Annotated in this window: 42 protein-coding genes and 1 pseudogene (1 of these 43 running past the window's edge); 41 read left to right on the plus strand and 2 right to left on the minus strand. The window is 39.9% G+C overall.

Annotated elements, in window-relative coordinates; all coding sequences use genetic code 11:
* The 28 genes from KQI87_RS11115 to KQI87_RS11250 all read left to right on the plus strand — a co-directional run.
* The coding region (locus KQI87_RS11115) for a DegT/DnrJ/EryC1/StrS family aminotransferase (protein WP_216460211.1) at positions 1-1110 on the plus strand (1110 nt) is incomplete at its 5' end.
* Positions 1111-1135: 25 nt separating this feature from the next.
* Positions 1136-1672, plus strand: a complete 537-nt coding sequence (locus KQI87_RS11120) for an acyltransferase (RefSeq protein WP_216460212.1) — start codon at positions 1136-1138, stop codon at positions 1670-1672.
* A 23-nt stretch (positions 1673-1695) separates the two neighbouring features.
* Entirely contained in the window at positions 1696-2331 is a 636-nt protein-coding gene (locus KQI87_RS11125; RefSeq protein WP_216460213.1) for a sugar transferase, read from the plus strand.
* A complete protein-coding gene (locus tag KQI87_RS11130; protein WP_216460214.1) occupies positions 2328-3290 on the plus strand; it encodes a GNAT family N-acetyltransferase in 963 nt (320 codons plus the stop codon). The genes KQI87_RS11125 and KQI87_RS11130 overlap by 4 nt, the downstream gene beginning before the upstream one ends.
* Positions 3291-3295: 5 nt before the next feature.
* A complete protein-coding gene (locus tag KQI87_RS11135) occupies positions 3296-4237 on the plus strand; it encodes a 1-aminocyclopropane-1-carboxylate deaminase/D-cysteine desulfhydrase (RefSeq protein WP_216460215.1) in 942 nt (313 codons plus the stop codon).
* Positions 4234-5211: an ATP-grasp domain-containing protein gene (locus KQI87_RS11140; RefSeq protein ID WP_216460216.1), complete on the plus strand. Its 978-nt coding sequence runs from the start codon at positions 4234-4236 to the stop codon at positions 5209-5211. Before KQI87_RS11135 ends, KQI87_RS11140 begins: the two co-directional genes overlap by 4 nt.
* Before the next feature lie 125 nt (positions 5212-5336).
* On the plus strand, positions 5337-6461 hold the full coding sequence (locus KQI87_RS11145) for an EpsG family protein (RefSeq protein WP_216460217.1): 1125 nt from the start codon (positions 5337-5339) through the stop codon (positions 6459-6461).
* Positions 6462-6493: 32 nt separating this feature from the next.
* Positions 6494-7450, plus strand: a complete 957-nt coding sequence (locus tag KQI87_RS11150) for a glycosyltransferase family 2 protein (RefSeq protein WP_216460218.1) — start codon at positions 6494-6496, stop codon at positions 7448-7450.
* Entirely contained in the window at positions 7440-8663 is a 1224-nt protein-coding gene (locus KQI87_RS11155) for a nucleotidyltransferase family protein (RefSeq protein WP_216460219.1), read from the plus strand. The genes KQI87_RS11150 and KQI87_RS11155 overlap by 11 nt, the downstream gene beginning before the upstream one ends.
* A gap of 18 nt (positions 8664-8681) precedes the next feature.
* Positions 8682-9785, plus strand: coding sequence for a polysaccharide pyruvyl transferase family protein (locus KQI87_RS11160; RefSeq protein WP_216460220.1), 1104 nt, complete (start codon positions 8682-8684; stop codon positions 9783-9785).
* A 6-nt stretch (positions 9786-9791) separates the two neighbouring features.
* On the plus strand, positions 9792-10760 hold the full coding sequence (locus KQI87_RS11165; RefSeq protein ID WP_216460221.1) for a Coenzyme F420 hydrogenase/dehydrogenase, beta subunit C-terminal domain: 969 nt from the start codon (positions 9792-9794) through the stop codon (positions 10758-10760).
* A gap of 16 nt (positions 10761-10776) precedes the next feature.
* Positions 10777-12219 (plus strand): lipopolysaccharide biosynthesis protein, encoded by a 1443-nt coding sequence (locus tag KQI87_RS11170; protein ID WP_216460222.1) that lies wholly within the window; start codon positions 10777-10779, stop codon positions 12217-12219.
* A gap of 12 nt (positions 12220-12231) precedes the next feature.
* Positions 12232-13395, plus strand: coding sequence for a PqqD family peptide modification chaperone (locus KQI87_RS11175; protein WP_216460223.1), 1164 nt, complete (start codon positions 12232-12234; stop codon positions 13393-13395).
* On the plus strand, positions 13392-13886 hold the full coding sequence (locus tag KQI87_RS11180) for a S24/S26 family peptidase (RefSeq protein ID WP_216460224.1): 495 nt from the start codon (positions 13392-13394) through the stop codon (positions 13884-13886). Before KQI87_RS11175 ends, KQI87_RS11180 begins: the two co-directional genes overlap by 4 nt.
* A complete protein-coding gene (locus KQI87_RS11185; protein ID WP_216460225.1) occupies positions 13879-15018 on the plus strand; it encodes a radical SAM protein in 1140 nt (379 codons plus the stop codon). The genes KQI87_RS11180 and KQI87_RS11185 overlap by 8 nt, the downstream gene beginning before the upstream one ends.
* A gap of 144 nt (positions 15019-15162) precedes the next feature.
* Positions 15163-15321, plus strand: coding sequence for a hypothetical protein (locus KQI87_RS11190; RefSeq protein WP_216460226.1), 159 nt, complete (start codon positions 15163-15165; stop codon positions 15319-15321).
* 245 nt (positions 15322-15566) lie between these two features.
* Positions 15567-17213, plus strand: a complete 1647-nt coding sequence (locus KQI87_RS11195) for an ABC transporter ATP-binding protein (RefSeq protein WP_216460227.1) — start codon at positions 15567-15569, stop codon at positions 17211-17213.
* A gap of 155 nt (positions 17214-17368) precedes the next feature.
* On the plus strand, positions 17369-18070 hold the full coding sequence (locus KQI87_RS11200) for a VanZ family protein (protein ID WP_216460228.1): 702 nt from the start codon (positions 17369-17371) through the stop codon (positions 18068-18070).
* Between the two features lie 77 nt (positions 18071-18147).
* Positions 18148-21000 carry an ATP-binding protein gene (locus KQI87_RS11205; RefSeq protein ID WP_216460229.1) on the plus strand — a complete coding sequence of 951 codons (2853 nt, stop codon included), beginning with the start codon at positions 18148-18150 and terminating at the stop codon, positions 20998-21000.
* A gap of 111 nt (positions 21001-21111) precedes the next feature.
* On the plus strand, positions 21112-22725 hold the full coding sequence (locus KQI87_RS11210) for an ABC transporter substrate-binding protein (protein ID WP_216460230.1): 1614 nt from the start codon (positions 21112-21114) through the stop codon (positions 22723-22725).
* Between the two features lie 14 nt (positions 22726-22739).
* Positions 22740-24866, plus strand: coding sequence for an ATP-binding protein (locus KQI87_RS11215; protein WP_216460231.1), 2127 nt, complete (start codon positions 22740-22742; stop codon positions 24864-24866).
* Between the two features lie 260 nt (positions 24867-25126).
* Complete coding sequence (locus KQI87_RS11220) at positions 25127-27208, plus strand: ATP-binding protein (RefSeq protein WP_216460232.1); 2082 nt, start codon at positions 25127-25129, stop codon at positions 27206-27208.
* 140 nt (positions 27209-27348) lie between these two features.
* Complete coding sequence (locus KQI87_RS11225) at positions 27349-27654, plus strand: YerC/YecD family TrpR-related protein (protein ID WP_008706557.1); 306 nt, start codon at positions 27349-27351, stop codon at positions 27652-27654.
* A gap of 90 nt (positions 27655-27744) precedes the next feature.
* Positions 27745-28677, plus strand: coding sequence for an AraC family transcriptional regulator (locus KQI87_RS11230; RefSeq protein ID WP_216460233.1), 933 nt, complete (start codon positions 27745-27747; stop codon positions 28675-28677).
* Between the two features lie 144 nt (positions 28678-28821).
* Positions 28822-31947 carry a glycoside hydrolase family 2 TIM barrel-domain containing protein gene (locus KQI87_RS11235; RefSeq protein WP_216460234.1) on the plus strand — a complete coding sequence of 1042 codons (3126 nt, stop codon included), beginning with the start codon at positions 28822-28824 and terminating at the stop codon, positions 31945-31947.
* Between the two features lie 244 nt (positions 31948-32191).
* A complete protein-coding gene (gene mgrA / locus KQI87_RS11240; RefSeq protein ID WP_216460235.1) occupies positions 32192-33187 on the plus strand; it encodes an L-glyceraldehyde 3-phosphate reductase in 996 nt (331 codons plus the stop codon).
* A gap of 52 nt (positions 33188-33239) precedes the next feature.
* Positions 33240-34151, plus strand: coding sequence for an AraC family transcriptional regulator (locus KQI87_RS11245; protein WP_216460236.1), 912 nt, complete (start codon positions 33240-33242; stop codon positions 34149-34151).
* Positions 34152-34325: 174 nt separating this feature from the next.
* A complete protein-coding gene (locus tag KQI87_RS11250; protein WP_216460237.1) occupies positions 34326-36548 on the plus strand; it encodes an alpha-galactosidase in 2223 nt (740 codons plus the stop codon).
* Positions 36549-36631: 83 nt separating this feature from the next.
* Here the strand turns inward: KQI87_RS11250 and KQI87_RS11255 are convergent, their stop codons facing one another.
* A complete protein-coding gene (locus KQI87_RS11255; protein WP_216460238.1) occupies positions 36632-37537 on the minus strand; it encodes an AraC family transcriptional regulator in 906 nt (301 codons plus the stop codon).
* A gap of 242 nt (positions 37538-37779) precedes the next feature.
* On the opposite strand from KQI87_RS11255, the gene KQI87_RS11260 reads away from it, so the two are divergent.
* The 5 genes from KQI87_RS11260 to KQI87_RS11280 all read left to right on the plus strand — a co-directional run bounded on the left by KQI87_RS11260 (position 37780) and on the right by KQI87_RS11280 (position 44254).
* Positions 37780-39045, plus strand: coding sequence for an ABC transporter substrate-binding protein (locus tag KQI87_RS11260; RefSeq protein WP_019162742.1), 1266 nt, complete (start codon positions 37780-37782; stop codon positions 39043-39045).
* A 165-nt stretch (positions 39046-39210) separates the two neighbouring features.
* Positions 39211-40104 (plus strand): carbohydrate ABC transporter permease, encoded by an 894-nt coding sequence (locus KQI87_RS11265; protein ID WP_118330157.1) that lies wholly within the window; start codon positions 39211-39213, stop codon positions 40102-40104.
* A gap of 12 nt (positions 40105-40116) precedes the next feature.
* Complete coding sequence (locus KQI87_RS11270) at positions 40117-40941, plus strand: carbohydrate ABC transporter permease (RefSeq protein WP_008706570.1); 825 nt, start codon at positions 40117-40119, stop codon at positions 40939-40941.
* Between the two features lie 285 nt (positions 40942-41226).
* Positions 41227-41892 (plus strand): YesL family protein, encoded by a 666-nt coding sequence (locus KQI87_RS11275; RefSeq protein ID WP_216460239.1) that lies wholly within the window; start codon positions 41227-41229, stop codon positions 41890-41892.
* A gap of 160 nt (positions 41893-42052) precedes the next feature.
* Positions 42053-44254, plus strand: a complete 2202-nt coding sequence (locus KQI87_RS11280; RefSeq protein ID WP_216460240.1) for an alpha-galactosidase — start codon at positions 42053-42055, stop codon at positions 44252-44254.
* A 217-nt stretch (positions 44255-44471) separates the two neighbouring features.
* On the opposite strand, the gene KQI87_RS11285 is transcribed toward KQI87_RS11280, so the two are convergent.
* Complete coding sequence (locus tag KQI87_RS11285; protein ID WP_216460241.1) at positions 44472-45089, minus strand: DUF1836 domain-containing protein; 618 nt, start codon at positions 45087-45089, stop codon at positions 44472-44474.
* A gap of 226 nt (positions 45090-45315) precedes the next feature.
* On the opposite strand from KQI87_RS11285, the gene pcrA reads away from it, so the two are divergent.
* From pcrA to KQI87_RS11325, 8 genes and pseudogenes are all read left to right on the plus strand, one after another.
* Complete coding sequence (pcrA, locus tag KQI87_RS11290; protein WP_216460242.1) at positions 45316-47553, plus strand: DNA helicase PcrA; 2238 nt, start codon at positions 45316-45318, stop codon at positions 47551-47553.
* Positions 47554-47730: 177 nt separating this feature from the next.
* Positions 47731-48990, plus strand: coding sequence for a cytosine permease (gene codB / locus KQI87_RS11295; RefSeq protein ID WP_216460243.1), 1260 nt, complete (start codon positions 47731-47733; stop codon positions 48988-48990).
* A gap of 11 nt (positions 48991-49001) precedes the next feature.
* Positions 49002-49262, plus strand: a pseudogene (locus KQI87_RS11300) (fumarate hydratase C-terminal domain-containing protein); the annotation flags it as partial.
* Positions 49263-49541: 279 nt separating this feature from the next.
* Positions 49542-51005 carry an extracellular solute-binding protein gene (locus KQI87_RS11305; protein WP_216460244.1) on the plus strand — a complete coding sequence of 488 codons (1464 nt, stop codon included), beginning with the start codon at positions 49542-49544 and terminating at the stop codon, positions 51003-51005.
* A complete protein-coding gene (locus KQI87_RS11310; RefSeq protein WP_216460245.1) occupies positions 51002-53365 on the plus strand; it encodes a sensor domain-containing diguanylate cyclase in 2364 nt (787 codons plus the stop codon). Before KQI87_RS11305 ends, KQI87_RS11310 begins: the two co-directional genes overlap by 4 nt.
* Before the next feature lie 418 nt (positions 53366-53783).
* Positions 53784-54485, plus strand: coding sequence for a hypothetical protein (locus tag KQI87_RS11315; protein WP_216460246.1), 702 nt, complete (start codon positions 53784-53786; stop codon positions 54483-54485).
* A gap of 37 nt (positions 54486-54522) precedes the next feature.
* Positions 54523-54885, plus strand: a complete 363-nt coding sequence (locus tag KQI87_RS11320) for a hypothetical protein (protein WP_216460247.1) — start codon at positions 54523-54525, stop codon at positions 54883-54885.
* Positions 54886-54922: 37 nt separating this feature from the next.
* On the plus strand, positions 54923-57671 hold the 5' portion of the coding sequence (locus KQI87_RS11325; protein ID WP_216460248.1) for a fibronectin type III domain-containing protein. 1745 nt of this gene lie beyond the right edge of the window; the window shows 2749 of its 4494 coding nt (coding positions 1-2749); the start codon lies at positions 54923-54925; its stop codon lies off the right edge, out of view.

Genomic DNA, 57671 nt, shown 5'->3' on the forward strand with positions numbered 1-57671 from the left:
GAGATTATCGGCTGCGGATATGCAGTTGCGTTAACTTCGGGTACTTCGGCATTACATATGGCGATTAAGCTGGCTGGCAACCGCATATACGGAAAAAAAGAAAAAGCACTGGAAGGAAAAAAGGTATTTTGTTCTGACCTGACTTTCTGCGCATCAGTCAATCCTGTTGTCTATGAAGGCGGTGAACCAGTATTTATCGATTGTGAGCAGGATACCTGGAACATGAGTCCGGAGGCACTTGAAAAGGCATTTCAGCTATATCCGGATGTAAAAATTGTTATTCTGGTACACCTTTATGGAACACCGGCTAGGATGGATGAGATAAGAAAAGTAACGGATAAGTATGGTGCGGTTATTGTAGAAGATGCGGCAGAGGCTCTGGGAGCAGCTTATAAAGGACGCATGGCAGGAAGTCTGGGAGATTACAGTGTGATTTCTTTTAACGGAAATAAAATCATAACCGGAAGTTCCGGCGGAATGTTTCTGACAGACAAACCGGAGGATGCAGACAGAGTAAGAAAATGGTCTACACAGTCAAAAGAAACTGCTCCATGGTATCAGCACGAGGAAATGGGCTATAACTACCGTATGAGCAATGTCGTTGCCGGTGTGATCAGAGGACAGCTTCTTCATCTGGATGAACATATTTCGCAAAAAAGAAGAATCTTTGAAAGATATAAAGAAGGTCTTAAGGATCTTCCGATAAAAATGAATGAAGCAGATTCAGATATGAATGCGAATCATTGGCTCAGCTGTATGCTCATAAACCCGAAAGCAATGTGTCACCAGAACAGGACAGAAACAACCGTGGAGTATGAAAAAGAAAGCGGCAAGACCTGTCCAACAGAGATTCTGGAAGCATTGACAAAATTAAATGCGGAGGGTCGTTCTATTTGGAAACCAATGCATATGCAACCGATATATTCAGACAATGAATTTGTAATGGCTGATGGGAGTAAAAAATCATCAGCGATTGGATATGATGAAAGTGAATTGACAGATGTCGGAGCTGATATCTTTAGCAGAGGTATATGTCTGCCGAGCGATATTAAAATGACGCAGCAACAACAGGATAGAATTATTGAAACTGTAAGTGCATGTTTTGAATAATTAAAGATAACAGGGAGAGAAAAGAATGGAATTTGCTCGTTTATATCATTCTATAAGAATGTGTTTTATTTTAAATCCAACCGGAAGAGCAATCTATATAAAAAAACATAATATTTTTAGTGAATGTGGAGAACACTGTATGTTTATGTTCCGAAAAATCCCACTATATCCTAAGTTGATAAAGTGTCACAATAATGTAAGAATAGCGTCCAATGTGACCTTATGCACACACGATGCAATTCATCATATGGTTAATTATGCATTTAAATTAAAAAATCCATTAAATGAGAAAATTGGATGTATAGAAATCCAGGATAATGTTTTTATAGGAACGAATACAACAATTATGTATGATACTAAAATAGGTCCAAACGTTATTGTTGCAGCAAATAGTTTGGTTAATAAAGATATTAAAGATGGAGTATGGGGGGGAATACCTGCAAAATATATATGTAGCATTGAGGAATATATAGAGAAAAGAAAGTGTGAACAGTTGGAAGGTAAATTATTTAGCAAAACAAACGAAAAAATGTGGGAAAATTTTCGAAAAAAACATTCTTGATATTTAAAAATATAAAAGGAAAAATGAAAGAAAAAGTGAGAGAAATAGAAAAGAAAATTAAGTATGCTGTTGGAAGGGTAGGGGCATTGTTATTAACCATTTTAATTTCGCCAATATTACTCATAATAAGCTTATGTATTGTATTAGACTCACCGGGAGCTGTAATATTCAAACAGAAGCGTCTGGGATATAGAGGAAAAGAATTTGATATTTATAAGTTTAGAACAATGGTTACCAATGCAGAAAAAATTGGCGATGGCTTGGTGATCAGGAGTGAAAATGATAACAGAATAACGAGGGTTGGAAGAGTGCTTCGGAAAATGAGCCTGGATGAATTACCACAATTTTTTAATATAATAAAAGGTGAGATGTGTTTTGTAGGTCCAAGACCACCAGTAACGTATCATCCATATGATGGATATGAGAATTATTCAGATGAAGCGAAAAAACGCTTTGAAATAAAACCGGGAATTACAGGTTTGGCGCAGGTGAAATTAAGAAATGCAGGAACATGGGATGAAAGAATAGCAATAGATGTTCAGTATGTTGAAAATTATTCCTGGTGGCTGGACATAAAGATTATATTCATGACAGCATTTTCAATGTTTAATAAAGAAGAATATACATCAAATAAAAAACGTGGGAAATCAAATATATGAGAAGTATTTACAGCGAAGAAGAATGGGCTGAAGCTAATCAGCAAAAAGAAGAAGGAACATTAGAAACATATACTTATGAGGACGATGATGGGAAAGTTATTTACCGCTTTTTTAAGCGTCAGGCTGGATTAGTGAATAATGAGATGTATTTTGATATTGTGTCTTACAGAGGCGCTCAGGGACCATATATTCAATATGCAAAAGCTGAAAAACAGGAAGTACTTTTCACAAGATTTATGAATGAGTTTGAGAAATATTGTGAACAGGAGAAGATTATCGCAGAGTTTGCAAAGCTTGATCCATGGGATGAATATTCTGAAACTGTACAAAAGATGTATGGTGCTTCCTATTATGGAAATTTTTACTGTACCAGTCTGGAGGGAGATTTCTATAAATTGGAATATAACAGGAGAGCCAGGCGTTCTATCAGCAAAGCAAGAGAAAATGGTGTGACTGTCCGATTTGATTTTAACGGTGAAAACATAAAGCAGTTTTTGCAGTTGTATATGAATACAGAAGAAAAATATCATATATCTTCATATTACCAGTTTACAGAAGCAGATATTCAGAGATATTTTCGAAAGCTGGAAAATTGTTTTCTGGTTAATGCATATCTGGAAGAAGAAATTATTGCTTCGGCAGTGGCTGTTATGGGAAAAGATATAGAACATTACCTGTTTCTTGGAGTTAATCCTTTGTATTCGAATCTACAGGCAAATAGTCTGATGACATATGAAACTGCATTATACGGACAACAAAAAGGAAGAAAACTATTCGATATGGGTGGCGGTATTCCCGGAGGTGGAGTTGAGCAGTTTAAACGTAATTTTATTTCAGAAAAAGGCGTCTGGAATTATTATGCAGTAAAAAAAATTCGAAACGATGAGATATATGAAACATTGGTAAAGCGTAAAGATAATATAAAAAATTATAAATTTTTTCCTTTATATAGAGGGTGATCTGAATGGAAACAATCATACAAAAATTGCTGGAGTATCAAAATAATACAATATTTTTAAAAAGAGAAGATTTGATTCCGTTTTGCTTTGGAGGAAATAAAGCAAGGAAGGCAAAGCTCTTTTTTGAAGAAATTGACAAAGGAAATTATGACAGTGTTGTGACGTATGGAAGCAGCAGCTCTAATCATTGCAGGATAATTGCAAATATGGCTGCCGCGAGGAAAATGATGTGTTATATTATTTCTCCTCTTGAGAGTTCTAAAACTACGTTTAACAGTGTTCTGATGGATATGTTCCATGTAAAGATCATAGTAGTTCCGGTGAAAGATGTTCATGACACAATTGAACATACATTAAAGGAACTTATAAGTCAGGGTCGGAATCCATATTTTATAGCAGGAGGAGGACATGGAGATATTGGTACGAGAGCATATGAGGAATGTTATTCAGAGATAAAGGCATATGAGAAACGTGAGAAAAAATATTTTGAATATATTTTTCTTGCAAGTGGAACGGGAACTACACAGGCAGGTCTGGTATGTGGCCAACTGTTAAATAATGATAATAGAAAAATTGTTGGCATTAGCATTGCCAGAAAAAATCCATATGGAAAATCAGTAGTAGAGGAAAGTATACGTCAGTATCTGAAGAATAATAAAAGTCCGGTTTCGCAGGAAATGATTGAACGAAATACAGTATTTGTAGACGATTATGTGAACGGTGGATACGGAAACCATAATAATTCTGTCCATGAATTAATGAAAAAGATGATGTATCAATATGGAATCCCTATGGATGAAACCTATGTAGGAAAAGCATTTTATGGGATGCTGAAATATATAGAAAAGGAAAAAATTTCAGGAAAGAATATTTTGTTTTTACATACGGGTGGAACCCCATTATTCTTTGATAATATCAAGGCTGTTGAAAAGGAAGCGTTAAAATGAACATACTAATATTGAGTGCAGGAACAAGAAATAAAATTGTTCAATATTTTCGAAGAGAGTTACATGGAAATGGAAAAGTAATTGCGACAGACTGTAGTGAATTGGCGCCTGCTATATATGAAGCGGATGAACACTATATAGTTCCAAGAATTGATGTCCCTGATTATATAGCTACTATTATAGAAATCTGCAGAAAAGAAAAAATAAAGGGAGTTTTATCACTGATAGATCCGGAGCTGTCAATTATTTCGGCACATAAAAGAGAATTTGAAGAAATTGGAACAACCATAATTGGTTCTGATTATGAAAAATGTGAATTAAGCATGGACAAGTATGAAATGTACTGTTGGCTGAAAAGCCATGGATATAAAACTGCAATTACATTTAAAGATAAAAAAGAAGCACTGGAAGCAATCAGACAAAAAAAGATGGAATATCCAGTTTTTATCAAGCCGATTAGAGGAAGTGCATCTATAGATATTGTGAAAGCAGATAATGAGAAAACGATAGATTTTTTATGGGAAAACAGTGAAGATATTATGATGCAGGAGTATTTGGAAGGGCAGGAAATAGGAGTAGATGTTTATGTTGATATGATTTCTCATCAGGTAGTTTCTATTTTCGCCAAAAAAAAGCTTCGTATGCGTTCAGGCGAAACAGATAAATCAGTATCTTTTAAGGATGACGAATTATTCAATCTTGTAAAAAGGTTTGTAAAAGAAGCAGGATTTTTGGGTCAGATTGATATTGATTTATTTAAAAAGAATGGAGAGTATTTTATTTCAGAAGTGAATCCACGATTTGGAGGTGGATATCCACATGCATATGAATGTGGTGTAAACAGCATGAAAATGATTATAAATAACCTTGCTGGAAAAGAAAACCCTTTGACAATTGGAGAATATGAAGATGGGGTTTATATGTTAAAGTATAGCGAGATTTGTATACTGAGAAAAAATGGAGATGATCAGTAAAAGTGATTATTTATATTATTGGAGTCTTAATATTCTTTATTGCACCAATTGCTGTATGTCCAATAGTTCTATTTTGTTACCATATAGCCAAAAGTTCACAGGAACGGTTATTTTGGAGCTTTATAATGGCAATATATTTAGGAATTTGTGGATATTGTTTTAAAAATCCTGCAACAGATCCGGATATTGTACGTTATATAAATTATTTAAGACTATATCAGGGAAGAAATCTGAGAGATAGTTTTAATCTGGTATATGAAAATTTATTTTTAGTGGATATTTGGTTCCACTTTATAGCTCAAACAGGTAATTTTCAATTACTTCCAGCATCAGCAGTATTTATTTACTATTTTATCATATTTTATGTATTGAGCGATTATAAGGAAAGATTTAATGTAGAGACAGGAGACTTTGCATTAATGTTATTTTGGGTACTGTCTGCGTCACAGTTTGCATTTATCTTAAATTCTTTTAGAAGTTATGTTGCTTTTGCAATATTCTTTTTGGGTGTATATAGAGAAGAAATACAAGGGAAGAGAAATATCTGGAATTTATTTTTGTATATATGTCCCATTTTTCTTCATGTATCTTCAATGTTGTTAATCGTAATTTATGCCATATCAAAAATTAGAAAAAAATCGTGGACGATTATTGCTACATGCATTCTTTTTGTAAGGGGAATTATTACAATTTTGGCAGATATGGCAGAAAAAATAAATAGTTCGAACCCAATATTGAAGCAAATAAAATATACATTAATCAGAGCTGATATGTATTTTAGTTGGGAAGAAGGTGGCTGGGCTGATCAGGTAAGAAATAGTGGATATTATAATGTTGTAAAAATTTTTTGCCTTGGAATTGTAATATTTTCAATTTTTGTTTTACTTAAAGAGTGGATACGATGGAAAAATATAGGATATGAGATGAAAGATGATTATATAGTAATATTGAAATCTGAAAGATTCTGCTCGTTTGGAAGTATTTTTCTTCTCATTACATTGCAGACATTTGCAATGACAGCACCTGAATGTTTCAGGTTTGTTTTTCCGGCGATTCCTTTTCTTGGAATGCTTTATATGGAGAGCTTGCCGGAAAAAAGATTCAATGGAGATGATATGGTTATAATTCGTATTTTCATGTCTCTTTCGGGAATTTGTGGGATTATTATAAATATTTACAATATAAATACGATGATACCAATTACTGAGTATTTTAAAGACATTGCATTATCAGGAATATTGAAATTTTAAAGGATAATGACACAGAGATAAAGGTGGAGAATATGCCTCAAATATCAATTATTGTTCCGGTATATAATACGGAAAAATATTTAAAGAAATGCATTGAGAGCTTACAAAATCAAATGTTGACAGATATACAGATTATTTTAGTCAACGATGGTAGTAAAGATAAAAGTGGAGAAATATGTGAGGAGTATGCGAAAAAAGATTTACGCATTAAAGTGATTCATAAAGAAAATGGAGGATTATCAGATGCCAGAAATGTTGGCATTGCTGAGGCTGAGGCTGAATGCATTGGATTTGTAGATTCTGATGATTATGTAGATCCTAAGTTTTTTTATGAATTATATAAAAAAATGCAACAATATAAAGCTGATATTGCTGTTGGTGGAATTAGGCATATAGATAATTTGGGGAAAATATTAAATGTACGATGTATAGAAGAAGAAGCTGTTTTTGATAGATACGGTGGAATGAAAGAACTTTTATTTTCTAAAAGAATTTCTAATTCTGTCTGTAATAAGATTTTTAGGAGAGAACTTTTTAAAGAAGTTTGCTTTCCAAAAGGCCGTTTATATGAAGATGAATTTGTGACTTATCGTTTGTTTGACAAAGCTCAAAAAAGTATAATGGTTAATACGGTATTTTATTATTATCGTAGCAATCCTAAGAGTATTACACACAGAGAATTCTCGGTACAGGAATTAGACCGTATTATAGCTTCAGAAATGAAAATTCGATTTTGTAAGGAAAAATATCCGGACTTAGTAAAATATGTGGAATATTATATGATTTATGATTGTGCTAATGTGTTGATGAAGATGAAACATTATGAAAAACAATATGATAATTTAATAAGGGTGAATATAAAAAGATATTGGAAGATATATGTAAAGGAAAATAATTCTTTAGTTGCTAAGGTATTTGTAGTATTGGCAAGAGTATCTCCGCAGTTTACTATTTGGTTATTCAGGTGTTTAAAGAGGAATGGAATATGAGAAAATGAATGACAAAGAATTAATGCTTTATGTAATAAAAAACTCACTGATTGAAAATTCCAAAAACTATAATTTGAAAGGGGATGATTATAATAGTTTAGTTGCTGAAAGATGGGAAACATTAATGATAGAATTAAATGCACAGGCGATTACGGTATTGCCCTTTAGTTATATAAGAAAGACTTCTGCCATATCCGATGGAGATATGCTTGCTTATAAAAGAATATGGGTGCAAAATATTACAAATGTTTATGGAATGTCGAAAGAGCAGGAAGTATTAACAAATATTCTGGAAGAATCTGGGATTCCGACTGTAGTTCTTAAAGGAACAGCAGCTTCTGTTTATTATCCTCTTCCAGAGCTGCGAATAATGGGAGATATAGATATTTTGGTGAGGCCAGAAGATTTTGAACGGGCTTTCCAGATACTTCAGGAAACGGGATATATTAATAAGGAGAAGATGAATGCTGATAAAAGACATAACGAATTTGAAAAGAATGGAATTGAAATAGAATTGCATAATCGTTTTGCAACCAGACAAAATAATAAGCAACGAAACTATCTTGATCAGCTTATCTGGAATGGAATGGATCAGCGTATTTATAAAGAAATTATGGGGATTAAATTTCCGATGTTACCACATTGGATTAATGGGCTGGTTTTGCTTAGTCATATAGATTATCATATGGATGAAGGACCAGGACTTAGACATCTTATAGACTGGATGATGTTTGTGCAAGAAAATCTGGATGATAAAATGTGGGTAAAATGTTTTGAGAAAGCTGCACAGCAGATGGGAATGAAGAAACTGGCGATAGTATTAACAAAAACATGTCAGTTATATTTGGGATTGACGGATACCATAACATGGTGTGAGTCAGCAGATGTAGAAATTTGTAAAAATGTTTTAGAATATATTATTGGTCATGGAAGCTTTGGCGTTAAGGATTCGCAGAATCGCAAAAGAGGAGATATTTTACTGTTGCTGAAAACGCCTGGTAATTATATTAGATATGCACAGAGAATTGGGTGTCGAACGTGGAAAATATCTCAGAAATATCCCTTTTTACAGAAAGTTGCATGGATTTATCAAAGTTTTCGCTTTATGGTTCATGACAGAAATGATTGCACGGATTGGAAAAATTACATAAAGGATTATAGAGATGCGCAAAGAAAACGAGAACTATTCAAGCAACTTGACATATCCAGATAACGAAAGTGGGGATAAAGGATGAGCAGAATTGGAATTGTAACATTTTTTAAATCTTATAATTACGGTGTATGGCTTCAGGCATATGCAACACAAACAGCATTGGAAGAATTGGGACACTCGGTGGAAATAATCAACTATGCTAATCCGTTGGAAGAACAAAAATTTAAATATTGTTATAAAGAGGGAGGGAAAATACGAGGATATATAACTTCATTTTTTAAATCTCTGTTATTTGGTAAGGTAAGATATTATAAAAAAGCATTTGGAAAGCATTTAAATTCGTATTATCATATTTCGGCAGAAAATTATCATAACTATTCTGAAATGTCAGAAATACAGTACGATATTTTGGTTGCTGGAAGTGATCAAATCTGGAGCCCGGATACGACAAATGGAGAGTTGGATTTAGTTTTTTTGCTTAGATTTGGTAAGGCAGATAAAAGAGTATCTATTGCCTCTAGTATAGGAAGTAAACAAATAAGAAATCAGGACATTGCACTTTTTAAAGAGGCTTTTAAGTACTTTGATGCAATTAGTGTACGCGAGGAGTTTGCTAAAAAAGAGTTACAGCCATTGACAAAAATTCCAATACAGGTTATTGCAGATCCGACATTTTTGATAAAAAAGGATATGTGGGAAGTTCTTATAAAAGAAAAGGCAACATATTTATGCGAAGAAAAAAAATATATACTTACTTATTTTGTTTCTGAGGATAAGCGTTCGGAGAGATTTTGTAACATGATACAAGGATATATTCGAAAATTTAAATTACCTGTCTGGTGTGTCCAATTTAGTACATATAAAAATAAAGATTGTGACAAAAAAGTAGTTGGCGCAACAATGGCAGATTTTTTAAAATTGATTAAACATGCAAGACTGGTTATTACGGACTCTTTTCATGGAACTGTATTATCTGCAAATTTAAATACTGATTTTGTGGTAATTGAAAACAAAAAAAATCCCGAACGTGTCAGAAATATATTAGATAAATTGGGATTGCTTGAAAGAATAAATTTGGTTCCGGACAAATACAGTGATATTGAATTTTCAGTAGTAAATAAAAGAATAGAAAAAATTCATGATGATTCACTAAATTGGATAAAAGAAACGTTGAGAGTGTAATAAGAGATGAATAAATATTATTATGCGTATTATAAAAAAGATGAAATTAGAAATTCTGCTTCTGGTGGAATAGGACATGCGCTTGCAATGGATGTATTAAATAAAAGTGGTATTGTATATGGAGTTTCATACAGTGATGATTTTAAAAGTGCTCAATATCTAAGAATAAATGAGATTAATAAGATTGAAAAATTAAGTGGTTCGAAATATATTACAGCAGAAAAAAGAATGCCGGATGGAAGCTTTGTATTTGAAAATGTGAAAAAGGATCTAAAGGATAAAAAATTGGTACTTTTTACAGGACTTCCCTGTGAAATTGCTGCATTGAATAATTATTTAGACAGACAGGGCATAGATACAGAAAAAGAGAAAATGATAACTGTAGATTTAATTTGTCAGGGTCCTTTGAGTAGTAAAGAACAAAGTCAGTATATAGAATTTTTGGAAAAAAAGTATAAAAGCAGACTGATTGATTTTACAGTACGATACAAAAATCCATATTGGAAACCGGTATATCTGAAAGCTGTTTTTGAAAATGGAAAAAAACATATAAAGCCACTATATGAAACAGATTTTGGCAGAGCCTTTCTCATTTATGGAAAAGAAGGCTGTTTTCATTGTAAATATAAGAATGAAAACCATCAGGCAGATATTACAATAGGGGACTTTTGGGGAATAAAGGAGAATGAAAACGGATATAACAAAATGGGAACATCTGTAGTAGTTACACATACTGAGAAAGGGAACGATACATTTAAACAGTTAGCTAATATCTGCTTTGGAGAGGTCACCGAAGATAAGGCAATTGATAAGAATTCTATGTATGGTAATTCAAGAGAGAAATACTCAAATTATGCTACATTTAAAAGTAGCTATTTAAAAAACGATTTACATAAAGCAGTGTTTGATTCGAGAAGTATTTTAAGTAAAGTAAAATATTTATTAAAATTATTGCTCGGGTTAAAACCTTATTGATATAGAAGGTAAATTTATGATAGAAGATAGAAAAACTGCAAGTATAAATCTGGCAAAAAATACGATGATATTAACAATCGGAATGATTTGTACACAAGGTTTGGGCTTTTTGTTACTTCCTCTTTATACATCTGTTCTGGATACAAATGAATACGGAGTGTATGATCTTTTGATTACTTATGGAATGTTGCTTTTTCCGATTGTAGGAGGACAGTTTGAGCAGGGATTGTTTCGTTTTATGCTGGATGCTCAAAATGATGAGGAAAGGATATCAGAATTATTTTCTACAGTATTTGTAATTGATATTTTGCATGTAGTTCTTTATGTGATTTTTGGAGGGATAATTAGTGTATTTTATGAAATTGATTATCTGCCATTTTTATTGATATATGTATGCATGCAGGTTTTTTATACATTGATGCAACAATTTGTCAGGGGATTGGGGAAAAGCAGCGTCTATGCGATTGCAAATTTCTTATCCGCAGGCTTGACAATCATTTTAAATGTGTTTTTTTTGGTAGTTGTTCGTATGAGATTGACGGGAATGTTCTTTTCAGTAACTATATCATATATGGTGTCAATTATGTATATGTGTGTATGTGTGCAACCGTGGAAATATTTCAATATAGAAAAAATAGATAAAAAAACATTGCATTCAATAAGAAAATATTCATTACCGTTAATTCCAAACAACTTGTCATGGTGGGTTGTAAATGTTTCAGATCGTACAATTATAACTTATTTTCTTGGATTGAGTTTTAATGGAATTTATACTGTGGCGAATAAATTTTCAAATGTATTTATTACTATATATAATGTATTTAATGTATCATGGACGGAAACTGTTTCATTATATTATGAAAATGAGGATAGAGATGTTTTTCTGAGTGATATGATAACTGTGATGTATCGACTGTTTTCCAGTATGTGCTTTGGAATAGTAGGATTTATGCCGTTTATTTTTCCGATACTTGTAAATAGTAAATACCAAAAAGGATATAATCAGGTTATTATTCTTATGTATGCAATGTTGCTAAGAGTTGTAGTTGGATTATATAGTTGTATTTATGTTGCTATGAAAGATTCTGGAAAAATTGCAGTTACTTCTGCAATGGCAGCAGTTATAAATATTTTGGTGAATGTAATGCTAATTGGGAAATTAGGTATTTATGCAGCTTCAATATCAACGTTTACTGCATTTGGTGTAATGGCAGTTGTAAGATATCTGGATATCAACAAAACTATGAATATTCGCATTGAAAAAAAGACATTGTTGAGTTCCGGTATAATAGCTGGAATTATGTTAATTGGTTATTATAGAAAAAACAAATACGTGAATGTGATTTTACTTATGATAGCAGTTACATATGCTGTTTATATGAATAAGGATTTAATAAAAAAGGTGATACAATATATATATGAAAAAATGTTATTCAATTCTGGCAATAAATCTGGATAAAAGGGAGTTAGAATGATGTACTATTCAATCGGACCAATAAACCTAAAAACAGAAATAAAACTACCAGCAAGCTATAATCAGTTTTGTGCAAATCCGCCAGTTGATGACAGGAAATCAATTACACTTATCGAAGTTAGGGAAGAACCTAAGACTGAAGATGCTTCCAAGATATCAGAATTTTCCCTGATGATTGTATGGAAAAAAGATGACGGATGGATTTTTGAGTCGACGGATCATAATGGTTTTCTGACTGTCAGCAAAGATTATTCGAAAGGTGAATTTTACTGTGGACATATTGGAAGAACTGAGGAAATAATTTCAAATGATACAAATGGATGGGAGACTCTGGATTCAGTGGCTGTTTTGCAGCCACTTCTTCAGGCAATGCTGGAATGTCGGTTGATCTATGAAGGTTTTGGGATTCTGCATTCAGCCTGTGTACAGCTGGATTCAAAAGCGATTGCCTTTTCAGCACCATCAGGTACCGGTAAATCTGAGCGTGCATCAGGTTTTGTGAAGTATTTGGGCGCATCCTGGATATCAGGGGACCGGCCTGCAGTAGATCCTGTTTGTGGGAAAGCTTTTGGCGTACCGTGGGATGGAAAGGAACAGATTTTTGTGAATGAGTCTGCTCCGCTTCTGGCAATCACAGAGATACGTCGGGGCGGGAGCGTACTGGTCAGGAAAATGACAAAAAAGCAGAAAATGCAGTTTCTGTCAACACAGATGATGATTCCGATGTGGGATACAGAACTTACCAGAAGGGTATTTATTATCCTTCAACAGATGATAAACAATATTCCAATCTATAGATTATACTGTGATATTTCAGAACAGTCGATCAGACAGGTGTATGATATATTATTTAAACATCCGGAAAAAATAAGGAAAGCGAGAGTTGATAAAACGATGAAATTAAAAGAGAATTTTGAGGTTATAGAAATCGCGGGAGACTATATGGCAGTTCCGACAGGCGAAAATATGGCTCGTTATGGTGGTTCTGTTGTGTTAAATGAGGTTTCCGCATTTTTGCTGAATGCTATGAAGAATCCGGTAACCGAGGAAGAACTGTTGGAATTGTTATTGAATGAGTATGAAGTCAATCAGGAAAAGGCAGCAACAGATCTGAAGAATATTCTGAATACGTTTGAAAATCTGAAACTGATCGAAGAATGAAAACAGTGGAGATTTCCATTTCAGACTGGAAAGAACTGATTTCACAGGGGAAAAATATTCCGGTCACGATTCAGCTTCATGGAACAAGTATGGAGCCTTTGATCAGAGGTTGGAGAGATTCGGTGACGATCGTACCGGTTACAGAAGAACTGCAAACTGGAGATATTGTACTGTTTCAGCGCAAAGACGGTTCTTATGTGGTACACAGGTTTTATCAGATAAAGGGAGAATGGATACAGACATGGGGAGATAACTGTCGTTTTCCTGATGAACCAGTACCAGCTGAATCTGTGCTTGGAATAGTGTGTCTGGTTATTAAGAATGGAAATACCATTTGGCTGAATACCGATGAACAGAGGCAGAAGGGAATCCGGTGGATGAACAGCAGATTTCGCAGAAAGATGTGGTTCTTCTACCGTTTCTGGAAAGATCAGGCAGGCAGAGTACTGAGAAAACTGAAAAGGATAGAACAAAGGATTGTAAATGAATGAAAAGAAGAATCCGAGAAATCTGGTAGAATTGCTGTCACGATTACAACAGGAAAAAGTGCCGGAAGAACAATATAAAATTCATATAGATTATTTTCTGGAAATGCAGACACGAAAGAAAGGGATTCCATGGAAGGGGCAGTTTGAACTGACGCCTCTTTGTAATCTGGACTGTAAAATGTGCTATGTGCATCTGCAAAAAGGACAGTTAAAGAATCAGAGTTTATTAGAACCAGAGCTGTGGAGAGAACTGATGGAGCAGGCTGTTTCAGCTGGCATGAGAAAAGCAGTTCTGACTGGAGGGGAGTGTCTGCTGTATCCGGGATTTGAAGAATTGTATTTATATCTGCAGTCGAAAGGTGTGGAGGTTCAGGTATATACGAATGGAATCCTGCTGACAGAGGAGAGAGTCTTATTTTTTAAAAAGAATATGCCGGCAAGGATTCAGGTCAGCGTATATGGAAGTTGTGAAGATGCTTATGAGAAGGTGACCGGACACAGGGAATATGAAAGAGTCAGGAAGAACATAGAACTTGCCAGACAGGTCGGTCTGCCGCTTCAGGTAGCTGTTACACCAAGTGTTTATATGGGAAAAGATGCCAGAAATATTGTTCGATATATGAGTGAAAACAGAATTCCATATCAGATCAATAACACGATTTTTGCACCAAGAAATGATACAGGGCGAGGTCAGGAAAAAATAGATACAACGCCAGATGAGTATATTGAACTGTTTAAATTGCAGGCTCAGCTTTCCGGAGCTGAGCTTTGCCGGAGAGATGAAAAAATGCTTCCGGATGTTCCGGAAGATTCTGGAGAGAAAAAGGGAATCCGCTGTGCAGCAGGGATGAACAGCTTTCATATTGACTGGAAAGGAACCATGACGGGATGTGATATGCTAAATAGCGTCAAAGCGGAACCATTAAAAAAAGGGTTTGATCATTCATGGAAATTAATACATAAGGCCGCATTGGAATATCCGGCAGCTACTAAATGTGAAAATTGTTCTTATAATTCAGTGTGTGTATCTTGTCCGGCAATACATCAGCAGCTTGGTGAAAAACCGGGACACTGCAGTCTGATGGTGTGTGAGAGAACCAGAAGATTTGCGGCAGAAGGGTTGATTTCGCTATAAAATAAACAAAAGTATTTTTGGTGTTTTCATTTACTTTCAGGAAGTAAGTGTTAACATAAATATGGTAACAGTATAAAAACAGGCGATTTGAAGTCTGCATTTGAACGGTTACCACAAACTTTTATGACAGATGGAGGTGAAGACGTGAAAAAAACATATGAGACACCTGTGGCAGAAAAGGTATGCTTCAATTATAAGGAGCAGGTGGTTGCCTCTGGCAGCAGTGCTTGCTACTGGGTTGGACACACGACTCGTGGTTATCAGGGCTGCACAGAAGAGCATACAGGATCAATGAATAAGTAGTACCTGCTATCTGCCAGAGAGGGGGATTTTCCCCCTCTGTTTTGCAAAATTATTAAAAAATTCTGTCCGGCAGCTATGAATGTCTTATGTTTGTTTGTATGAGGGGATATTTATGGATCGCTCACAGTTGCCGACGGACTAAATATCAGGAAAATTATATACAAAGAAAAATTATGTACAAAGAAAAATTATTCTCGATGCTGAAAAGCCCTGCCTTGAAAAAGATCTTTCACTGGTCGGAATCGATGCATCGTTTTATTATATTCATCTGTTTCTTAAATTTAATATCCTCCGGCAGTTCTCTGGCAATTACAGTTGCTACAAAGGGGCTGATTGACGGAGCCACTAGCCATGATGCTACACAGGTGAAACTGTATGCTGTCTGGTTGATTCTTACAGTAGTAATCCTCCGGCTGACATCAGTAATAAATAATTTACTGTGTACCAGAACCAATGCCGTGCTTCTCCGGGACATGCGTTCTATGTTCTTGCATAGTTTGCTGAAGAAACAATATGCATTTGTAGACGGTTATCACAGTGGTGATCTGATCAACCGGATGTTCTCCGATGTCAGCATAGTGAAGGATGGAATTATGAATATTGTGCCGCAGCTTGTTTCTATGACTATCAGTTTTTTTGGTGCCGCTGTTATTCTGATTTCCATGGACTGGCGGTTTGTGATCTTATTGGTGGCAGGAGGGATGATTGGCCTTACCATGATCGTTCTTTTCAAAAAGCCGATGTCAACCCGCCACAAGGCAGTGCAGGAGAAAGAGGGAAGGATTCACGCCATTTTACAGGAAACTCTGGGAAATCTGCGTTTTATCAAAGCAGGCGGACTGGAACAAAATATGGAAAAGCAAAGCGAGACTGCGCAGAAAGAGTTTCTGGAAGTACAGTTGAAAAAAGGATATTTTTCTACGGGTATGAGTGCCTGCATCAATACAGTATTTCAGTTGTCCTGGCTGTTTTGTATGCTCTGGGGCGGACTGGGGATTTACCGTGACGTGCTGACTTATGGTTCTTTTGCAGCAGTGATTCAGCTTGTTGGACAGATTCAGGGACCTATTGCTTCTGCAGCCGATGTTGCGTCTCAGGCTTATGGAACGATTACTTCCGCAGAGCGCCTGAAAGAGTTGATGGATCTACCGGAAGAGAATACATCTGAATTATCTGGCGAAAAGGTATCTGAACTTTATGCTCATCTGGAAGTGATTCATCTGAACAATATTTCTTTTGATTACGACCGGGAACCAGTTCTGGAAGAGGTAAACGCCAGTATCCATCCGGGAGATTTCGTAGCAGTCACCGGCATTTCCGGTGGTGGTAAGAGTACTTTGTTCCAGCTTCTGCTAGGAATCTATCAGCCGAAATCTGGCACTGTAGAGTTTGTTTTAAAAGAAGAAAATAGTGAAATGGAAGGCAGAAGTCTGCCAGCATCCAGAATGACCAGACCATTGTTTGCTTATGTTCCTCAGGGAAATATCCTGTTTTCCGGTACTCTGAGAGAGAATCTGATGATGTTTAATGAAAATGCCTCTGAGGAAGATTTGAGAAGTGTGGTAAAAGCCGCATGTATCGATCATTTGCTCGACCAGCTGGACGATGGACTGGACACTCTTCTTGGGGAGAGAGGAGTTGGTCTGTCAGAAGGGCAGGCACAGAGGGTGGCAGTGGCAAGAGCACTTTTGTCTCATGCACCGATTCTTCTGCTGGATGAAAGCACCAGCGCACTGGATGAGGAAACGGAAGCACAGCTTCTTTCTAATATCAGTCAGATGAAGGATAAGACCTGTCTGATCGTAACCCATAGAAAAGCTGCTCTTTCCATTTGTGATTATGAACTGCATATGGAATCTGGTAAATTACTGAGAAAAAACGAGAAATACTGAGAGTGTGACTCAGTGAAATCTTTCAGGACAGTGATATAAATGTCTGGGACTGCGAGATTCATATTTAAAAAGTCTAACGGTTAGATTTTTTAAATAATGAATGAGCCTGAAATAAAATAATAAAAACAAAAAGTATAACTTGGAGGAAGTTGAAAATGGAAATAATGTCACTTACAATAACCGCAATTCTTCTGATCTGCGGTTATTTGGCTTTGGTACAGGCGGTAAATGCGCTTTCACGGCGGTCTTACTATTCATCTGGAAATACAATCATCATTGATGTTGTCCTCGCAGTCATGTATTTGCTTATATGCGGCTTTGTGGGATTGCTATATGTTTACAGTGGCTATGATATGTTTACCATTTATGTAACACTTGCACTGGGAGTTTTTATTATTTTAATACTGTTTCTCAGATTCTGCTGGATGAACAGAGACGGAATGAGAACCTGGAATATGGTATTGTTTCTGGTATATTTCGGAGTGGTTTTGTATCTTACGGTCTTTATGCGAATCGGTGCGGAAGTTGATGCCAGTATTGTTACCACTCCGTTTGACGATCTGACAAGGGCTATTCAGACGGGAAATCCTGCGATGGTTCAGCATATGTTACTGAATGTGGCATTATTTATCCCGTTTGGATATCTGATTCCGGCGATGAATCCTGAGAAATTGAGGAAATGTTCGTTTGCTTTTCTGGGAGGAATCATGTGCAGTACGGTGATTGAGGGCGTGCAGATGGTGTTCAGTCTTGGGCAAAGCGATATCGATGATATTATTGCGAACAGTATTGGAGCGGTGATTGGATATCTGGCGGTCAGATTTGTATGGCAGTTTCAGAAAAACTGGAAATTGTAATTATTGTTTTGCCAAAACAACAATATTAAGGTATGATGGTTACAGATAGAAAAATCATATAAGGCGGTTATATGCAAATGAAAAAAAGAGGAACCTTCCTGATATCTGAGGGAAAGAAGAATTATCTGCGGAAGCTTCTGCTTATGGCGGGCATTATTTTTGCTTTTTCCCTTTATACGAATGTGTCGGCGGCGGGAAGCCAGAAAGTCCGTGTTGGCTATTATGAGCGTGCCGGTTTTCAGGAGGGTATGAGTGATGATGAGAGAAAATCAGGGTATGCGTATGAATATATGCAGAGGCTTTCAGATTATACCGGATGGGAATACGAGTATGTGTATGGTGATCTGCAGGAGCTGAAAGAGAAATTTGAGAATAATGAAATAGATATGCTTGCCGGATTTTCTGAAAATGATGAGATTCCGTCTAATATGGAATTTGCGGATGAACCTTTTGGAACAGAGACCTGCTATATATACAAGAGGATGGGGGATTCCTCTGTGAAATCCGGATATCTTGCAAGCCTGATTCAGAGAAAAATCGGAGTATTAAGAGACTCAAAAGAAGAGAAATATTTGAGGGAATATCAGGAAGAAAACGGAATTTCCTGTCAGGTTATCCTGTATGATGATATGGATACGATGAAGCAGAAGCTGGATGAAGGTGAGATTGACTGTCTGGCTGCTGAGGATATGGAAACAGGTGCACTTGACAATATTGCTCCGTGTATTTCCATCAGGGAAGATAACTATTATCTGGGAGTGTCGGCCAAGAAGAGAACGCTTCTGAGGGAGTTAAATGATGCGGATGCCAGGCTACGTGAGGAAGATCCTTATTATCTGCAGAAACTTTACACGAAGTATTATCAGAATACATTGTCAAATACGGTACAGAGTGAAGGGGAAGCTGTCTGGCTGCAGATGCATGATACACTGAAAATCGGATTTATACGTGACCATATGCCTTTTTGCGAAAAAGATGAGAACGGAAATCTGACAGGTGCACTTGCGGATATCGTGTCTGCAATGGAAAAAGAGACAGATCTGAAGGATTTATCCATAGAGGTGACGGAATATAATTCTGTACAGGAGATTTATGAGGCTCTGAATAATAAAGAAATTCAGGCTGCCTTTCCGGCGCTTGAGGATGCCTGGTATGCAGATCAGAAAGGAACAAGGGTCAGCACAGGAATATCTTCTACTGCGATGGATGTGATCTTTGAGGGCGAATACGAGGATACGGTATATGATTCTCTTGCTGTTACGAAGGAGAGTATGATTCAACTGGGATATGTATTGAAATATTATCCGGACAGTAAGCTTGTCTATGTGGATTCTCTGGAAGAGTGTGTGGAAGCGGTAAAAGATGGCAGAGCTTCGGCTACGATTTTCAGCCGTTACCGTACAGCCGAGTATCTTACCAGAACAGAAAACAGAAACCTGCATTCTCTGGCTGTTCAGGGTTCCTGTGATTTGGGATTTGCCGTACGTTCAGAAGACACGGAACTATTGTCACTGCTGAATCGAAGTCTCAGGGTTATAGGCAGTGAGACGATCGAATCTTATGTAAATAAGTACAGCTATTATCAGAAAGCGTATTCAGTGCAGGAGTTCATTTCTGATCATCTGTATGAAGCGGCAATCGTTATGCTTATATTTGTGGGAGGGCTGATCACGGCTTTTGCTCTTTATGTAAGGAACAGCAGGAAAAGCAGAAAACAGATGGAGCTGGCGGAGAAGGAGATAAGAGAAGCGAAAGACAGGATGGAGGAAGCTCTGCGGAAAGCAGAGCATGCCAATGAAGCGAAATCGAAATTCCTGTTTAATATGTCTCATGACATCCGCACACCGATGAATGCGATTCTGGGATATACGGATTTACTGGATAAACATGGAAATGATTCTGTGCGTGTCCGGGAATATATTGGAAATATCAGAAAATCCGGGAAATATCTGCTGGATTTGATCAATGAGGTTCTTGAAATGGCCAGAATTGAAAGTGGAACGATAGAGCTGAATGAGGATCTGGGAGATCTGGCAGAAATGTATGATACTTTACGGATCATTTTTCTGGAAGAGTGTGAGAATAAGCAGCTGAATTTGCAGTTTGATGTGCAATTGCAGCATAAGTGGATGTATTATGATCAGACAAAGGTAAGGGGGATTTTTCTCAATATTATCAGTAATGCGGTGAAATATACACCGGAGGGTGGAGATATCGCGGTACAGGTAAGAGAATATGAAAGTGATAAAGAAGGATATGTAACAGTCTGCTGTATTGTGGAGGATAATGGGCTGGGAATTTCAAAAGAGTTCCTTCCTAAGATATTTGACAGTTTTTCCAGGGAGAAAACAGTTACAGAGAATAAGGTTGTGGGAACCGGGCTTGGCATGGGGATTGTAAAGAAGTATATAGATCTCATGAATGGCGATATTGACATAAAGAGCAGTCCTGGTGAAGGTACAAAAGTATTTACAACACTTACTTTCCGAAAAGCGGAGGACATATCTGATTCCGGAGATGAAAAAGAATATCCGGCAGTAGAGGCTGGAAATATAAGAATCTTGCTGGCAGAGGATAATGAGCTGAATCGGGAAATCGCAACGGAAATCCTCCAGGGTGCCGGTTTTACTGTGGATTGCGTAGAAGATGGCATAGAATGTGTGGCTGCGGTCAGAGACTCGGCAGAAGGAACCTATGATTTGATTCTTATGGATATTCAGATGCCCCGCATGGATGGTTTTCAGGCTACACAGAGAATCCGCCAGCTTTCATGTCCGGGCAAGGCGGGTATTAAGATTATTGCTTTAACTGCAAATGTATTTGAGTCAGACCGGAAAAATGCACTGGAAGCGGGAATGGATGGATTCACCGGAAAACCAATCGAGATTCCGAAACTTCTTGAGGAAATTGGCAGAGTAATGAATGAATAAAAAAGAGTAAGAAGAGCAGAGGCAACGGGAACTTTCAGGTATCGCAAAGTGTGTTGCCGGGCACGGAGTGAACAGCAGTGCTGGAGACAGTAACAATAGGAGAAATTGAAAATGAGAAAAAATAAAGCATGTATCATGGCTGGTATACTTGTAATGACTGTAATGACAGAATCTCTGGCGGGCTGCAAATTGACAGAGAATGAAACACAGACGGCAGAATCTGCTGATACAGTATCAGACACGCAGCCAGATCAGCAGGAAAAAACTTCCGGGTCAGAACCAGACGCAGATACCGATGTGGAAAAGCCGGAGGAAATCAGAGATGATGTGGTCATATATTCTGGCAGTGAACCGGAAACACTGGATCAGCATGATTCCACAACGGTTGCGACAGCAATCCTGATCAGAAATCTATATGCAAATCTGTACAGGCTTGATTCAGATGGAAATATTGTCCCGGAACTGGCAGAGAGTTCTTCTGTAAATGACGATTATACAGAATATACGATTACATTAAAAGAGGGACTTCAATTTTCAGACGGGTCTCCTTTGACTGCTTCGGATGTTGTCTATACTTACAGACGTGGTATGGATTCGGAAGTGACTTATTATCAGGAACTGAAAGCGGTAGAGGCAAAGGATGATCAGACAGTAGTGATCACACTGTCTGAACCGAATAATGAATTTCTGAACGATCTGACCGTGGAATATATGTGTGTGATGTCTGAAGCTGCGATAGAAGAAGGAATGGATGTGGATAACTGTCCGGATATTACCAGCGGAGCTTATACGGTTGAGAAATGGAATAAGGGTGAGAGCATTGTGCTGAAAGCCAATCCATATTATTTTGACGGGGAGGCGGATATAAAAACGGCAACGATTTTATACAGGCTTCAGGATGAAAATGTTTATCAGGCACTTCAGGAAGGCAGTGTGGATTATCTGACATCTGTTTCGGTAGAACAGGTTCCGTACCTGAGAGCGGATGAGAATATTGAACTGATAAGCTATGATAATTTTGCATGGAATTTCCTGACTCTGAATGAAAAAAATCCATATTTTGAAGATCAGAACGTACGAAGAGCTATTTATTATGCATTGGATCTGAATTATATAATAGAAACTGCCCTGGATGGTCTGGGTACACCTGCACCGATAATGGTGAATGGTTCGATCGCAGGATATGTGAGTGGATGTGATTCTACAGAGTTTGATTTGAATAAGGCAAAAGAATACATGGCAAAATCGGCATATCCGGACGGATTTGACCTGACAATCAAGGTGGGAGATGATGTAAGGAAAAATGTCGCAGAAGAAATAGGAACGCTGTTAGCCGAACTTGGTATTAAGGTGACAGTAGAAATGGAAGAAATGAGTCAGGTAATAACGGATCTTTATGATCTGTCTTATGAGGCGGCTATTATTTCTTATTCTATGTCTTCGGGAACGGTTACGCATGCAGTACCGCTGTTTAAGGTGGGAGACAGTATGAATTTTGCGGGGAATACAGACGGTGAGATTGCTGATCTGCTGGAACAGTCTGTAAAAGTGGAACAGGAGAAAAAAACAGAACTTCTTACGAAGGCATACCAGCTGATGAAGGAAAAGAATATTTACATTGGTTTATACTGGCCGACAGTCTATGACGCAAAGAACGAGAACCTGGAGCAGAAAGAACCGGTTACTTCAGAGAAATTTATTATTGCAAATATGTATTGGGAATAAGAAGGCGGTTAAAAATGAAAAAACAAAAAGCTACGTTGCTGATCAGGATATTATTACTGATTCTGTTTATAGAGATTTGCTCAGTTTTTGCATTTACGGGATATGAGATGGGAATGTTTACCGGGGAGCCGGAGGTAGCGGCTAAGGCGGAGTATACAGATGAGAATTCACCGGTATTAAGGATTGCCACGGATTATGATTTTTGTCCGAATGCTTATTATAACAGTAAGGGCGAGTTGTCAGGGCTTTACATTGAGGTGATGACAGAACTTGCCAATCGTTTGAAAATGAAGCCGGAATTTGTCACAGATACCTGGCTGGGATGCAGAGATAAGCTGACGAATGGGGATGTGGATGTGCTGCTTGGACTGGAGATCTTTTCCAATATGGAAGGAACTCTCCGTACGATACCGGTTTCTTCGGATGAACTTTGTGTATATGGGAAGAAAAAAGTGACCAGTGCGGCTGCACTTTCAGGAAAGAGAGTCGCTTTGATGGCACGTTCTGTAATTATCAGTACCTTTGACCTGCAGTGTGAATATGTGGAATATTATACTAATACGGAGATTCTTGAGGCTGTTGAGAATGGGGAGGTAGACTATGGAATCTGTCACAGTGCGGTTTCTAAGAAGATCATAGAGAAGAATGACCTTCATCTGGAAAAGGGCGTAGCGATTATGAAAAGTTTTCCTGCGCTGGCAGTCCCAGAGTCAAAACCGGAGCTGCAGAAAGAACTGAATACAGTTTTGCAGGAAATGGCGGAGGATGGTACGCTTTATAAACTGAAAACGAAATGGATTACAGAGTTTACCAAAGACCGTTCTTTGTCAGATGTATTGAATAATAATCAGGCGTTTTATATAATTTCAATCATGAGCGGCATATTGCTGCTGGTAATCATTTTGTCTTTCTGGCTGTATGTCCGGAAGCAGGAGGAATATATTCAGGCTTTGCTGGAGTATCAGAAGAAACTTCAGGCTTCTAATATGGAGGCGGAGCGTGCCAACCGGGCGAAGTCAGAATTTCTGACGCATATGTCTCATGATATCCGGACGCCGATGAACGGAATTATAGGAATGGCGGGAATTATCCGTAAGAATATACAAGATTCAGAGAGAATCAGTGGGTGTCTGGATAAAATTGATATGGCATCGGAGCATTTACTTTCACTGATCAGTGATGTGCTGGATATGAGCAAGCTGGAGAGCGGAGAGGCAGAACTGGAGATGGTTACATTTTTTCTGGATGAAGAGCTGAAGCATATTCAGGGAATTGTAGAGAATAAGGCAAAAGAAAAGCAGATTGATTTTAGCATTCAGGATACACTGGTGAAGCATCGCTGGCTTGTGGGTAGCCCGGGACATTTGAGACGTATTCTTTTGAACCTGATCAGTAATGCGTTGAAATTTACGCATAAGGAAGGCAGAGTTGAGGTTGAGATTACAGAAAACTCAGCGGATGCCGAAAGAGTATGGCTGAAATTCAGGGTGCAGGATAATGGTATCGGAATGAGCAAGGAGTTTGTAGAACATAGTCTCTATAAACCTTTTATGCAGGAAAATGATAATGTAAGAACCCGATATCAAGGAACAGGACTTGGAATGTGTATTGTTCATGAGATTGTAGAAAGCATGCAGGGAACGATTGAAGTAGAGAGTGAACAGGGAAAGGGGACAACCTTTACAGTTACTCTGCCATTTGTAATCGGGGCAGAACCGAAGAAAGTTCCGGAGGAAAAAGAAACGGTATCGGATGTTTCCGGTATGCATATTTTGCTGGCTGAGGATAATGAATTGAACAGGGAAATCGCGCAGTGTATTCTTGAAGAAGCCGGTGCAATAGTTGTGGCAGTGGAGAATGGAAGAGAGGCAGTGAATGCTTTTATGGAATCACAGGAAGGTGATTTTGATGTGATTCTTATGGATATCATGATGCCCGTTCTTGATGGCCTGGAAGCAGCGAAAGAGATCAGAAAGCTGGATCGGGCAGATGCGTCAGTTATTCCGATCATTGCGATGACTGCAAATGCATTTGACGAGGACAGAAAGAAATCTGCAAAAGCAGGGATGAATGAACATCTTACAAAGCCGTTGGACAATGAAAGGTTCTTTGAAACACTGGCACGTTATCGCAAATCGTAAATTAGTTAAAATAGCCTGTGAACGGACTGAACATCAGTTGGTTTGCAGGTTGTTTTATTATGTTATAAAAACTTATTGTTTGGAATAAAAAACTTATTTGATTTAGGTTGAGATGGCAGGAAGTTTATGCTACTATGAACTAGAGCGTGTTTGAAAAAAAGGCTTTCTGTAAGATGTGCGTCACAATTTGTGGGAATGTTTTTTCAAATACGTTCCAGGGTATACTTAAAAAAGAAAAATCAAAGGATGAGGATTTTTTGATGGATCAAAAAAGAAAAATGAATCGGAAGCACCTCAGATTAAAGACGACATTTGTCTTTGTTTTTATATTTCTGGCTGTCTGGTGTGTGACCTGGATGATCAATCAGAGTCAGGAGAAGCGGGAGAAACTGAAAGCTACTTATACTGCTGAGTCAACTGTAAGCCGGGTGGAATCCCAGCTGAGTAAATATCTTGCAGAATCTGATCTGATGAAGAGAATCGTGGAAAAAGGATATGACATAGATAACGAGCAGTTTGACAGGCTGGCAGAGCTGATGCAGGAGGATGAGAACGTAATAGAGGCCAGAGAACTGGCAGAGGATGGAGTTGTATCGCGGATTTATCCGATGAAGGGGAATGAAGCAGCCATGGGGCTTGATATGCTTCAGAATCCTGCGAGAAAAAAAGAAGCGAGACTTGCGATGAGAAGTGGTGAATATACGATCGCAGGACCATATGAACTGGTACAGGGCGGAACAGGAGCGCTTCTTTTTGATCCGGCATATGTTAAGGATCAGAATGGGGAAGAGAAGTTCTGGGGATTTTCAATTCTGGTAATGAACTGGGATAATTTTATTCAGGAAGTGGAACTGGAGAAGCTGGAAGAAGCGGGATATGATTACCAGATCTGGAAGAAAGACCTCTATACAGGGGAGAAAATTGTAATTGACGAAAGTGAGAATTCAAAACTGAATAATTCACTGGAGGTTGCATGCAGCGTTCCGAATGATACCTGGTACTTTGAAATCGTGCCGGAGAACGGATGGATCACGGCTGCACAGAAAGTGTTTGGTGTTATTATTTCAATTGCACTGGCAGTGATGGCCGCTGTCGGATACTGGCAGTATAAAATGAGACGATATAAAGATATTCTGCATGAAGAGGAACTGGAAAAAGCAGCAATAGAAGCAAGGATGGCAAATGAGGCAAAGACGCGTTTCTTGTTTAATATGAGCCATGATATCCGTACACCGATGAATGCAATCATAGGATTTGCAGATCTTCTGGAGAAGCACCTGGATGATAAGAAAAGGGTAGTTGATTATATCAGCAAGATTAAGCATTCAAGCTCGTTTTTATTGTCTCTGATTAATTATGTTCTCGAGATGGCAAGGATTGAGAGTGGCAAGGCTACGCTGAAAACGGAGACGGGAAATCTAAAGAACCTTGTAGATACGCTGAATGATGTTTTTGAGCCTTCAATCGAGGAGAAAAATCTGCAATATACCTGTAACCTGGAAGTTGAGAATCCTTATGTGCATTGTGATAAGACGAAGTTACGGGAGATTCTGCTGAATGTTATCAGTAATTCAATCAAGTATACACCGGAAGGTGGTTCGGTTACTATAGATATTACAGAAGAGGGACATGATGCAGAGAAGATGGTATCTTTTTACAGATTTACCATAGAAGATACCGGTATAGGAATGAGCAAGGAGTATCTGCCACATATTTTTGAAGAGTTCAGTCGTGAACATACCAGTACGGAGAGTAAGGTTATCGGAACCGGTCTGGGACTTCCGATTGTGAAATCTCTGGTGGACCTTATGGGTGGAACGATCGAGGTCAGCAGTGAAGTTGCTGTAGGAACAAAGACAATTATTATTCTTCCGTTTCAGGTTTCTGAGGAAGAATATAAGGATGCAGTGCAGGAGCAGCAGGAGAATACGAAGCTTTTGGCGCTGCTGATGGGAAAACGTATTTTGCTTGCGGAGGATAATGAACTGAATGCAGAGATTGCGATTACCATACTGGAAGAGGAAGGTCTGAAAGTGGAATGGGCAGAGGATGGAATCAAGTGTCTGGAAATGCTAAAAAAAGTGCCGGAAGATTATTATGATATGATCTTGATGGATATTCAGATGCCAAATATGGATGGTTACCGGACGACGGAAGAAATCAGAAGCCTGCCTGATAAGCGCGCGCAGATTCCGATTGTGGCAATGACTGCGAATGTTTTTGATGAAGATAAGAAGAAAGCATATGAGGCCGGAATGAACGGGTACATAGCGAAACCAATTGATACAAAAGCGATATTTTCGACCCTTGGGGAGATCCTTCAGGAAAAATATGAAAATTAAAGATTTCTTTCTGCTTAAATGCTTGCTTCTCGTGATTTAACGTGGTAAAATATCACTGTTAGAAATATGAAATGGACATTATAAATACAAATGTCCGTCCAGTGAAGAATTGAAGAGTAGAGTTCTAAAGGAGCAAAAAAATGAGTAAAAAAATCAGAACAGAGGCTGTAGATCAGCTTTTTGAAGCGATTTTATGCCTGAAGGATAAAGAAGAATGCTATACCTTCTTTGAAGATGTATGTACGATTAATGAACTTCTTTCATTATCACAGCGTTTTGAGGTTGCCAAGATGTTGATGGACAAGAGGACATATCTTGATATTTCCGAGAAGACCGGAGCTTCCACTGCAACGATCAGTCGTGTGAATCGTTCATTGAATTATGGAAATGATGGATATGAGATGGTGTTCTCCAGAATGGCAGAGAAGGAAACTAAAGGGGAATAAGATAGCGGAAGGCTGAATAAATGCAGTGCTATTGTGGGGCAGGTGAAGATCACCTGCCTTTTTGTATAGGGAGTTTTCAGACAAAAAATTATGAAAAAAAAGAAACCTAAAATAGAATTACGCTATTATTACATGCCAGCAGGAAGTCCGATCCTTCCTCTTCTGGGAGAGCGCTGGGTGCAGAATTATGGAACCGGGATAGAGGACCTTCATTTTCATAATTTTATGGAGATTGGTTTTTGCTATTATGGAGAGGGAATCCTGACTCTGGGAGAGGAGAAAAGGAAGTTTACAGGACGGCAGTTTACTGTGATCCCGGAAAGGTTTCCTCATACAACAAACAGTATAGAAAATACGATCTGTAAATGGGAGTATCTGTTTGTGGATGTTGAGGGATTTTTGCGAAAGAATGGTGAGAGTGCTGTGCAGGCTGAGAAAATGCTGCGAAGGATCAACTCAGGGGCATTGTTGATGAACGAGGAAGAGGAACCGCTTATAGCTGAGTGTATTATTAGAATTATGGATATCATGCGCAGTGAAGAGGAGTTTTATATTCAGGAGGCATCCGGATTTCTTATGGCTCTGCTGGTAAGGATTGCCCGGCTGAACAGGACGCCGGAGCAGGAAATGCTTTATGAAGAGCAGAGCAGGAGTATGCGGATCATTTCGGATACATTGGATTACATTTCAGATCATTACAGAGAGAATATAAAGATAGAGCAGTTGTCTGCAAACTGTCATCTGAGTGAGTCACATTTTCGCAGGATTTTTTCCGGATGTATGCATATGAGCCCTGTAGAGTATATAAATTTGATACGTGTCCGCATGGCCTGTGAAAAACTGAAAAAGACAGACAGGTCAGCAACTGATATAGGTACGGAATGTGGTTTTGCATCGGACTCTGCTTTTAACCGGAATTTCCGAAAGATGATGGGAATGTCACCTGCAGAGTGGAGGAAAAAGGGAGAAAATTATGAGCAGTTGCTCCTGAAGTTTGACATCCGGACAGAGGAAGGATGGTAAGTGTCGGAGACTGAATTATATAAAAGTCGAAAATGGATATTATATAGTCAAATATGCAAACTGTGCGGAGGAGTATAATGTTATAATTCTACTCATGAAGGATAACTGTTATAAAAAAATAAATCATGAGGAGAACATAGGAGTATGAAAGCATTTGATTATTCACTGGTAAAAGATCCACAGTATTTCTGCGATAACCGAATGGAAGCTCATTCAGATCATGTGTATTATAGAGATGGGAATGAAATGCAGACTGCTGTGCAGGATGGGACGGAAACTTTTTTTCGCTACAGTCTGAACGGTTTATGGAAGTTTCATTATGCGCGTAATTACAAAAGCACAGTTCAGGGATTTGAGAAGGAAGATTACTGCTGTTATGACTGGGATGACATTCATGTACCTGCACATATCCAGATGGAAGGATATGATGCACCCCAGTATGCTAATGTCCAGTATCCATGGGAAGGACATGAGGAAATTCATCCGGGTCAGATTCCTGAGAGATTTAATCCGGTTGCAAGCTATGTGAAATATTTTACAGTGCCGGAACATATGAAGGGAAAGAGATTGTTTATTTCTTTCCAGGGAGCAGAGAGCGGACTTGCATTGTGGCTGAACGGAGTCTTTGTTGGCTACAGTGAGGATTCTTTCACTCCATCTGAGTTTGAACTGACAGATTATCTTAAAGATGGACAGAATAAGCTGGCAGCACAGGTATTCAAATGGACCTCAAGCAGTTGGTGTGAGGATCAGGACTTCTTCCGCTTCTCCGGAATTTACAGAGATGTGTATCTTTACACAGTTCCGGATACCCATGCATATGATCTTCAGATCCGTGCAATCCCGGAAGAGAATCTGGATGTAGCAGATCTTGAAATTAAGGTAAAGACATGGGGAAAAGGAAGCATTGCTTTCAGACTTGAGAAAGATGGAGAATGTGTGCTGGAAGAGAAAAAAACTCTTACAGAAGCTGGAAATGAAGAAGCGGATGCAGAGGCATTTTATATTCAGAAAACAAATAGCAGCAAGACTGCACAGAACAGTTTTGTATGGAAAATCAATAATCCGAAATTATGGAGCGCAGAAGATCCGCAGCTTTATGATCTTACAATTGAACTTTATGACGAAGCAGGAACTATTCAGGAAGTGATTCCTCAGAAGGTTGGATTCCGCCGTTTCGAGATGAAGAATGGTATTATGACTCTGAACGGAAAACGTATCGTGTTTAAGGGCGTAAATCGTCATGAGTTCAGCTCTGTCAGCGGAAGACATGTTTCAGAGGAGGAACTTCGCAAGGATCTTCGCATTATGAAGCAGAATAATATCAATGCCATCCGTACCTGTCATTATCCGGATACATCACGGATCTATCAGCTCTGTGATGAATATGGTATTTACATGATTGATGAGACAAACCTGGAATCCCATGGATCCTGGGATGTGGCGGAATTTACAAAGGATTATACCCATATTGTTCCGCACAACAAACCGGAATGGCTGGATATGATGCTTGACCGTGCCAACTCCATGTATCAGAGAGACAAGAATCATCCGGCAATCCTGATCTGGTCTTGTGGAAATGAATCTTTTGGCGGAAAAGATATCTATGAAATGTCTCAGCTTTTTCGTAAGAATGACCCTACCCGTCTGGTACATTATGAGGGACTTTTCCATGACCGCAGTTATAATGATACCAGTGATATGGAAAGCCAGATGTATCCATCTGTAGAAGCAATCAAAGAGTTCCTGGCAAAGGATGACAGCAAACCGTTTATCTGCTGTGAATACACACATGCCATGGGAAATTCCTGCGGTGCCATGCACAAATATACTGATCTGACAGATACAGAGCCCAAATACCAGGGTGGATTTATCTGGGATTATATTGACCAGTCTATTTATAAGAAAGACCGCTATGGAAAAGAGTTCCAGGCATATGGCGGTGATTTCGGAGAACGCCCTACAGACTATAATTTCAGTGGCAACGGAATTGCATATGGCGGTGACAGAGAGCCATCTCCAAAGATGCAGGAAGTGAAATTCAATTATCAGAATATTACTGCAGAGGTGACAGCTGACACAGTAAAAGTGATTAACAAGAACCTCTTTGTAAACACAGATACTTTTGACTGTAAGGTAACACTTGCAAAGAATGGAAAAGTGATCCGTACAGAAGCACTGGAAACAGTAGTTGAGCCATTGAGCGAGAAAGAATATAAACTGCCTTTTGAAAAGGCTGAAGCAGCCGGAGAATATACAGTTACTGTTTCCTTCCATCTGAAAGAGGAAAAGGTATGGGCATCGGCAGGTTATGAGATTGCGTTTGGACAGTATGTATACCAGGTACAGGAAAATGCTTCAGCAGAAACAGCAGCTGCGAAGCCGCAGATCATCCGAAGCACACACAATATTGGTGTCCGCGGCGAGCACTTTGAAGTAATGTTCTCCGTCCTCAACGGTGGTCTGGTCTCCTACAAATATGCGGGTAAAGAGATGATCGAAGCAATCCCGAAACCAAACTTCTGGCGCGCACCAACAGATAATGACTGTGGAAATCTTATGCAGATGCGCTACGCACAGTGGAAAATTGCCAGCATGTATTTAAGCCACAAAGAATACAGAAAAGGTGCATACGGCCCATCCAATTTACCACAGGCAGAAGAAACAGACCACTCTGTAAAAGTAACCTTTACCTATCTGATGCCAACTACACCAGCCAGTGAGTGTCAGCTTACCTACGAAGTATTCGGAGATGGAAAGGTGAAGACAACTTTAACTTATGACCCGGTAAAAGAACTTGGCGATATGCCGGAATTTGGCGTGATGTTTAAGTTCAATGCAGACTATGATAATGTTCAGTGGTATGGACTGGGCGAAGCTGAAACCTATGCCGACCGCAAAAAAGGTGAAAAACTGGGTATTTACCAGAACAAAGTTGTGGACAACATGGCAAGATATATGGTGCCGCAGGAATGTGGAGCAAAAGAGGAAGTACGCTGGGCGAAGGTTACAGACCGCAAGGGCAGAGGAATGTACTTTGAAATGGATGGAGAATCAATGATGTTCTCTGCACTCCCATACACTCCACATGAGATGGAAAATGCCATGCATCCATATGAACTCCCACAGATTCATTACACAGTAGTACGCGTAGCCAAAGGCCAGATGGGAATCGGCGGTGACGACAGCTGGGGAGCATACACCCATTCGGAATATCTGCTGAATGCAGACGGAAAGATGGAATTCTCCTTTAGCTTTAAAGGAATTTAATATAGTTTATTTATTTAAAAAGCCATTTTCAGTCAGAAAGTGGCTTTTTAAATAATGCTAATAACATTTGTTGAAAATAAGTGGAACAGGATGTATGATTACAGAGTTTGAGTAATTCAAGTACATTGTTGCGTAAATAATTGTGTTAATTGCGTAGACGAGCGAGTGGTACAGTTATTTCGATAGAGAATGATAACAATAATATTCGGATTCGACATACTGCACGAAAAGGGGGAATTATCTTATGTATCAGGCAGAGGAAAAACGTTATGAAACTATGAAATACCACCGCTGTGGTGCCAGTGGGCTGATGCTGCCGGAGTTATCTCTGGGTTTATGGCATAATTTCGGAGATACCGGTGTTTATGAGAATATGAAGCAGATGTGCTTCACAGCATTTGACAATGGAATTACACATTTTGACCTTGCAAACAACTATGGCCCACAGCCTGGAAGTGCGGAGGCAAATTTTGGAAAAATCCTGAGAGAGGAATTTTCTGCATACAGAGATGAGCTGATTATTAGTACAAAGGCCGGTTACGACATGTGGCCGGGACCTTATGGAAACTGGGGAAGCCGTAAGTATCTGATTGCCAGTCTTGACCAGAGCCTGAAACGTCTTGGTCTGGATTATGTAGATATCTTCTATCATCACAGACTGGATCCGGAGACTCCTCTTGAGGAGACCATGGAGGCTCTTGAACAGATCGTCAGAAGCGGAAAGGCATTGTATGTTGGAATTTCCAACTATGATGGTGAGACAATGAAACGTGCCGCAGATATTCTGGAGGAACTGCACTGTCCGTTTATCATTAATCAGAATTCATATAATATTTTTAACAGAACAATCGAGAAAAATGGTCTGAAGCAGGCTGCTGCAGAGAAGAGAAAGGGAATTATTTCCTTTAGCCCTCTGGCGCAGGGAATGCTCACAGATCGATACCTGAATGGAATCCCAAAAGACAGCCGTGTCAACACAGACGGACGTTTTCTCCATGCAGACCAGTTCAGCGAGGAACGTCTTAACAGTATCCGCAGTCTGAATGCGATTGCAGCAGAAAGAGGCGAAAGTCTTGCTCAGATGGCACTGAAATGGATTCTCCGTGACGGAATTGTAACCAGCGTTCTCATCGGGGCATCCCGTCCACAGCAGATCCTTGAGAATCTGAAAGTGCTGGACAGTGCATCCTTCAGTGAAGAGGAATTAAAGAAGATAGATGAGTGTTCGCTGGCCTTATGATATAGCCGGGAGTTAATGGTTGTTTATAAAACAGGAGAGCAGACTATATATTATGGAAGATTCATATGTCTTACAATTACAGAAACCAAAATTCAGAGAATTTTATTTAAGCTACAGCGGCTACGCACAATGCGGGCCGCTACATTGCTATGGGCCGGCATCCCGTCCTCATTATCTGATCCATTTTGTAGTGAAAGGAAAAGGAATGTATCAGGTGTCCGGACAAAAACATTATCTCACTGCCGGACAGGGGTTTCTGATCGAGCCGGGTACACAGACTTTCTATCAGGCAGACAAAGATGATCCCTGGAGTTATATTTGGATCGGAGTAGGCGGCACCAATGCAGGAAAATATATTCGAGATATCGGATTAAACAGCGAGCAGTTGATCTTCCGTTCGGAAAGTGGAGAAGAGTTAAAGAAAATTGTGCTGGATATTCTGAAACATACAGAAAGTACCACTTCAAATCTGTATTATCTGCAGGGACGATTATATGATTTCTTTTCAGTTCTTACAAAAGATGTGGTGATTGATACTTATCTGAGTAATTCAAGAGAAAAGAAATATGGAAGCGAAAACAAGTATGGAGAATATATCAAAGAAGCTATGGCATTTATAAAAAATGAATATGCCTGTGGAATCGGAGTACAGGAACTGGCAGAGCATTTAAATGTTAACCGCAGTTATCTGTACACGATCTTTATGAATGAACTTCATATTTCACCAAAGGACTTTCTGCAGAAATACCGTATTACAAGGGCAAGGGAATTGCTGGTTCTTACGGAATTGTCTGTAGAATCAATTGGAAAATCCTGTGGCTATGGAAATGCAGAACGATTTGCCAGGGCATTCAAACATGAAACAGGACTGACACCAACTCAGTTTCGCAGGCAGGACAGAAGTAAAAACCGAAGAAACCTGGAAGTGTCAGAGGATGGGCTGGAACAGCTGATCAACAGTTAACATTTTAAAGGTTCAGACAAACATAATGCCATAACGCCTCAGAATAACTTTCTCTATAATAATGTATATGATATCAGCACAGCCGCGGAGCAATCCGTGATATCAAGTTAGGGTCAAAAAACCTTTTGCCCCTAACTTCATGTATATTGAATTTATTATAGAAAGGGGACAGTTATGAGTATTATTTTTCACGAAAGTTCAAAGACATTCCATTTATACAACAATAACATCAGTTATATTATGACCGTACTTCCAAATGGACATCTTGGAAATCTCTATTTTGGGAAAAGAATCCATGACAGAGAAGATTTTTTATATCTTCTTGAGATGAAGCAGCGACCAATGACAGCCTGTGTTTATGAGGGAAATCGCAAATTTTCGCTGGAGCATCTGAAACTGGAATATCCGGTGTATGGTAGTTCTGATTACCGTTATCCGGCAATGGAGATCCTTCAGGAAAACGGCAGCAGGATTTCTGATTTTACTTATGTAAGTTATACAATTGCAGCTGGAAAACCAAAACTTCAGGGACTTCCGGCTACATATACTGAGAATGACGAAGAAGCCCAGACCTTATGTGTAAAATTGAAAGATGAAGTAACAGGAATTGTACTGGAATTGCTTTATACTATTTTTACACAAGGGGGAATCATCACCAGAAGCGCCAGATTTACAAACGAGGGTACATCATCAGTACATCTGTTAAATGCAATGAGCCTCAGCCTTGATCTGCCGGACAAGGATTATGTGTGGATGCAGTTTTCGGGTGCATGGTCCAGAGAACGTCATGTGAAAGAACGCAGATTAGAGCAGGGAATCCAGTCTGTGGGAAGCATCAGAGGAAATTCTTCCCATGAACATAATCCCTTTATTGTGCTCCGACGTCCATCGGCAACAGAAAATGCAGGAGAAGTGATGGGATTCAGCCTGATCTACAGCGGAAATCACAGAATGCAGGCAGAGGTGGATACTCATGATACAACCCGTATCACTGTGGGAATCAATCCGCAGAATTTTGACTGGAAGCTGGACTGTGGTGAGAGCTTTCAGACTCCGGAAGCAGTAGTAATATTTTCTGATAAGGGTCTGAATGGAATGAGCCAGACTTTCCATAAATTATATCAGAAGAGACTGGCAAGAGGTTACTGGAGAGACCGTCCCAGGCCAATCCTGAACAATAACTGGGAAGCTACTTATTTTGATTTTACAGAGGACCGTCTGGTGGAAATTGCTGCAAAGGCAAAGGAATGCGGTGTTGAATTATTTGTGCTGGATGACGGATGGTTCGGTGCACGAAGCAACGATTATGCAGGACTTGGTGACTGGGTGGCAAACAGAGAGCGTCTTCCGCAGGGAATCAAGGGAATCGCAGACAGGATTGAAGAGATGGGTATGAAATTTGGTCTGTGGTTTGAGCCGGAGATGGTGAATAAGGATTCCGATCTTTACCGTGCACATCCGGACTGGATTCTGCAGACACCCCAGAGGCATTCCTGTCATGGCAGAAATCAGTATGTGCTGGACTTCTCCAGAAAAGAAGTGGTGGACTGTATTTATGAGATGATGTACAAAATCCTCTCAGAAGCAAAGGTTTCCTACATTAAATGGGATATGAACAGAAGTATTACGGAATGTTATTCAGCTGCACTTCCTGCAGACCGTCAGGGAGAAGTGTTCCACAGATATATTCTCGGAGTTTATGATCTGTATGAGCGGTTAAATACTGCATTTCCGCAGATTCTCTTTGAGTCCTGCGCAAGCGGTGGCGGACGTTTTGATCCGGGAATCCTTTATTATGCGCCACAGGGATGGACCAGTGATGATACAGATGCGGCAGAGCGTGTGAAAATCCAGTACGGCACAAGCATGTGTTATCCGGTAAGCTCCATGGGAAGTCATGTTTCTGTAGTACCAAACCATCAGTTAAACCGCAAAACTCCGTTACATACAAGAGCAAATGTAGCTTATTTTGGAACCTTCGGATATGAGCTGGATCTGAATAAACTGTCTGATGAGGAAATCAGTGAAGTAAAACAGCAGATCACTTTTATGAAAGAATACAGAGAACTGATCCAGTTTGGAACTTTTTACAGACTGAAAAGTCCTTTTGAGGGCAATGAAACAGCGTGGATGACAGTCAGTGAGGACAAAAAGACAGCGCTGGTATTCTGGTACAGGGAAAGAAATGTAGTAAACGCAGATTTTACCAGAGTACGGCTTCAGGGACTGGATCCGGATCTTATCTACAGAAATGAGTATAATGGAACAGAAAACTACGGGGATGAGCTGATGAATCTGGGACTGCTCACCACAGACTGTACAGCAGGTGAACCTACAAGTGAAGACGAACCATGCACAGACTATGAGTCCAGAATTTATGTTTTAACTGCAAAATAATAACCGAATCAGGTAAGCTCCTTATGGAGGTTGCGAAAAGCAATAGACAGAAATAAAAAATCAACAAAAAGCAGGCAGAACGATCACATGGGATCGTCTACCTGCTTTTCGTTAAATTTATCCATCATTTCTTTATGAGTCTTATAATTCTTCGGACTCATTCCAAACTTCTTCTTAAAAGCTTTTGAAAAAACAAGCTGGTCTTCATAGCCCACATTATTAGCGATCTCTTTAACAGACAGACTGGTGCTGACCAGAAGACTGGCTGCTTTATGCATCTTATAATCAATGAGGAAGGTCTGTGCCGACATTCCAAGTTCTTTCTGAAAGGAACTGTTCAGATAGGCACGGCTGATTCCGATATTATCTGCAATATCAGAGATGCCGATTCCTCTTTGATACATGTCTTTAATATATTCAATGGCAAGCTCCACGTAAACACTGGTGCTATAAGCATATTTGGCATTTTTTTTGTTCTGTGCAGACTGTTTTTCATGAAAGTCGGCAAGCTCGGCTAACAACAGGATCAGATAAGCCTGGCGCCTTAGATCATTGGCTTTGGAAAGCTGCTTATGATCCAGCATATAAGCAATATGTTTCAGGATTATTTTCTGATCCGGTGCAGGAAGCACTAATTGATTTTTGGAAAATCCACATGCTCTTACCATTGAGTGAGCACGGATTCCACGAAAACCAATCCATGCATAAGTCCAGGGATGGGTTTCATCAGCTCCGTATGTGATTGGTTCATTAGGATAAATTACAAACATCTGTCCGGAAGTAAGGCTCCAGGTCTGACCTCCGGCAGAATAGAATCCGGAACCGTCCAGTACAAAATGGATGATGAACTCATCTCTTGGCATGGAACAGATATGTCCGGGTGGGCAGTGTTCGTTGCCCGTATGGACCAGACTGATATCAAGGGAGCCCTCTTTCAGGTTTTCAAGACAGCGGAAAGTAGCGCTGTCCGTATATTTTACATTTGGCATTTGCACCATTCCTTTTTTATTTTCTTTGACTGGGGATATTATTGATATAAAGACATATGGATTCATATCCTGTAAATACGCACAAATTCAAGTCGTTGTTGACATTTTACCATATATTCAGCGTTTTTTCCATAACGATTATGACATAAATTCATTTCATTAGTCCATTTAAAAAAATAGACAAAAACGTATAATAAGAATCACAAGGAACACGTCGAAACGACGAATAAAGGAGGATGTATATGAGAAAAAACATGAAAAAACTCACAGTCGCAACAGTGATCGGTGCTATGACAGTTACAGCACTTGCACCGGTAAGTGCACAGGCGAAAGACAAAACTCTGACAGTTGCAATCTGGGATAACGGACAGAAAGCCGGACTTCAGGAGATCATGGATGAGTTTACAAAAGAGACAGGAATTAAAACTGAACTTCAGGTAGTAGAGTGGAGCAGCTACTGGACACTTCTTGAAGCAGGTGCATCAGGCGGAGATATGCCGGACGTATTCTGGATGCATTCCAACGAAGCAGTAAGATATATGTCCAATGATATCTTACTTGATCTGACAGACAAGGTTGCAGACAGCGACAAACTGGAAATGGACAAATTCCCGGAAGATATCAAAGAAATGTATCAGTGGGACGGAAAAACATACGCAGTACCGAAGGATATCGACACAATCGCTATGTGGTATAACAAAGATATGTTTGATGAAGCAGGAATCGACTATCCGGACGGAAGCTGGACATGGGATGAATTCTATGATATCGCAGAGAAACTTACAAAAGAAGACGGAAGCCAGTATGGTTTCGCAGCAAACCCGTCTAACGAGCAGGATACATGGATGAATATTATCTACTCCATGGGCGGATGTGTACTGACAGATGATAACAAATCCGGTTTTGATGATCCTAATACTATCAAGGCAATGGAATTCGTTGACAAATGCGTTAAAAATGTAATGCCTCCTGCATCTACAATGTCCGAAACAGGTACAGACGTACTCTTCGGATCCGGCAAAGTAGCTATGATCTCTCAGGGATCCTGGATGGTATCTGCTTTCAAAGACAACGATTATATCAAAGAGCACTGTGATGTGGCAAGACTTCCGAAAGATGCTGAAACAGGAGAAAGCGTATCTCTTTACAATGGTCTTGGATGGGCAGCATCTGCAAACACAGATATGCCAGACGAAGCTTTCCAGCTTATTGAGTGGTTCGGTTCCAAAGATATGCAGAAGAAACAGGCTGACCTTGGTGTAACAATGGCAGCTTACGAAGGAATGTCCGATGGATGGGTTAACAGTGTTGACTGCTTCAACTTACAGCCATACATGGATGCAATGGACAATATCGTATTCAGACCACACACAAATGCAACACTTGCATGGTGGAACCCAATGTGCGAAGAACTGAAGAAACCATGGAATGATGAAGAAAGCATGGATGATGCATGCAAGAATATCGTTACTATTATGAATGATGCCATTGCAGAAGAGTCCTATTAATTAATGTTTAACAAAACCATTCATAAAAAATAAGAAACGGAAAAGCTGCCGCAGAAAAGATTCCGATCATGTGATAATCGCAGAAGTCACAACAGGTATGCAGATATGCGGCAGTTTTCCATTCAAATCAGCAACAAAATTTTATGATAAGAAGGAGTGAGAGCCGTGGCAAATCCAAAAAAAGGTACCAGTCAGGCGCGGAATGAATTCATCTGGGGATGGGCGTTCATTCTTCCTACAATGCTTGGCCTGATCATCTTAAATATTTATCCCATATTTAAGACCATTTATGAGAGCTTTTTCAAGACCGGAGATTTCGGTAAGGGAAATATCTTCATTGGTTTTGACAACTATGTAAAGCTGTTCCACGATGCGGAAGTATGGCAGGCATTATTAAATACATTTAAATATGCTATTGTGGAAGTTCCGTTTTCCATTGCTATCGCACTTGTACTGGCAGTTTTATTAAACCGTAAAATGAAAGGCCGTGCTGTTTACAGAACTATTTTCTTCCTGCCTATGGTTGCTGCTCCGGCTGCAATCGCCATGGTATGGAGATGGCTGTTTAACTCAGAATTCGGTCTTCTCAATCACATTTTTCACACAAAGATCAACTGGATCTCTGATCCGAAGATCGCAGTCTATGCGATCGCAGTGATCGGTGTATGGTCTATCATCGGCTACAATATGGTTCTTTTCCTGTCCGGTCTGCAGGAAATCCCAAGAGATTATTATGAAGCAGCAAGCATTGACGGAGCAACTGGTGTGAAACAGTTCTTCCATATTACAATCCCGCTGCTTTCGCCGACCATCTTCTTTGTAATGGTTACCCGTGTTATCGGTGCCATGCAGGTATTCGACCTGATCTTCATGGTTATGGACAGAAACAGTCCTGCACTTTACAAAACACAGTCACTTGTTTACCTGTTCTACCAGAATTCCTTTGTACAGAATAACAAAGGTTATGGTTCAACAATCGTCGTACTTCTTCTGGTTGTAATTATGATCATGACAGTATTCCAGAATATTGCGCAGAAGAAGTGGGTTCATTATAACTAAGGAGGGATAATTATGTCAGCAAGAGATAAAGCAAACAGAGTTCTGATCCATGTTATCCTGATACTGGTATCTATTACCATGCTGGTTCCTTTCTTATGGATGATTCTGACAGCTTTCAAAACTATGACAGAGGCAACCTCTGTCAACCCGTTCGTAATTCTCCCGTCTACATGGAGATGGGACAGTTTTAGAGAAGTAAGCGCAAATATGGATTTCTTACATCTGTATATCAATACCTTACTTCTGATCCTGGGTCGTGTTGTATGTGCGGTTCTGACAGCAACACTGGCAGGCTATGCATTTGGACGTCTGAACTTCAGGGGGAAAAACCTGATGTTCTCTCTGGTACTTTTCCAGATGATGGTGCCTGGACAGATCTTCATTATCCCACAGTACTTAATGGTAAGTAAAATGGGAATGCTCAATACCATTTTTGCCTTGGTATTTCCTGGTATTGTTACTGCATTTGGTACATTCCTCCTCAAACAGGCTTATATGGGACTTCCGAAAGATCTGGAAGAGGCTGCACGCCTTGATGGATGTAACATCGGCCAGACCTTCCTGTTCATCATGGCTCCTCTGACACGTTCTTCCATGGTGGCACTGGGAATCTTCACAGCAGTATTTGCATACAAAGACCTGATGTGGCCTTTGATCTGTAACAAAGATGTAATGCCTCTGTCAGCAGCACTTGCAAAAATGCAGGGACAGTACACCAACAATTATCCGCAGCTGATGGCAGCATCTCTGCTTGCATGTATCCCGATGATCGTACTGTATCTGATCTTCCAGAAACAGTTCATCGAAGGTATTGCAACATCCGGTGGTAAGCTGTAAATAAGTAAAAAAGTTTTGATAAAACAAAAAACAAAATGGTTCCTGTGGCGGAAATGATTCACATGAACTGTACAGGCAGGCTTTTGTTATAAAAATGGAAAGTGAAACATAACAAAAGCTTGCCTGAAACTGGATAAGGGAAACTTTGTTGCAGACATTACATATTATATGCTGATATTTATAGAATGAAGTTGTAAATGTGAAGGTCAGGATAAAGCTGGAAACAGAAATAAAATTAAGAATAAGATTAATAAGAATAAGATGATAAGGAAGGGGTAACAAAAAATGAAACCAGGAAGTCTTTATGACAGGATATTTGGATTTTTAGGTCAGTTAATTGCGTTAAATTTACTATGGATCGTGTGCTCTCTTCCTGTGATTACAGCAGGGGCATCTACCACTGCTTTGTATTATTGTACATTAAAACTCCATAAGGATGGAGATATCCGGGTATTTCATGACTTTTTTAAGAGCTTTAAGCAGAATTTCAAACAGTCAACTATTATCTGGATTCTGATGGCAGCAGTTGCAGTGTTTCTTTATATGGAAAAAGAATCTCTGGTGACTATGCCGGGTTCCATGTCACAGATTTTTAATTATGTGATCCTGGCGGTATGTATTCCGCTGATCGCTGTTGCACTGTATATATTTCCTACAGTAGCGGCATTTGAAAACAAAACAATGACTTTGATCACAAACGCATTTTATTTTGCGGTTAAACATATAGGATATGTAATAGCAGTGGCAGTGATCACGATCCTGCCAATGACTATGACACTTGTAGATGCAAAACTTTTTCCGGTCTATCTGCTGATCTGGCTGATGATGGGATTTTCCCTGACTGCCTATGCGGATTCCTGGTTTATGTGGAAGCTGTTCAAACCGTACTTTAAAGAGGACGAAGAGGAACATCATTATGTGGATTCGGAACCGGATCAGTATGCTTTTTGAAAAAACTCTTTTACTTTAACTGCAAATATCACACTGAATAAAAAAGATATGCAGTTATGGAAAAGCAAAGATTTGTAAGAGTTTATCCGACTGATAGTAATGAAAAGATAGATGCAACATCTATAAAATAGAAAGAACAAAGAAATGAGAGGTACAGAGTATGGAATGGATTAAGTATCATGAGGCAGAGAAAGTATTCGAGCTGAAAACAGAAAACAGCACCTATCAGATGCAGGTAAGAGAGTATGATACTCTGGTTCATCTGTATTATGGAAGCCCGGTAGGTGATTCCCTGATCACAGACAGAATCGTGGGTGTAGACAGAGGGTTCTCCGGAAACCCATATGAAGCAGGAAAAGATAAAACATTTTCCCTGGATACTCTGCCACAGGAATACACAGCATATGGAAATGGCGATTACCGCATCAATGGTCTGGAAACGGAACAGGCAGACGGCAGCGATACTGCAAATCTGAAATTTGAGTCTTATGAAATCCGTAAAGGAAAATACAGTCTGAAGGGTCTTCCTGCAATGTTTGCGAAGGAAGACGAAGCAGAGACATTGGAGATTGTTCTGGCAGACCGCGTAAGCGGACTGAAAGCACATCTTCTTTATGGGGTATTTCCACATCTGGATGTGATCACCAGAGCCGTTCGTCTGGAACAGACAGGTGAAAAGCCTGTTACAGTAAAAAAAGCAATGTCCATGGAAATGGATTTTGAATACAGAGAAATGGACGCAGTTCACTTCTACGGCAGACACAACATGGAACGTCAGATGGAAAGAATTCACCTGAGTCATGGAAACTGGTCAGTGGGAAGCATCCGTGGTGCATCCAGTCACCATCATAATCCATTTGTGATCCTCTGCGACAGAGATACAGAAGAGACACATGGAAGCTGTTATGGTTATGCACTGGCATACAGCGGAAACTTTGCATTTGAGTCAGAGGTAGATCAGGTAGGTCATACCCGTGTAACAATGGGAATTCATCCATATCATTTCTCATGGACTCTGGAAAAGGGAGATACATTTGAGACTCCGGAAGTGATCATGGCATATTCAGAAGAGGGATTTGGAAAACTTTCCAGAATATATCATGATGCATACAGAAATAACCTGATCCGCAGTAAATACGTAGAACAGCCGAGACCAATTTTGGTAAACAACTGGGAAGCAACCTATTTTGATTTCGATGCAGATAAACTGTACCACATTGCAGAAGAAGCAAAGAATATCGGTCTGGATATGTTTGTTCTGGATGACGGATGGTTTGGCAAGCGAGACAATGACTGGTGTGCACTTGGTGACTGGGAAGTAAATGAAGAGAAGATCAAAGGTGGACTTCCGGCACTGGCAGGGAGAATCCATGGTCTTGGCCTGAAATTCGGTCTGTGGGTAGAACCGGAAATGATTTCAGAGGACAGTGATCTCTACAGAGAACATCCGGACTGGGCTCTGAAGATTCCGGGACGTGCCATGAACAGAAGCAGACATCAGCTGAACCTGGACATTACCAGAAAAGAAGTCCGTGACCATATCATGAATCAGATTTTCAAAGTTCTTGATGCATGCAAAGCAGACTATGTAAAATGGGATATGAACCGTAGTGTAGATAACGTATTCTCTGCGGCACTGCCGAAAGAACGTCAGGGAGAGGTTTATCACAGATATGTACTTGCAGTTTATGAAATGATGGAAAGCCTTGTACAGAGATATCCAGATCTCCTGTTTGAATCCTGTTCAGGCGGCGGCGGAAGGTTTGATGCGGGAATGCTTTATTACTCTCCACAGATCTGGTGCAGTGATAACACAGATGCCATTGACAGACTGAAGATTCAGTACGGTACTTCTTTTGGATATCCGGTAAGCGCAATGGGCGCCCATGTCAGTGTATGCCCGAATCACCAGTCCGGCAGAATTACACCATTCGAGACAAGAGGAACGGTTGCATCTGCCGGTACATTCGGCTACGAACTGGATCTGATGAAGATGTCCGAAGAAGATAAAAAGACAGCCAGAGAACAGATCCTGAAATACAAAGAGATTGAACATCTGGTACAGTCAGGAGATTACTATCGTCTGGTAAATCCATTCGAAAACAACAATCATGTACTCTGGCAGTTTGTATCTAAGGATAAGAAAGAGACTGTTGTATGCGGAGTAAGACTCCACAGTGAAGCAAATCCATATATTTACCTATTCTGTCCACAGGGACTGGATGCAGATCTCCACTATGAAGACACTGCAACCGGAAAAGTATACACAGGCGCAGCACTGATGAAAGCAGGCCTGCCATTACCACTGACAACAGGCGATTACCAGCCAATCAGATTTACATTTAAGGCAGTGGAGAAATAATTTAACCAAATCAAGTAAGTTCCCTGCTTCAATTGCGAATATCCGCTTGACCTATAGCAATCCTCTTAAATGCATTATTTTAGAGGATCGCTATAAATCACGTAGCTCGTTGCTTTTATTGCGAATAACAGATTGAATTTTATAAAGAGATGAAAAAGGAGACTGCAGAAAAATATGTAGTCTCCTTTTAGTAATTCAGTATCTGTCTGTTTGATTACTATTTTTTCTTTTTAGAATCATGCTCCGTTGATGGATGCATCCCGTCGATCAGGTGCTCGATCATCATCTTCTTCACATAAACATCAAAACTCAGCAGACAGATAAAGGAAAATCTCTTCAGATTCTCCTGATCTTCATCATCTGCATCTCCGAAAGTATCCTGCGCTGTTTTGTATTTGCGGAGCAGGTCTTTCTTGAGAGATTCGATCTGTTCTTTCTCCATGCTGAAAACTTCATTATAAATATAAGTCATATCTTTCTCAGTCATGGACTTGAAATATTTCTGCGCGATCGGCGTGAGCAGAGTCTGAATATCATTGATGGAAAGAATATTCTTGAAATAATAAATAAAGATCAGCATCAGGATATGCTCACGGGAATAACGCTTCTTCTCCGGCGGAGGGAGAAGTTTATTCTTGGCATAATTATTGATCATGGTCTTAGTGAGGATCTTGTCCTCATCATAACGTTTGGTAGATGCGAGCTGCTCTTCCATAAATGTAGTCACCTGATCCATGTATAATTCAATATTTGGAATATCTTCCGGTTTAATATAATCAATTCTGGACACACTTTCCAGAATACTGTTTATCATATCTTTTTCATCGATTGTCATCTTTAATCACCTCTGTCCCCTATTATATAGTTTTAAATACTACTTGTAAATGTTTTTTTTACTGAATTGTCGAGGAAATTGCCGGTTACTGTTTGTATGCTTTTATTCTGCGGGGGGATGCATATGTAAAAATAAATTTCTAAAAGTAACCTGTTGTAGGGGAACAGGTTTTTGTGTATAATTGTTAAGATATGCAACAGTAACTCGACAAGAGATAGGAGAGAAAATGAACGACATTTACAGTACATTAAATCCCCCACAGCAGGAAGCTGTCTACCACACAGACGGCCCATTGCTGATCCTGGCGGGAGCGGGTTCGGGAAAGACGCGAGTGCTGACCCACCGTATTGCTTACCTGATAGATGAAAAGGGTGTAAATCCCTGGAATATCCTGGCTATCACTTTCACAAACAAAGCAGCCAGTGAGATGAGAGAACGAGTAGATAAGATCGTAGGCTTCGGCTCAGAGAGTATCTGGGTGTCCACCTTCCATTCCACCTGCGTGCGAATCCTGCGCAGACACATTGACCGTCTGGGATTCGACACCAGATTTGCCATCTACGATACAGAAGATCAGAAAACTCTGATGAAAGAAATCTGCAGAAAGCTGAACATTGATACTAAGATCTACAAGGAACGTTCCCTTCTTGCGCAGATTTCTCATGCAAAAGACGAACTGATCACACCGGATGAAATGGAACTGAATGCAGGCGGTGATTTTAATAAGAAGAAAGTCGCAGCAGTATACCGTGAATACCAGGCATCCCTGCGTAAAAACAATGCGCTGGACTTCGATGATCTGATCGTAAAGACAGTGGAACTTTTCCAGAACTGCGGAGATGTTCTTGAGAACTATCAGGAACGCTTCAAATATATTATGGTAGATGAGTATCAGGACACCAACACTGCACAATTCAAATTTGTAAGTCTGCTGGCTTCCAAATATGAGAATCTCTGCGTTGTCGGTGATGATGACCAGTCTATCTACAAGTTCCGTGGTGCAAATATCGGAAACATTCTCGGATTTGAGCACGTGTTCCCGGATGCAAAAGTAATCCGTCTGGAACAGAATTACCGTTCCACCAAGAACATCCTGAGTGCAGCCAACGAAGTGATCGCAAACAATGCATCCCGTAAATCTAAGACACTCTGGACAGAGAACCCGGAAGGCGACCTGATCCATTTCCGTCAGTTTATGAATGGATACGAAGAAGCAGAATATGTAGTAGGTGAGATTTCCAGAGCACACAGAGAGAACGGCGCGAAGTACAAAGACTGTGCAGTCCTGTACAGAACCAATGCTCAGTCCCGACTCTTTGAAGAGAAGTGCCTGCTTGCGAACATTCCTTACAAGATTGTAGGGGGCGTAAACTTCTATGCACGTAAAGAAATCAAAGACCTGTTATGTTATCTGAAAACTATCGACAATTCCAGAGATGACCTTGCAGTCCGCAGGATTATTAATGTGCCGAAGCGAGGAATCGGAGCTACAACCCTTGGCAGAATTCAAGATTATGCAGATAAGATGAGCGTCAGTTTCTATGATGCTCTGCGTGTGGCAGAAGAGGTTCCATCTATTGGAAGAAGCCTTTCCAAGATTGATGGATTTGTGACCTTTATTCAGAGTTTAAAGAGTAAAGCGGAATCCTACACAGTCCGTGAACTTCTGGAAGAAGTAATCGAACTTACAGGATATGTGGCAGAACTGAAAGCGGAAGATACCGAAGAATCACAGGCAAGGATCGAGAATATCGATGAACTTATTTCCAAGGCAGAATCTTATCAGGAAGCCATGGAAGAACAGGGACAGCCGGCTACACTTTCAGGATTTCTGGAAGAGATTGCGCTGATCGCAGACATTGACAGTGTTGACCCGGATCAGGATTATGTGCTTCTTATGACTTTACATAGTGCCAAAGGTCTGGAGTTCCCGAGAGTTTTTCTGGTTGGAATGGAAGACGGAATTTTCCCGTCTTATATGTCCATTGTATCAGACGACAGATCCGATCTGGAAGAAGAAAGACGCCTTTGTTATGTAGGAATCACAAGAGCCATGGAGGATCTGACTCTGACAAGCGCCAGACAGCGAATGATCCGGGGGGATGTGCAGTACAACAAAGTTTCCAGATTTGTCCGCGAAATCCCGCGTGAACTTGTAGATATGGGACAGACAGCAACACCGGAAAAGAAGAAACAGATCGCAGATATGATCCAGGCAGACAGCAGCCTTGCCAAGATGAAAATGGCACTGGCAGCGAAGCCATTCAAGCCAAGGGAATTCAAAGTCACCAAGGCAGCGTCCTTAGACTATGAAGTGGGAGATACGGTACGTCACATTAAATTTGGCGTGGGAATCGTCAAAGACATTGTAGACGGCGGAAGAGATTACGAAGTCACGGTTGATTTTGATAAAGTGGGAGTCAAAAAGATGTTTGCAGGTTTTGCGAAATTGAAGAAACTGTGATAATGAAATCAGGTAGTTTGGACCTGAACATTGTATAAAACAGGATTTGGGCATTCTATATTCAGTGATATGTCCGGGAACGTCTGACGGTCCGGCAGGATATAAGACCAGCAGGGTTTTGAGAAAGCGGACAATCTGAAACACAGGTTGTAACAGATCCGGGAGAGGAAAAAAATTATGAGTAAAAACACAAAAGACGCAGTAGAAGATAAGGATTATTCCCTTGAGCGTGTACCAGCCACAGCAAGAAAAGGTTTCTGGCCGATGTTCTTTATTATGCTTGGGTTCACATTCTTTTCAGCCAGCATGAGTGTCGGTGCAAAGCTGGGAATCGGGCTGAACCTGCAGGGATTTATCTGGGCAGTACTGATCGGAAGTATTGTGCTGGGTGCCTATACGGGGGTACTTGGCTACATCGGAAGTCACACCGGTATGTCGCTGGATCTGCTTGCACAGCATTCTTTCGGTAAAAAAGGTTCTTACCTGCCATCCGCACTGATCAGTTTCACACAGATCGGATGGTTCGGTGTAGGTGCAGCCATGTTTGCCATTCCGGCAGCAGAAGTGCTCCATGTATCACCGGTAGTCCTGGTAGTGATCGCGGGTGTGTGCATGACACTTTCTGCATACCGCGGAATTGAAGGACTGGAAATCGTAAGTTATATTTCCGTACCGTTAATTGCAGTCCTTGGTATTTATTCCATGAGCCTTGCAATTGGACAGGGCGGCGGTCTGGAAGCAGTATTTGCCAAGAGTCAGGGAACACTGACCATTGCAGGCGGAGCTGGTCTGGTTATCGGTTCCTTTGTCAGCGGCGGAACAGCAACACCAAACTTCACCCGTTATGCAAAGACAAACAAGATTGCCATTATTACAACTGTGATCGCATTCTTTGTAGGAAACTCCCTGATGTTTGCATTTGGTGCTACAGGCGGTGCTTTTACAGGAAAAGACGATATTTTCTACGTTATGATCGCACAGGGACTGACAGTTCCGGCACTGATCGCACTGGGAGCAAACATCTGGACCACCAATGACAATGCACTTTACACATCCGGACTTGGGCTTTCCAACATCACAAAAATCCGCAAGAAACCAATGGTGGTGATCGCTGGCGTGATTGGAACCGTGCTTTCTATCTGGCTTTACAACAATTTTGTAGGATGGCTCAACTTCCTGAATGCAGCTCTCCCGCCGGTAGGTGCACTGATCTCTCTGGATTTCTTTTTACACAAATCCGACTATGAGTCAGGCGCAGAAGCAAAGAAAGAAGTGAAATGGGGCTCCGTTATTGGTGTAATCTGCGGTGCACTTGCAGGAAACCTGATCCCTGGAGGAATCGCTTCTATCAATGCCATGGTTGTAGCAGTCATCTGTTATTTTGTGATCGGAGCGATTGCAAAAGACGGAGAAGTAAGTGATAAAGTTTTTTCGTAAGATAAATCTTGTACAAAGCGATCCATTGTGTATTCCCTGCAGGAAACGGAGTAGTAGCAGCTACAGAAGTAGAAGAGATTGTAGATGCTCAGTGGAGAGATCTGGGAATGCCAGAAACATTATGGCACTGTCGCGTAAAAGAATTCGGACCTCTGATCGTATCCATCGATACAGAAGGACGCAATCTTTTCGAAGAAAACAAAGTGATCTTCAATGAAAGAAAAGAAAAAGCCATTGAAGAGATCTGTAAACACGTAAGCTTTATTAAATAAGATACTATACACAAAAAAGTATAACCTCAAAAATATACTGCCATCTGAAGAGCCATGCAAAGAAGTAATGATAACTTCCGGCATGGCTCTTCTTTTGTAGATTTGTTTTGAATATAAAACAATTTTGGACGTTTATGTTTAGATTTCAGGTAGAATATTTTTTATAATTGTAGTAAAGTAGGAATCAGATGGATATTGTTGTTGTATAGTTGAGGGAATATAGATGATTTTGGATGTCTGACAGAGCAATATCAGCACAATGGAGAAAGTATAAGAAATATGAAGAACTATCGAAAGAAATTATTATGTGCAGGTTTGAGCGCAGTTTTGCTGTTAAGCGGATGCGGCATGAGTAGTGAACTGGCATCTGTTTCAGAGTCCAGTCATGATGAACCAACTCTTGTAACAGTATGGAATTATTACAATGGCCAGCAGCTCAAAGCTTTTGACAAGCTGGTCAGTGAATTTAATGATACAGTAGGAAACGAAAAAGGAATCCTGGTAGAGAGCCACAGTCTCGGAACAGTCTATGATCTGGAGCAGAGTGTACTCGATACCGTAAATCATAAAGTCGGAGCAAATGAGCTTCCAAACATTTTCGCCGCTTATGTAGACACTGCCTATGCAGTAGATAAGCTGGGTTATGTTGCAGATCTGAAGCCATACCTGTCTCAGGAAGAAATTGATAAATTTGTAAACAGCTACATAGAAGAAGGTGAACTTTCCGGCGATGGAAGCATCAAGATCTTCCCGGTGGCAAAATCCACAGAGATTTTCATGCTGAACAAGACCGACTGGGATAAATTTGCAGAAGCAACAGGTGCAGACATCAATGATCTGAAAACAATTGAGGGCCTGACAAAAACTGCTCAGGATTACTATGAATGGACAGACAGTCAGACGCCCAAAGCCAACGACGGAAAAGCATTTTTCGGCAGAGACGCCATGGCAAATTATTTCCTCATAGGCGCCCGACAGCTTGGTACAGAGATTTTTTCTGTAGAAGATGGAAAAGCAAAGCTGAATTTTGACAAAGATGTGATCCGAAAGATCTGGGATAACTATTATGTTCCATTTGTAAAGGGCTATTTCGCAGCATCGGGTAAATTCCGAAGTGACGATATCAAGACTGGCAATATCATTGCATTTACAGGAGCATCCTCAGGAGCTACATTCCTGCCGGATCAGGTAACTGTCGATGACACGGAGCGTTATCCGATCGAGATGGAAGCAATGGAATGCCCGGAATTTGAAGGCGGTGAGCACTATGCCGTGCAGCAGGGTGCAGGAATGGTGGTCACGAAGACAGAAGATGAGCCGGAAGAACAGATAGAAGCATCCGTAGAATTCCTCAAATGGTTTACTCAGGATGAACGAAACATTCAGTTCTCCCTGGATTCCGGATATATGCCCGTTACAAAAGAAGCCAATAATCTGGAAACAATTGAAAAGGACACATCACTGAATGAAACAGACCGTACTTTTTCCATTGTGAAAGCTGCAATCGATACAGTGAATCATAACACTTTATATACAACGAAAGCCTTTGAAAATGGTAAAAATGCAAGAAGTATTCTGGAATATTCCATGTCTGATAAAGCTGCAGAAGACAGAAAAACTGTTGTAGAGAATTTGCAGAAAGGACAGACACTGGAACAGGCATCCGCAGAATTTGCAGGTGATGAATGCTTTGAGAAATGGTACCAGGAGACAAAAGAAGCCTTGGAGAAGCTAATTAAATGAAAACAAAAAACAGACCTTTATATCTGAAATTGTTAGTTCCTATGCTGGTGCTGATCTTAGTGGAAATTTCACTGCTGGCAGGTTCTGTTTTCGGCGGCGGCCTGATCCGGTATATGGAAAACAATGAGATAGAAGTTCTTCATGAGAGAGTTTTAAACAGACAGAGATACCTGCAGAATGAAATGCTTACCAGATGGTCAAAAGTAGACAGCACGGTCATCAAGATCAATCAGATCACAGAAGATCTGCTGCAGTCCGGCCGGATCTCCATAGATACTCTGGATGACAGCTCAAAGGATTGCTTTGCGTTTCTGGATGCTGTTTCAGATCCTCTGCTGAATATGCTGCGAAGCAATAAGGTCACCGGTGCATTTATTGTCGTCAATACAGACAATCTGGAGGAACTTTCAGAAAAAGGAATATACAAAAACAAGCCCGGAATCTATGTCCGGGATTATGACCCGAAATCCAGTTATTCGGACAGGAATACGGACCTCCTGCTGGAATATGCACCAACAGAAATCGTCAAGAACATGAATGTCAGTCTGGACAGTGGATGGAAACCGCAGTTCGCATTTGAGGATATGCAGCAGTACGGAGCATACCTGTATGAGCCGTATCAGGCAGCGCTTGGCATGGACGAGAGAACAGAACTGGAAGCTTCTGACATGGGATACTGGAGCGAACCTTATCAGCTTTTTGCCAATGATCAGGAAGTGATTTCCTATTCTGTACCGCTGATACTGGAAGATGGAACTGTTTATGGTGTACTTGGAGTTGAACTGTCACTGAGTTATCTGGAAGATATGCTTCCGTCAGAAGAACTGAAAGACAAAGACGCAGGTTCTTATCTTCTTGGAATTGAGAAAGAAAGCGATACAGAGATTACAAATGTTCTGATCAGCGGAGCTGATTACAGCATGGTCAATGGAGATAAGAAAGTTACAGAAATTTATACAGAGAAGAACAGACAGCTCATACAGAATGATATGGATGAAGATATCTATTGCGATGTAGAATATCTGACTTTATACAATACCAATACACCGTTCGAGCAGCAACGCTGGGTATTAACAGGAATCGTAAGGGAAAAGAATCTCTTCCGTTTCTCCAGCACAGTAGAGAAAACACTGATTCGTGGAACTCTTGCAACACTGATCGCAGGTATTGTGGGCGGTATTCTGATCAGTCTGTATATTTCCAGACCAGTAACTGCACTGACAAAGAGTGTGCGAAAGATGAAGCCGTTCAGCAGGATAGAATTCTCCAGGACAGGAATCCGCGAAATTGACCTGATGGCATCGGAGCTGGAACACCTCAACAGAGAAACGTTGTATGCGGCAGAGAGATTTTCGTATATTGTGAATGCGGCGAATCTGCATCTGGCAGTTTTTGAGATAAACAGTGAAGAAGACAGTGTGTTTATTACAGGCAGTTTCTTTGATATGCTGGGACTTGAACAACAGAGTGTGACTTCCCTGACGGAAAAAGAATTCAGGGATATCCTGGATTCACTGGATAAATATAAGCAGCATTCGGCAGGCAGAGAGGATGAGATACTGTATAAAATTCCAGTCAAAAATACAACCGTGGAAGTTTCGAAAGCAGATACTGAGTCTGGAGAACAGGATACAAATACATATATTAAGGTTGATGATTTCAGTAAAACTGGCAGTGATATCAGTCAGGAAAGTCTGAAAGTTACAGAAGATGACAACACAGAAACATGGAAATATATCAGGATAACTCTGAAATATAATGATGTAAGGTGTATTGGACTGGTAGAGGATATTACTGATACGGCCATTGAGAAAGAAAACATTGAATATGAGCGGGATCACGATTTGCTGACAGGGCTTCTCAATCGCAGGGCATTCAACCGGATCATGACAGAAATGTTTGATCATGAAAAGACAGTGTTAAAGACAGCTGCATTGGTCATGATCGACCTGGATGAACTGAAGCATGTAAACGATACATATGGTCATGATTATGGAGACAAATACATCAGGACTGCTGCAGAATGTTTCGGGAAATATACTCCGGAATCTACGATGATCTGCAGACGTTCCGGTGATGAATTCAACATCTTCTTTTATGGATATCAGAACAAAGACGAGATCAGGGAATGCATCCGAAATTTGAAGGAGGGAATCAGAAAGGTTTCTATTCACCTCCCGGATCATACAGAACTTCCGATCCGAATGTCTGCCGGAATTGCCTGGTATCCGGATGACGGCAGAATTTATCAGGAACTTAAGACATATTCTGATTTTGCAATGTATCAGATCAAACATACAAGCAAGAACCAGTTCGGGGAATTTGATAAGGATGCTTACCTGAAAGATAAGTATAAATAAAAATGATAACAAAACAGAAAACGGAATAAAGTAAAAAATGCTTCAGATGGAAGGAAAATTCTATCTGGAGCATTTTTTTATGTCACTGAAGCGTCCAGCCGCAGGCAGAGAATCCTGCAAGCAGACTTTTGGGGTTTTTCAGAAAAAATTTCAAAAAAGATAAAACCTTTTTCGAGTTTCACCTGTCAGTATAGTGAAAAGAGGAAAATATAAAGCAGATTTCTCTTACACAGTCTTGAATATAGATGATTAAACATCTATAATAAAAGCAAAAAATTGACATGAAAGGAAGGTACGAGAGAAAAAGAAGAACAGAAAAAATAATTTGAAAAAATTTTAAAAATCTTAAAACTTTTTCGAACTTCACATTGTCTATATAGTGAAAACAATAAAAAAAACATAAAGGAGAACAAATAGTATGAAGAAAACATTAAAAAAAGTAATCACAACAATGCTGGCAGTCGTATTGATCCTTGTCGCAATTCCATTACAGGTAAACGCTACCTATTGGGGATATATAGAACAGCCCAAAGTAATTGAGTTCCAAAAAACAGTCGTGTATACCCTGAATCCGAAGAAAACACAGTTTCCGGAATATACCTCTATTGGATGGGCAGGAACTTTTGGACATCCGGATCCTAAATATAAAATTACAGATATAAAATCAAGCAACACAGCGGTTGCTACTCCATTTACAGAGGGAGAAAAGTCTGGCACAACAACTTTAAATGTCTATCCGCATAAAGCTGGAACTGCAATTATTTCCTGCAGAGTAAACGGAAAAACTTACAAAACAAAATTTATTGCCAGAAAATATGTATGCCCACTTACATACATCAAACTTGGTTCTACAACCATGACTGCAAATAAATTCAAAAAGACAGATGAAATTCATCTTTCTTACCGGAAATATGCAAAAAAGAACCAGAAGATTTCAGTAAAACCCGCAAAAGGATGGAAGATAAAAGGAATTTATTGCAGCAATGGTACGAAATATATGACGGAAGTAAAGAATAACAGTTCCTATTTTATTAATACAGAAAACGACTGGTATATGTATGTATTTTTTATTAATCCAACTACCCAGCAGAAAGAGTTTATTAATATTTATCTGGATTAAAATAAGACACAAAAGAAAAAGCCGGGAGGTGAGAAACATGGATAAGCCCTATCAGAGAGAGATTGAACTGTTGCAGAAAGAGCTGGAATGTTATAAGTACGTAGCAGATAACTGTAAAAAACAGCATAGTGAGCAGTTTCAGAGATATCTGACGACGACCTGTCTGGAACTTCGCTATGCGATTGAGACAATGGAAGAGCGGCAGAAAATAGCAGTGAAAGAGCTGGAAGATCTTCCTCTAAAAGAACGGGAGAGAATGCTTGAACCACTTTTTCAGGCAACAGAAGAAATTTCCGACAACGCAAAAGGAAAATCCTGTCAGGAACTTTCTGGTTATATTCAGCAGTTTATTACAGGATTTCTCATGGATCTGGTAGATTACAGATACCAGCCAGGTTAAAATCTTACAAACAATTTACGAGAAGGAGAACAGTTTTATGAAGAACAAAACAGTGAAATCTTTATCTATTATTCTCTCCGTATGCATGCTTGGAACTTCATCTGCAAGTGCAGCAGAATTTTCCTCTGGTCCGGCATCTGTAGAGGAAGTTCCGGTACAGGAAGAAACAGGCGAAGAGCTTACAGATCAGGACAGCACAGAAGAAAGCGAAGAGGATGCATTTGGCACCGGAGAAGAGAAATTTTCTGATACAGATGAAAGTGAAATGGAAGAGTTTTCCTCAGAAGAGGAAATTCCGGGAGTAGATGAAGAAGTAGTGGCAGGACCGGTGGATAATACTCTGGAAGCCAGAATGAAAGATTCAGCAGTGGAAGCAGACATAGAGGCAGACCCGAATGTAAAAACCACCTGTAATGTGTACACTGGAAACAGTGTAGAAGCACAGGATTACGACATGTATGGCCACCGTATCAGTTCCTATCTGACTACTAGCCCGGATGGTGGCCTGATGCGCGTTCAGGCAGGAGCGATCAGTGACAAGGTTCTGGTAGAGTATTACGATAACTCCTATAACATTCAGCGAACAGTTACTGTTCCACTTGCGCTTCCTCTGTTTGGCGCATTTTACGAAAGTGGCAGCAACTATTATATTCTGACAGGGCAGAACAATGACGATCAGGATAAAAGCAGAGAAGTTTACCGTGTGACCAAATACTCCAAAAACTGGAACGTACAGGGATATTGCAGTCTTACCAGCAACACAGAAGGAATCAATACAGTGCATCCGTTTGAGGATGGATCCGCGCGAATGACAATGAATGGAAACTATCTGTATGTGAGAACCTGTCGTACCATGTATAAAAATGTGGTTGATGGACGGAATCATCAGTCCAATCTTACATTTTCTATTGACACTTCCAATATGACACTGGCAGATCAGTATGGAAGTGCGCTTGGCACAAAGTATGGCTATGTTACCCATTCTTTTAACCAGTTTATCCAGGTTGACAATGGGAAACTTGTAGGACTTGATCAGGGAGACAGTCATCCGAGAGCACTTGTGATGCTGAAATATCCTTCGGATTTAAGCGGAGGTAAATTCGCACCGAAATCACAGGAAAACGGATGTGAAGAAGTCCACTTTATGGATTTTCCGGAAGGCGGAGGAAATTATACAGGTGCTTCAGTGGGAGGATTTGAATATTCAGATTCCGCATATCTGACAGCAGGAAACTATGACAGCAGCGGAATGTATTCTTCACGAAATGTATTTGTAGCTTCTGTATCCAAATCAGGCACACAGCCGACTGTAAAATATTTCACCAATTATTCCGGTGAAGACAGTGCATCCACACCATACCTGATTAAAACTGGCAGCAACCAGTTTATGCTGATGTGGTCAAACCGCGGAACTGTTTACTATACAGTGCTGGACGGAAATGGAAATCAGGTGGGAAGTACCTACAGTATGACTGGAAACCTTTCAGACTGTGCACCTTCTATTATTAATGGAAAACTGATCTGGTATACCTGGCATGATAATGTAAATGTATTTTACGAGATTAACCTGTCCTCTCTTTCTTCAAACCGGGCAGTGAAGATTGTCAATGGTCATCAGCCTGTATACGGAAAAGCAACCGATGGCAGGGTAACAAGAAAGTGCATAAACTGTAATCAGGATCTGGGAAGCGCAATGGTGCCTACAGGAATCGGCAGAGTTTATTTCAAAAATGCAAACTCAAAACGTGTACTGGAATCCGGACAGAAATTTTCTAACGGACAGAGCTATGAAATAGAGTGGGAAACACAGCATAAGAATTGGACCAGCGATCTGGATGCACTGGATGATTGCGTGGTCAGCAGTTCAGATGAAAGTATCTTATCTGTAAGCCAGACAGATGAAAGTCATGCAGTTATCACAACAAAAAAATCAGGTAAAGTAACTCTGACGATCGCTGCAAAATATAATTCGGAAGCAGTTATCAATATTGAACTTTACGTCAATATGCAGGCACTGGACAATAATGAATTTAAAATCACATTTTCTCCTTACAGCGCCACTTATAATGGCAGGGAACAGAAACCGCAGACAATCCTTCAGACTCTTTCAGGAGGCAAATGGCAGGATCTTGAGAAAGGAAAAGATTATACGGTCAACTACGACAGTGATTTCATTAATGCAGGACAGCATACAGCCACTGTAACAGGAATCGGCAGTTATACAGGAACTTTAAAGAGCAATTTTACAATCAATAAAAAGAGTTTAAAAGCTGGATGTACAGTTACACCGAAGGAAGATTCCGTCATCTATAATGGAAAGAAACAGAAACCGGGCTTCATAGTTAAAGACGGTGACAGAACACTGACAGAGGGGAAGGACTATACGGTTACATATAAAAATAACGTGAATGTAGGGACTGCCAAAGCAACGATTAGTGGAATAAATAATTATGAAAGTTATATTGACACCAGCTTCAAAATTGCTTTGGCCCCGACAGAGAAACCAGCGGAGCCGGACAAACCAACGCAGCCAGATAATCCAACGAAACCGGACACATCGGACAAAACAGATATCAGTAAAGCCTATGTGCTTCTTTCTAAATATGGCTATGAATATGATGGAAAATCACACAAACCGACAGTTTCCGGTGTGTATATAAATAACAAGCTGGTCGATTCGAAGAACTATATCGTTACATATTCCAAAGACCTTGTAAATGCAGGAACACCGGAGGTGACGATTACCGGAAAAGGAAGCTTTACAGGAACCTGCAAAGTTACATTTA

It is taken from the genome of Blautia sp. MSJ-9 (assembly GCF_018919065.1).
GTDB lineage: Bacteria > Bacillota > Clostridia > Lachnospirales > Lachnospiraceae > Blautia_A.

Bases quoted from the DNA above. Each gene is read 5' to 3' on its own strand.
- KQI87_RS11120 (WP_216460212.1), top strand. From the start codon at position 1,136: ATGGAATTTGCTCGTTTATATCATTCTATAAGAATGTGTTTTATTTTA.
- KQI87_RS11125 (WP_216460213.1), top strand. From the start codon at position 1,696: ATGAAAGAAAAAGTGAGAGAAATAGAAAAGAAAATTAAGTATGCTGTT.
- KQI87_RS11130 (WP_216460214.1), top strand. From the start codon at position 2,328: ATGAGAAGTATTTACAGCGAAGAAGAATGGGCTGAAGCTAATCAGCAA.
- KQI87_RS11135 (WP_216460215.1), top strand. From the start codon at position 3,296: ATGGAAACAATCATACAAAAATTGCTGGAGTATCAAAATAATACAATA.
- KQI87_RS11140 (WP_216460216.1), top strand. From the start codon at position 4,234: ATGAACATACTAATATTGAGTGCAGGAACAAGAAATAAAATTGTTCAA.
- KQI87_RS11145 (WP_216460217.1), top strand. From the start codon at position 5,337: ATGGCAATATATTTAGGAATTTGTGGATATTGTTTTAAAAATCCTGCA.
- KQI87_RS11150 (WP_216460218.1), top strand. From the start codon at position 6,494: ATGCCTCAAATATCAATTATTGTTCCGGTATATAATACGGAAAAATAT.
- KQI87_RS11155 (WP_216460219.1), top strand. From the start codon at position 7,440: ATGGAATATGAGAAAATGAATGACAAAGAATTAATGCTTTATGTAATA.
- KQI87_RS11160 (WP_216460220.1), top strand. From the start codon at position 8,682: ATGAGCAGAATTGGAATTGTAACATTTTTTAAATCTTATAATTACGGT.
- KQI87_RS11165 (WP_216460221.1), top strand. From the start codon at position 9,792: ATGAATAAATATTATTATGCGTATTATAAAAAAGATGAAATTAGAAAT.
- KQI87_RS11170 (WP_216460222.1), top strand. From the start codon at position 10,777: ATGATAGAAGATAGAAAAACTGCAAGTATAAATCTGGCAAAAAATACG.
- KQI87_RS11175 (WP_216460223.1), top strand. From the start codon at position 12,232: ATGATGTACTATTCAATCGGACCAATAAACCTAAAAACAGAAATAAAA.
- KQI87_RS11180 (WP_216460224.1), top strand. From the start codon at position 13,392: ATGAAAACAGTGGAGATTTCCATTTCAGACTGGAAAGAACTGATTTCA.
- KQI87_RS11185 (WP_216460225.1), top strand. From the start codon at position 13,879: ATGAATGAAAAGAAGAATCCGAGAAATCTGGTAGAATTGCTGTCACGA.
- KQI87_RS11195 (WP_216460227.1), top strand. From the start codon at position 15,567: ATGCATCGTTTTATTATATTCATCTGTTTCTTAAATTTAATATCCTCC.
- KQI87_RS11200 (WP_216460228.1), top strand. From the start codon at position 17,369: ATGGAAATAATGTCACTTACAATAACCGCAATTCTTCTGATCTGCGGT.
- KQI87_RS11205 (WP_216460229.1), top strand. From the start codon at position 18,148: ATGAAAAAAAGAGGAACCTTCCTGATATCTGAGGGAAAGAAGAATTAT.
- KQI87_RS11210 (WP_216460230.1), top strand. From the start codon at position 21,112: ATGAGAAAAAATAAAGCATGTATCATGGCTGGTATACTTGTAATGACT.
- KQI87_RS11215 (WP_216460231.1), top strand. From the start codon at position 22,740: ATGAAAAAACAAAAAGCTACGTTGCTGATCAGGATATTATTACTGATT.
- KQI87_RS11220 (WP_216460232.1), top strand. From the start codon at position 25,127: ATGGATCAAAAAAGAAAAATGAATCGGAAGCACCTCAGATTAAAGACG.
- KQI87_RS11225 (WP_008706557.1), top strand. From the start codon at position 27,349: ATGAGTAAAAAAATCAGAACAGAGGCTGTAGATCAGCTTTTTGAAGCG.
- KQI87_RS11230 (WP_216460233.1), top strand. From the start codon at position 27,745: ATGAAAAAAAAGAAACCTAAAATAGAATTACGCTATTATTACATGCCA.
- KQI87_RS11235 (WP_216460234.1), top strand. From the start codon at position 28,822: ATGAAAGCATTTGATTATTCACTGGTAAAAGATCCACAGTATTTCTGC.
- mgrA (WP_216460235.1), top strand. From the start codon at position 32,192: ATGTATCAGGCAGAGGAAAAACGTTATGAAACTATGAAATACCACCGC.
- KQI87_RS11245 (WP_216460236.1), top strand. From the start codon at position 33,240: ATGGAAGATTCATATGTCTTACAATTACAGAAACCAAAATTCAGAGAA.
- KQI87_RS11250 (WP_216460237.1), top strand. From the start codon at position 34,326: ATGAGTATTATTTTTCACGAAAGTTCAAAGACATTCCATTTATACAAC.
- KQI87_RS11255 (WP_216460238.1), bottom strand. From the start codon at position 37,537: ATGCCAAATGTAAAATATACGGACAGCGCTACTTTCCGCTGTCTTGAA.
- KQI87_RS11260 (WP_019162742.1), top strand. From the start codon at position 37,780: ATGAGAAAAAACATGAAAAAACTCACAGTCGCAACAGTGATCGGTGCT.
- KQI87_RS11270 (WP_008706570.1), top strand. From the start codon at position 40,117: ATGTCAGCAAGAGATAAAGCAAACAGAGTTCTGATCCATGTTATCCTG.
- KQI87_RS11275 (WP_216460239.1), top strand. From the start codon at position 41,227: ATGAAACCAGGAAGTCTTTATGACAGGATATTTGGATTTTTAGGTCAG.
- KQI87_RS11280 (WP_216460240.1), top strand. From the start codon at position 42,053: ATGGAATGGATTAAGTATCATGAGGCAGAGAAAGTATTCGAGCTGAAA.
- KQI87_RS11285 (WP_216460241.1), bottom strand. From the start codon at position 45,089: ATGACAATCGATGAAAAAGATATGATAAACAGTATTCTGGAAAGTGTG.
- pcrA (WP_216460242.1), top strand. From the start codon at position 45,316: ATGAACGACATTTACAGTACATTAAATCCCCCACAGCAGGAAGCTGTC.
- codB (WP_216460243.1), top strand. From the start codon at position 47,731: ATGAGTAAAAACACAAAAGACGCAGTAGAAGATAAGGATTATTCCCTT.
- KQI87_RS11305 (WP_216460244.1), top strand. From the start codon at position 49,542: ATGAAGAACTATCGAAAGAAATTATTATGTGCAGGTTTGAGCGCAGTT.
- KQI87_RS11310 (WP_216460245.1), top strand. From the start codon at position 51,002: ATGAAAACAAAAAACAGACCTTTATATCTGAAATTGTTAGTTCCTATG.
- KQI87_RS11315 (WP_216460246.1), top strand. From the start codon at position 53,784: ATGAAGAAAACATTAAAAAAAGTAATCACAACAATGCTGGCAGTCGTA.
- KQI87_RS11320 (WP_216460247.1), top strand. From the start codon at position 54,523: ATGGATAAGCCCTATCAGAGAGAGATTGAACTGTTGCAGAAAGAGCTG.